Source organism: Azospirillum ramasamyi, from assembly GCF_003233655.1.
GTDB classification, from domain to species: Bacteria; Pseudomonadota; Alphaproteobacteria; order Azospirillales; family Azospirillaceae; genus Azospirillum; species Azospirillum ramasamyi.
Genome location: NZ_CP029830.1, coordinates 422501 through 480171, shown reverse-complemented (window position 1 = coordinate 480171; position 57671 = coordinate 422501). Strand labels below are relative to the sequence as shown.

The 57671-nt window shown below is 67.2% G+C and carries 46 protein-coding genes and 1 tRNA gene (2 of these 47 running past the window's edge); 22 read left to right on the top strand and 25 right to left on the bottom strand.

Going from position 1 to position 57671, the window contains the following annotated elements; translation table 11 throughout:
* Nucleotides 1–3361 carry the 5' portion of a DUF3320 domain-containing protein gene (locus tag DM194_RS14690; protein WP_111068318.1) on the bottom strand. The gene continues 1430 nt to the left of window position 1, outside the view, so only the first 3361 of its 4791 coding nucleotides appear in the window; the start codon lies at nucleotides 3359–3361; its stop codon lies beyond the left edge, outside the window.
* Between the two features lie 214 nt (nucleotides 3362–3575).
* Between DM194_RS14690 and recD2 the strand changes: the two genes are divergently transcribed.
* Both recD2 and DM194_RS14680 read left to right on the top strand, forming a co-directional pair.
* Nucleotides 3576–5759, top strand: a complete 2184-nt coding sequence (gene recD2, locus DM194_RS14685; protein ID WP_111068317.1) for an SF1B family DNA helicase RecD2 — start codon at nucleotides 3576–3578, stop codon at nucleotides 5757–5759.
* A 159-nt stretch (nucleotides 5760–5918) separates the two neighbouring features.
* On the top strand, nucleotides 5919–7622 hold the full coding sequence (locus DM194_RS14680; protein ID WP_111068316.1) for an ATP-binding protein: 1704 nt from the start codon (nucleotides 5919–5921) through the stop codon (nucleotides 7620–7622).
* A gap of 1066 nt (nucleotides 7623–8688) precedes the next feature.
* Here the strand turns inward: DM194_RS14680 and DM194_RS14670 are convergent.
* Nucleotides 8689–9446, bottom strand: a protein-coding gene (locus tag DM194_RS14670; protein ID WP_425457285.1) for an IS5 family transposase whose coding sequence is annotated in 2 segments (ribosomal slippage) — nucleotides 8689–9137 and nucleotides 9137–9446 — 759 coding nt in all. Because the reading frame shifts where the segments join, the coding sequence is not laid out codon by codon here.
* A gap of 138 nt (nucleotides 9447–9584) precedes the next feature.
* Here DM194_RS14670 and DM194_RS14665 point away from each other — a divergent pair.
* Nucleotides 9585–10430: an alpha/beta fold hydrolase gene (locus DM194_RS14665; protein WP_246024335.1), complete on the top strand. Its 846-nt coding sequence runs from the start codon at nucleotides 9585–9587 to the stop codon at nucleotides 10428–10430.
* A 39-nt stretch (nucleotides 10431–10469) separates the two neighbouring features.
* Here the strand turns inward: DM194_RS14665 and DM194_RS14660 are convergent, their stop codons facing one another.
* Both DM194_RS14660 and DM194_RS14655 read right to left on the bottom strand, forming a co-directional pair.
* Nucleotides 10470–10682, bottom strand: a complete 213-nt coding sequence (locus DM194_RS14660) for a hypothetical protein (RefSeq protein ID WP_162630049.1) — start codon at nucleotides 10680–10682, stop codon at nucleotides 10470–10472.
* Nucleotides 10683–10907: 225 nt separating this feature from the next.
* Nucleotides 10908–12194, bottom strand: a complete 1287-nt coding sequence (locus tag DM194_RS14655; protein ID WP_162630048.1) for an AAA family ATPase — start codon at nucleotides 12192–12194, stop codon at nucleotides 10908–10910.
* Between the two features lie 465 nt (nucleotides 12195–12659).
* Between DM194_RS14655 and DM194_RS14650 the strand changes: the two genes are divergently transcribed.
* From DM194_RS14650 to DM194_RS14640, 3 genes are all read left to right on the top strand, one after another.
* Nucleotides 12660–12932, top strand: a complete 273-nt coding sequence (locus tag DM194_RS14650) for a helix-turn-helix domain-containing protein (RefSeq protein ID WP_246024334.1) — start codon at nucleotides 12660–12662, stop codon at nucleotides 12930–12932.
* 74 nt (nucleotides 12933–13006) lie between these two features.
* Entirely contained in the window at nucleotides 13007–13915 is a 909-nt protein-coding gene (locus tag DM194_RS14645; protein ID WP_162630047.1) for a hypothetical protein, read from the top strand.
* A gap of 107 nt (nucleotides 13916–14022) precedes the next feature.
* Complete coding sequence (locus DM194_RS14640; RefSeq protein WP_111068309.1) at nucleotides 14023–15027, top strand: hypothetical protein; 1005 nt, start codon at nucleotides 14023–14025, stop codon at nucleotides 15025–15027.
* Between the two features lie 18 nt (nucleotides 15028–15045).
* Here DM194_RS14640 and DM194_RS14635 read toward each other — a convergent pair whose 3' ends face one another.
* The 3 genes from DM194_RS14635 to DM194_RS14625 all read right to left on the bottom strand — a co-directional run bounded on the left by DM194_RS14635 (nucleotide 15046) and on the right by DM194_RS14625 (nucleotide 16769).
* Nucleotides 15046–15459 carry a hypothetical protein gene (locus tag DM194_RS14635; protein ID WP_111068308.1) on the bottom strand — a complete coding sequence of 138 codons (414 nt, stop codon included), beginning with the start codon at nucleotides 15457–15459 and terminating at the stop codon, nucleotides 15046–15048.
* 137 nt (nucleotides 15460–15596) lie between these two features.
* Nucleotides 15597–16385 (bottom strand): hypothetical protein, encoded by a 789-nt coding sequence (locus DM194_RS14630; RefSeq protein WP_111068307.1) that lies wholly within the window; start codon nucleotides 16383–16385, stop codon nucleotides 15597–15599.
* Nucleotides 16386–16460: 75 nt separating this feature from the next.
* Complete coding sequence (locus DM194_RS14625; protein WP_111068306.1) at nucleotides 16461–16769, bottom strand: hypothetical protein; 309 nt, start codon at nucleotides 16767–16769, stop codon at nucleotides 16461–16463.
* 441 nt (nucleotides 16770–17210) lie between these two features.
* On the opposite strand from DM194_RS14625, the gene DM194_RS28445 reads away from it, so the two are divergent.
* Complete coding sequence (locus tag DM194_RS28445; protein WP_176581429.1) at nucleotides 17211–17954, top strand: metallophosphoesterase family protein; 744 nt, start codon at nucleotides 17211–17213, stop codon at nucleotides 17952–17954.
* Between the two features lie 69 nt (nucleotides 17955–18023).
* On the opposite strand, the gene DM194_RS14615 is transcribed toward DM194_RS28445, so the two are convergent.
* The 5 genes from DM194_RS14615 to DM194_RS14595 are packed head-to-tail and all read right to left on the bottom strand — an operon-like array spanning nucleotide 18024 to nucleotide 21044.
* On the bottom strand, nucleotides 18024–19742 hold the full coding sequence (locus DM194_RS14615) for a DEAD/DEAH box helicase (RefSeq protein ID WP_111068305.1): 1719 nt from the start codon (nucleotides 19740–19742) through the stop codon (nucleotides 18024–18026).
* Nucleotides 19739–20095, bottom strand: a complete 357-nt coding sequence (locus DM194_RS14610; protein WP_111068304.1) for a hypothetical protein — start codon at nucleotides 20093–20095, stop codon at nucleotides 19739–19741. The genes DM194_RS14615 and DM194_RS14610 overlap by 4 nt, the downstream gene beginning before the upstream one ends.
* A complete protein-coding gene (locus DM194_RS14605) occupies nucleotides 20092–20382 on the bottom strand; it encodes a hypothetical protein (RefSeq protein ID WP_111068303.1) in 291 nt (96 codons plus the stop codon). Before DM194_RS14605 ends, DM194_RS14610 begins: the two co-directional genes overlap by 4 nt.
* Nucleotides 20379–20759 (bottom strand): hypothetical protein, encoded by a 381-nt coding sequence (locus DM194_RS14600; protein ID WP_111068302.1) that lies wholly within the window; start codon nucleotides 20757–20759, stop codon nucleotides 20379–20381. Before DM194_RS14600 ends, DM194_RS14605 begins: the two co-directional genes overlap by 4 nt.
* Nucleotides 20760–20762: 3 nt before the next feature.
* Nucleotides 20763–21044: a helix-turn-helix transcriptional regulator gene (locus DM194_RS14595; protein WP_162630046.1), complete on the bottom strand. Its 282-nt coding sequence runs from the start codon at nucleotides 21042–21044 to the stop codon at nucleotides 20763–20765.
* 440 nt (nucleotides 21045–21484) lie between these two features.
* On the opposite strand from DM194_RS14595, the gene DM194_RS14590 reads away from it, so the two are divergent.
* Together DM194_RS14590 and DM194_RS14580 are read left to right on the top strand one after the other, a co-directional pair.
* On the top strand, nucleotides 21485–22381 hold the full coding sequence (locus DM194_RS14590; RefSeq protein WP_111068300.1) for a hypothetical protein: 897 nt from the start codon (nucleotides 21485–21487) through the stop codon (nucleotides 22379–22381).
* A 643-nt stretch (nucleotides 22382–23024) separates the two neighbouring features.
* A tRNA-Gln gene (locus DM194_RS14580) sits at nucleotides 23025–23098 on the top strand.
* A 159-nt stretch (nucleotides 23099–23257) separates the two neighbouring features.
* On the opposite strand, the gene DM194_RS14575 is transcribed toward DM194_RS14580, so the two are convergent.
* From DM194_RS14575 to DM194_RS14565, 3 genes are all read right to left on the bottom strand, one after another.
* A complete protein-coding gene (locus DM194_RS14575) occupies nucleotides 23258–23824 on the bottom strand; it encodes a hypothetical protein (protein WP_111068298.1) in 567 nt (188 codons plus the stop codon).
* A 72-nt stretch (nucleotides 23825–23896) separates the two neighbouring features.
* Nucleotides 23897–24415 (bottom strand): GNAT family N-acetyltransferase, encoded by a 519-nt coding sequence (locus tag DM194_RS14570; protein WP_425457292.1) that lies wholly within the window; start codon nucleotides 24413–24415, stop codon nucleotides 23897–23899.
* Nucleotides 24416–24420: 5 nt separating this feature from the next.
* The gene (locus DM194_RS14565; protein ID WP_111068686.1) at nucleotides 24421–25662 is read right to left on the bottom strand and encodes an MFS transporter; all 1242 of its coding nucleotides are present in this window, start codon (nucleotides 25660–25662) and stop codon (nucleotides 24421–24423) included.
* 369 nt (nucleotides 25663–26031) lie between these two features.
* Here DM194_RS14565 and DM194_RS14560 point away from each other — a divergent pair, with 369 nt between their 5' ends.
* A complete protein-coding gene (locus DM194_RS14560) occupies nucleotides 26032–28539 on the top strand; it encodes a PAS domain-containing protein (RefSeq protein WP_246024408.1) in 2508 nt (835 codons plus the stop codon).
* A gap of 88 nt (nucleotides 28540–28627) precedes the next feature.
* Here the strand turns inward: DM194_RS14560 and DM194_RS14555 are convergent, their stop codons facing one another.
* Complete coding sequence (locus tag DM194_RS14555) at nucleotides 28628–29032, bottom strand: 6,7-dimethyl-8-ribityllumazine synthase (protein ID WP_111068295.1); 405 nt, start codon at nucleotides 29030–29032, stop codon at nucleotides 28628–28630.
* A gap of 397 nt (nucleotides 29033–29429) precedes the next feature.
* On the opposite strand from DM194_RS14555, the gene DM194_RS14550 reads away from it, so the two are divergent.
* Nucleotides 29430–30536, top strand: coding sequence for a hypothetical protein (locus tag DM194_RS14550; protein WP_111068294.1), 1107 nt, complete (start codon nucleotides 29430–29432; stop codon nucleotides 30534–30536).
* Nucleotides 30533–31987: a hypothetical protein gene (locus tag DM194_RS14545; RefSeq protein ID WP_111068293.1), complete on the top strand. Its 1455-nt coding sequence runs from the start codon at nucleotides 30533–30535 to the stop codon at nucleotides 31985–31987. Before DM194_RS14550 ends, DM194_RS14545 begins: the two co-directional genes overlap by 4 nt.
* Before the next feature lie 55 nt (nucleotides 31988–32042).
* Here the strand turns inward: DM194_RS14545 and DM194_RS14540 are convergent, their stop codons facing one another.
* Complete coding sequence (locus tag DM194_RS14540; protein WP_425457296.1) at nucleotides 32043–33035, bottom strand: bile acid:sodium symporter family protein; 993 nt, start codon at nucleotides 33033–33035, stop codon at nucleotides 32043–32045.
* 316 nt (nucleotides 33036–33351) lie between these two features.
* Between DM194_RS14540 and DM194_RS14535 the strand changes: the two genes are divergently transcribed.
* The 9 genes from DM194_RS14535 (at nucleotide 33352) to DM194_RS14495 (ending at nucleotide 44882) form a co-directional block, all read left to right on the top strand.
* Nucleotides 33352–34524, top strand: coding sequence for an isovaleryl-CoA dehydrogenase (locus tag DM194_RS14535; RefSeq protein WP_111068291.1), 1173 nt, complete (start codon nucleotides 33352–33354; stop codon nucleotides 34522–34524).
* A 43-nt stretch (nucleotides 34525–34567) separates the two neighbouring features.
* Nucleotides 34568–35749, top strand: coding sequence for an acetyl-CoA C-acyltransferase (locus tag DM194_RS14530; RefSeq protein ID WP_111068290.1), 1182 nt, complete (start codon nucleotides 34568–34570; stop codon nucleotides 35747–35749).
* A 66-nt stretch (nucleotides 35750–35815) separates the two neighbouring features.
* Nucleotides 35816–36949 carry an acyl-CoA dehydrogenase gene (locus DM194_RS14525; RefSeq protein ID WP_111068289.1) on the top strand — a complete coding sequence of 378 codons (1134 nt, stop codon included), beginning with the start codon at nucleotides 35816–35818 and terminating at the stop codon, nucleotides 36947–36949.
* 42 nt (nucleotides 36950–36991) lie between these two features.
* Complete coding sequence (locus tag DM194_RS14520) at nucleotides 36992–38599, top strand: carboxyl transferase domain-containing protein (protein WP_111068288.1); 1608 nt, start codon at nucleotides 36992–36994, stop codon at nucleotides 38597–38599.
* A 10-nt stretch (nucleotides 38600–38609) separates the two neighbouring features.
* Nucleotides 38610–39392, top strand: a complete 783-nt coding sequence (locus tag DM194_RS14515; protein ID WP_111068287.1) for an enoyl-CoA hydratase/isomerase family protein — start codon at nucleotides 38610–38612, stop codon at nucleotides 39390–39392.
* Between the two features lie 19 nt (nucleotides 39393–39411).
* The gene (locus DM194_RS14510; protein WP_111068685.1) at nucleotides 39412–41415 is read left to right on the top strand and encodes an acetyl/propionyl/methylcrotonyl-CoA carboxylase subunit alpha; all 2004 of its coding nucleotides are present in this window, start codon (nucleotides 39412–39414) and stop codon (nucleotides 41413–41415) included.
* Between the two features lie 2 nt (nucleotides 41416–41417).
* A complete protein-coding gene (locus tag DM194_RS14505; protein ID WP_111068286.1) occupies nucleotides 41418–42317 on the top strand; it encodes a hydroxymethylglutaryl-CoA lyase in 900 nt (299 codons plus the stop codon).
* Between the two features lie 136 nt (nucleotides 42318–42453).
* Nucleotides 42454–43848, top strand: a complete 1395-nt coding sequence (locus tag DM194_RS14500) for a YcjX family GTP-binding protein (protein ID WP_111068285.1) — start codon at nucleotides 42454–42456, stop codon at nucleotides 43846–43848.
* Complete coding sequence (locus DM194_RS14495) at nucleotides 43845–44882, top strand: TIGR01620 family protein (protein ID WP_111068284.1); 1038 nt, start codon at nucleotides 43845–43847, stop codon at nucleotides 44880–44882. Before DM194_RS14500 ends, DM194_RS14495 begins: the two co-directional genes overlap by 4 nt.
* 45 nt (nucleotides 44883–44927) lie before the next feature.
* On the opposite strand, the gene DM194_RS14490 is transcribed toward DM194_RS14495, so the two are convergent.
* From DM194_RS14490 to DM194_RS14455, 8 genes are all read right to left on the bottom strand, one after another.
* On the bottom strand, nucleotides 44928–45626 hold the full coding sequence (locus tag DM194_RS14490) for a pirin family protein (RefSeq protein ID WP_111068283.1): 699 nt from the start codon (nucleotides 45624–45626) through the stop codon (nucleotides 44928–44930).
* A gap of 93 nt (nucleotides 45627–45719) precedes the next feature.
* Nucleotides 45720–47195 carry an ATP-binding protein gene (locus DM194_RS14485; protein ID WP_111068282.1) on the bottom strand — a complete coding sequence of 492 codons (1476 nt, stop codon included), beginning with the start codon at nucleotides 47193–47195 and terminating at the stop codon, nucleotides 45720–45722.
* A 72-nt stretch (nucleotides 47196–47267) separates the two neighbouring features.
* Complete coding sequence (locus DM194_RS14480; protein WP_111068281.1) at nucleotides 47268–47948, bottom strand: RluA family pseudouridine synthase; 681 nt, start codon at nucleotides 47946–47948, stop codon at nucleotides 47268–47270.
* Between the two features lie 7 nt (nucleotides 47949–47955).
* Entirely contained in the window at nucleotides 47956–48273 is a 318-nt protein-coding gene (locus tag DM194_RS14475) for a CcdB family protein (RefSeq protein ID WP_111068280.1), read from the bottom strand.
* Nucleotides 48273–48512, bottom strand: coding sequence for a type II toxin-antitoxin system CcdA family antitoxin (locus DM194_RS14470; RefSeq protein WP_111068279.1), 240 nt, complete (start codon nucleotides 48510–48512; stop codon nucleotides 48273–48275). Before DM194_RS14470 ends, DM194_RS14475 begins: the two co-directional genes overlap by 1 nt.
* A gap of 147 nt (nucleotides 48513–48659) precedes the next feature.
* Entirely contained in the window at nucleotides 48660–50285 is a 1626-nt protein-coding gene (locus tag DM194_RS14465) for a fumarate hydratase (protein WP_111068278.1), read from the bottom strand.
* Between the two features lie 244 nt (nucleotides 50286–50529).
* Nucleotides 50530–54648 carry a Pls/PosA family non-ribosomal peptide synthetase gene (locus tag DM194_RS14460; protein ID WP_111068277.1) on the bottom strand — a complete coding sequence of 1373 codons (4119 nt, stop codon included), beginning with the start codon at nucleotides 54646–54648 and terminating at the stop codon, nucleotides 50530–50532.
* A 404-nt stretch (nucleotides 54649–55052) separates the two neighbouring features.
* Nucleotides 55053–55535 carry an Lrp/AsnC family transcriptional regulator gene (locus DM194_RS14455; RefSeq protein ID WP_111068276.1) on the bottom strand — a complete coding sequence of 161 codons (483 nt, stop codon included), beginning with the start codon at nucleotides 55533–55535 and terminating at the stop codon, nucleotides 55053–55055.
* Nucleotides 55536–55667: 132 nt separating this feature from the next.
* Between DM194_RS14455 and DM194_RS14450 the strand changes: the two genes are divergently transcribed.
* Nucleotides 55668–57671: the 5' portion of a transketolase gene (locus tag DM194_RS14450; RefSeq protein ID WP_111068275.1), read on the top strand. 408 nt of this gene lie beyond the right edge of the window; 2004 of the gene's 2412 nt are visible here — the first part of the coding sequence; the start codon lies at nucleotides 55668–55670; its stop codon lies off the right edge, out of view.

Sequence of the window (57671 nt, the reverse complement as noted above, 5' to 3'; positions counted from 1 at the left end):
CACGGGCGTGCCGGATGACCGCTTCGGCGACTGCCTTCGCCTCCTCGGCGTTGATGGCCGTGTTCCCGCTGTCGAACCTGCCATTCGGAAGGTAGTTGAACCGCAAACCCATCCCAGCTTGCGCTGTGTACGGACTCGGAACGATGAAGAGCCGGTTGTCGTAGAACTGGCTGTTCGAGACCGCGATGAGCGACTGGTGACGGCTGCGGTAGTGCCAGCGCAGCATGCGCTGAGGCAGACCCTTGGATACGCAGAGCCCGAGGACGCTCTCCACATCGGCGACACCGGCGGCGCCGTCCTCGTCCTCCTCGTCGTTTCCAGCAATGACCTTGTCGAAGAACCGCGTCGGGGGAAGCTGGCGATCGTCACCGACAATCACGGCTTGCTTGCAGCGCGCGATGGCCCCCAGGGCGTCGACCGGCTGAATCTGGCTGGCCTCGTCGATGACGAGCAGGTCGAACTCGACCGCGCCCGGCTCGAGGAACTGGGCCACGGAGAGCGGGCTCATCATGAAGACGGGCTTGATAGCCTGGATGGCCGCCCCGGCGCGCTTCATCAGCTGCCGGATCGGCATATGGTTCCGCTTCCGGGCCATCTCGCCCTTCAGCACCCCCAGCGGACCGGCGCCGCCATCCTGCCGCGGCATCCGGCCATGGTGGGCGGAGGCAACCTCCAGACGCGCTAGCTTCATGCGGTCCTGGTCGAGCCTGACGAACTCTTGCACCAGACGGTTATGCCCCTCGCCATCAAATCGGGCGATCTCGGGGTCGTCCTTGGCAATGGCCGAGAGGAGCGCATCGTAATAGGCCATCTCGAACTCAGGCACGACAGACTTCGAGTCGAGCTCTCCGTTCGCGAGCCGGTTCACGAAGGCGCCGAGGCCCAGGGAACTGGCTTGTTCTGCCTTGGCCGAGTAGGCAATCCACTTGGACAGATCCTCGGACCGCTCGATCCACAGGTCGAGCCGGGTCAACACGACCTCCAGGTTCAGGTCGGAGGTCGTGCCGGTGCCGAACGCGGCACGCAGGTCCAGCTTCAGATCAGCTATGAGGCGAACGAGGGCTTCCTCAAGACCGGGTCGAACGTCGTTTAGGCGCTGCGCGATCGTTCCGGCGCTCTCCCGGTCGCTGACAGTGGCGGCAAGACGGCGAATCTCAGCCGACATCCCGTCGTTACCGTTGCCACGAGCCCAGTCGATGACCCGCCGGAGCATCGACCAGTCGGATTTCTCCCGGCGCCAGCGAGAACCAAACGCCTCGCGTCCGAGCGCCTCATCCCTGGCAAGCTCCACCGCCGCCTTCTGAGCGGCAATGAGCTTGTCGAGCAGCTGGAGGCGCTCCTCGAGCGTCTTGGGTGGCTTGCCGGTGATGATGGAACGGAACAGGGCGTCCGCGCGCTTGTAGTCGCCCTTGAGCCACCGGAGCCAGCCCGCGCCGTAGGTGGCGATGTGTTGTCGGGCGAGCTTAACGTCTGTATCCCAGGCAGCCTCCGCCAGAACACCGGAGAGCTCCTGCCGGGTTTCGCCGTATACCTCACCGGCCTTGACGAGTTCGGCGACCTCGTCTGTCTGCGTTCCCCAGCATCTGGAAGACAGGGCCTCCGGCTCAAGGTCCGGGGCGGCGGCGACCCTGGAGCCCAGTCTTGCAAGGCGATCCGAACCGGCGAAAGACGGCTCGCCTCCGACACCTAACGTCTCCCTCAGGGCGCCATGGTCGTTCACAAAGCTGGCTAGCTGCCCGCGGAGCTCGGCGATGCGCGCCGCCAGTCGCTGGAGCTCGGTCGGCAAGATTGACGGCAACCCGACCCCACACCAGGGATGCGCCGACGGCGTTCCGATGTCGTCGATGCGTCCGGCGAGGTCTTTGAGCAGGAGTTCACGTTCGGCCTTGTCGTGTCGGGCCCAGAGTTCAGGCGCCTCAAGCGACGTCGCCGCAGGCTGCTGTCCCGCTTGCCGAAGCCGGACGAGATGCCCGATCATGTGGTAGGCGCTCAGGCCGGACGGGTCATGACGCTTGTGCAAGCGCGCGGCATGACCATTCAGGCCGTCCCGGTACTGGCCAAGCTGGCGGATTAGCGTGCTATCGGCCGCTCCGTTGGGCCTGCCAAGGTCCCAGGTGCGGCGAAGCTCCTCGAGGAACCCTCGTTTGTTCGCCTTGTTGCTGTGGAGCTCAAGGCAGATGTCCCCGACGCCACTCTGGTCGAGGCGGCGTTTCACCACCTCCAGAGCCGCCATCTTCTCGGCGACGAAGAGCACCCTCTTTCCGTCGACCACCGCCGACGCGATGATGTTTGCGATGGTCTGCGACTTGCCCGTTCCCGGAGGACCCTGGACAACCAGATGACCGCCTTGGCGGACCTCGTGGACGACGGCAGTCTGGGAACTGTCGGCATCGACGATGTGGACCAGCGCCTCCGGCTCGATGTGCGGGTCGACGGGGTCATCGTCACCGAAGAGCGCCTCACGTCCCGGGAACCCGTCGCCCAGCAACCCGGCGATCAGAGGATGCTTGTCCAGGGCGGCCCCCTGTGGCCAGTTGGCCGGGTCCAGGTCGCGGTACATCAGGAACTTGGCGAAAGAGAAGAAGCCAAGGACAATGTCGTTCCCGAGCACCTCCCACCGGGGCTGACCGGAAACCACTTTCTCGACGCGGGAGAAATACTCATCAGGATCGAAGGTGTCCTGATCACCTTCGAGGAACGTGGGCAATTCGAGACCGAACTTGCCTTTCAGCAGCGCGCCCAGGGACAGGTTCGGCGACGGATCCTCCTGTAGCCACCGGAGGCGGAACCGCTCAGCCGCCGTTCCGCGCTCAAGCGAAACCGGTACCAGGATGAGCGGGGCGAACCGCTCGGTGTCGGAGTTGGCGTCCTCGAACCATTTCAGCATGCCGATGGCAAGGAAGAGGATGTTGACGCCTTGCTCCTCCTGGAGGGTCTTGGCATCGAGTTGCAGGGTTAGAAGGCGTTTCTGAAGCCCCTCAGAGGTCAGTCGGGTCTGGAGCTTCGTGTCGCTATGGCGTTGGGCAACCCCTCGCTCATCGACGCCGTCGTCTTCGGGCTGGGCGAGTTCTGCGATTTCGTGCTCATCGGCGTCAGCCCCCTCAGGCGCCTGCCCAGCATCACTGGACGCCCTTCGCCCAGGAGCAAAGGTAAACGCTTTTCCTTCGGATACGAGAAGACGGTAGACCTCGGCGCTCAACTCGTCGATGACTTCCACCGTTCTGGTCGTCTTCGATCGACGGGGAACGTGGATCAACCGGTTGCGCGTTGACAGGTCAAGCAACGCGGTCCGGCCGCGATCCAACTTCTCTGTAAGCGAAGTTGGCGCCTCATGCGAAGGAAGTTCGATAGCCTCGGACATTGACTCGTCTTCTCGTAACTCTGAACGGTGCTTCCCGCACGTAGGTCGGAAAGACAGCGTGTTAGTTGCAACCTAAAGCCACTACAACAAACCCAATCGGGTTATGTCAATTAAAGGAAAATTGCGGTAGTCGACGCTGCCGCGATGCCTATGCACTCATCGGATGCATTGCCAAGTGCTGGCCTGCTGACGCCGGATCCAGCACAATCCCGGCATGAGCGGGCAAGCCATCGCGTCATCGACGGAGTCCCTGGCCGGGCTGGTGGAGCGCGTGACCTTCCACAGCGCCGAGACGGGCTTTTGCGTGCTCCGGGTGAAGGTCCGCGGACATCGGGACTTGGTTGTCGTCGTCGGCCATGCGGCGATGATCTCGGCCGGGGAATGGATCCAGGCGAGCGGCAGCTGGGTCAACGATCGGACCCACGGCCTCCAGTTCAAGGCCACCTTCCTGAAGGCGACGCAGCCGACGACGCTGGAGGGCATCGAGAAGTACCTGGGCTCCGGCATGATCAAAGGCATCGGCCCGGTCTACGCCAAGAAGCTGGTGAAGGCGTTCGGCGAGGCCGTGTTCGACGTCATCGAGGCCGAACCCGGTCGCCTGCGTGAGGTCACTGGCATCGGGCCCAGGCGGGCCGACCGCATCGTCAAGGGATGGGCCGACCAGCGGGCGATCAGGGAGATCATGCTGTTCCTGCACGCCAACGGCGTCGGGACATCCAGGGCCGTCCGCATCTACAAGACCTACGGGCAGGAGGCGATCCAACTCATCACCGAGAACCCATACCGGCTGGCCCGGGACATCCGCGGCATCGGCTTCAAGACGGCCGACCAGATCGCGGCCAAGCTGGGCATCGAGAAGACGGCCATGGTCCGCGTCCGGGCGGGCATCGGCTACGCGCTGGCCGAGGCGATGGACGAGGGGCATTGCGGCCTGCCTGTGGAGGACCTGGAGAAGCTGGCCAGCGAACTCCTGGAGGTCGGCACCGATCTGGTGGCCGAGGCGCTGGCGGACGAGCTTCGCGACGGTGCAGTCATAGCCGACCAGCTGGAGGGCAGAAACTGCGTCTTCCTGACCGGGTTGTACCGGGCCGAGCAGGCCATCGCCGCCCGGCTGCGCGGTCTTGCGGGCGGGACGCTGCCCTGGCCCGCCATCGACATGGAGAAGGCGCTGGAGTGGGTGGAAGGACGGACGGGGCTGACGCTGGCGCCGAGCCAGCGGGAGGCTGTCCGGCTTGCCCTGGCATCCAAGGTCATGGTCATCACCGGCGGACCCGGCGTCGGCAAGACGACCCTGGTCAACTCCATCCTGAAGATCTTGGCTGCCAAGCACATCCGCATCCTGCTGTGCGCCCCGACCGGCCGGGCGGCCAAGCGGCTCTCGGAGAGTACCGGGATGGAGGCCAGGACCATCCACCGGATGCTCGCCTTCGATCCGGCTGCCGGAGGATTCAAGCACGGCGAGGAGAACCGGCTGGAATGCGACCTGCTCGTCGTCGACGAGACGTCCATGGTGGACGTGCCATTGATGAATGCGCTGCTAAAGGCGATCCCCGACAGGTCGGCTCTGATCCTGGTCGGCGATGTCGACCAGTTGCCCTCTGTGGGGCCGGGGCAGGTGCTGGCCGACGTGATTGCATCCGGCGCCGTGCCCGTGGTGCGCCTGACCGAGGTCTTCCGACAGGCGGCGGCCAGCCGCATCATCGTCAACGCGCACCGTATCAACCAGGGGCAGATGCCAGACCTGACACCCATAGAAGGTTCGGACTTCTACTTCGTCGAGGCGGCGGAACCCGAGGACGGTGTTCGCAAGCTCATCGAGGTCGTCAGGAACAGGATCCCGAAGCGCTTCGGCCTAGACCCCGTGCGCGACGTCCAGGTGCTCTGTCCGATGAACCGCGGGGGCCTCGGCGCCCGGTCGCTGAACGTGGAACTCCAGGCGGTCCTGAACCCGCCGGGCGATGTCCGGGTCGAGCGCTTTGGCTGGACCTACTGCGTTGGCGACAAGGTCATGCAGACCGAGAATGACTACGAGAAGGAGGTCTACAACGGCGACCTGGGCGTCATCACCGCGATGGATCCGGAGAACAGCGAACTGCTGATCGACTTCGACGGCCGTGAGGTTGCTTACGACTTCGGCGAACTGGATAGGGTATCGCTGGCCTACGCGACGACGATTCACAAGAGCCAGGGCTCGGAATACCCGGCTGTCGTCATCCCGCTGGCGATGCAACATTGGACGATGCTCAGGCGCAATCTCGTTTACACCGGCGTCACCCGCGGGAAGAGGTTGGTCGTCGTCGTGGGCCAGCGGAAGGCGCTCGGGATGGCGGTGCGGGCACGGCAGGAGGGGCGCCGGTGGTCGAAGCTGAAGGAGTGGTTGGGAGCCTCACCAGACTGACGCAACCGCTGCCAAACCAAATCTTGTTAACGCTACGGGCTCGGCATGTTTTCCAGAAAGCATATACGCTCGCTTGCTATAAACAATTTTTAGGACAAACTGTGCAGAATCATGTATCTCCGATAGTAGGCTTATGAAAGAGTCTACAGGAGCGTGTTCATGAAGCTCAAGGCTGTCCTACTGGAGAACTTCCGGGGCTATCGACATCCCATTCGTATTCCAATCTCCAACCTGACGTCCCTGATCGGCAAGAACGACGCTGGAAAGTCGACGATCCTCGAAGGGCTCGACATCTTTTTCGATGGCACCACCAAGATCGAACCTGGTGATGCATCGGTAAATGGAAACGCCGCGGATGTCCGCATCGGGTGCGTCTTCACTGACCTTCCGACTACCATCGACTTAGACCGAGGCGCCCAGACCACATTGGCGGGTGAGTATCTTCTGAATTGCGATGGGGACCTTGAAATCCACAAGGTTTGGGACCTTTCGGGAGCGAAGGCTAAAGCGCCTGCGGTGTTCGCCCGAGCGAACCATCCGACTAAAGAAGCAGCGAGCGGTCTTCTCGGAAAGAAGCAAAAGGATCTTCAGAGGCTCATTAAAGAGCATGAGCTCGGGGAGCAGTGCGATCAGACATCAAATCCGTCTATGCGTGCAGCGATCTACTCAGCCATTGAGCAGCAGCAGGGGCTATCTCTCGCTGAGTATGATGTGCCACTATTGGGAGGAGACGAGACAAAGGCGGTCTGGGCGGCATTGGACCGCTACATGCCAATTTTCGCGCTGTTCAAGTCTGATCGCGAGAGCAGCGACCAGGATAAGGAAGTTCAGGATCCGATGGCACTTGCCGTCAAGCGGTCGCTTGCGGCCTTGGAGGCGGACCTCGCCGCGATAGCTGCGAAGGTCGAAGAGGAGGCGTGTGCTGTCGCCAACAAGACGTTGGAGCAACTTCGCGCTAGTTACCCTGATCTCGCTGCGACTCTTACGCCCAAGTTCCGTAAGCCAAATTGGAGCACGATTTTTAAGCTGGACCTAGCGTCCAATGACGACATTCCCCTAAATAAACGCGGTTCAGGTGTGCGGCGCCTTGTACTGTTGTCGTTCTTCCAGGCAGAGGCCGCGCGAAAGCGATTGGAGCGGGTCCAAACTGGGCAGTTTACTGCTCCAGTCATCTACGGTGTCGAGGAGCCCGAAACGTCTCAGCACCCGGAGAACCAAGTACGCATAATCGAAGCCCTTCAGGCCCTTTCCGATGCAGGGGAACAAGTTATTCTAACTACTCACGTACCTGGGCTTGCTGGACTGGTTCCGGTCGAATCACTGAGGTTTGTTGATAGGTGTCCCGCAATTGATGCGCCGAGGGTGCGTAATGGAACCGACGACATCTACGCAGAAATTGCCAGCGCGTTGGGCGTTTTCCCGACGGCAGTTGCCCAGGCAGCTAACGCGCCTGACTTCCCGCGCGTTGCCGTATGCGTTGAAGGCTACACGGACGAGACAGCACTCAGATCGCTGGGCAGGATTTTAGAGCAGGCAGGTGTTATCCACTTCTCCGTCGATACTAGAGCGATCTTCTGGGTTTCCGCGGGCGGGAGCAGTCTGCACGCCTGGGTGGAACGCCGCTATTTGGATAGCCTCGGCATCCCGCAGTTCTATCTGTGCGACTCCGACCGAACTACCCGTGGCGCTGACATGAAAGCTGACACCGCGCGATTGGTCGAGATGTTGACCGGCAGACCGAACTGCCAAGTTTGGGTTACACGCAAGCGCGAGATTGAGAACTATCTGCACCCTGCTGCGCTGCTGCGCTGCTGCGCGCCACCGGCGACGTGGTCGATTTGGCCTCTGGAACTCACGATTTAGATTACTGTGATATTCAAGAGGTGGTGGATGTCGAGGTTCTCCAGCGAGCGCGCGTGGGCGGATGTGCCTTCTACCCTGTTGACCACCGGGGAACACCGCTCCCTCTCCGACGGGCCAAGGCAAAGGAAATCGTCAATGCCTTCGTTATGCCGTTCATGACAAGTGCCGAAGTTCTCGAAAGATGTCGATATACCTGTGAGCTTGGATTTGAGCATTTTGAAGTTGTTGAATGGTTTGAGGCCATCGGTGCCCACCTTAGGCGGGATCAGGTAATAGACGAGAAGGAGCTCGTGACAGCGGGCGCCTGATCGCTTCGTCTGCTTCTGCTCGCGAAACGTCGATGAGCATCTGGTTCATGCGGCAGGGCGAAGCGAAGACCCTGGCTATCCTGGAGGTCCGGCAGCCGGTCGCGGACAAGGTTGCCGACCCAGGATAGCTTCCGGATCCTGTGAAGGTGCCGGGCATCTTCCAGGTGGTCGGCGTCACGTGGCAGGCGGCTGACCGAAGTCCAGCCTGTCGCGGCTCCTTGCACGACGATCGGTCGCTGCCATCGGGGCCGGGTGGGCGATCCGCTCCGCTATGGGCGGCAGCGACTTTTTGAGAGTCTGCGTTTTAACGTCGAGTCCGCAGGCGGGTGTTTCTCGCGGGCGGGCCAAAACTCGCTCGATCAGCGCACCCTCCCAGGGCGAGGAACAGGTTCGCTTGCGTGCTTACCCGCTCTAGGAACTCGTTGGGCGGCTGGAGGGCCACTTGAAGCAGGCGTGCCGGGACGCCACCGCGGAGGCCCGCACCGCCGAGATCGCCATCGAGCCTAAGATGGGTGCCGGGTTCGGCAATCTCAGCAATGCCGCGCTCGCATTTCAGGAGGAGAACCGAGGCATCAGAGAAGATGAGATCGCCGATGCCCAGGGTCGGGATGAAGGCGGTGGAAGTCCCAGCCCTCACCACCACCGCCTCTTGATCGGGGCTCCACCAGCCTCGAAGGCGAAATGTCCCCGTGAGCGGTTCTGGGTCGTGGCAGCGGTCGCGGTCCAGGACTGTTTAATGGGAACACTAGGGTCCGGACTCATAACCAGTATGCGACGGTTGCCACGATGTGGACGGCGGCCATGAAGTTGATGGCGGAGCGGTCGTAACGTGTGGCGATGCGCCGGAAATCCTTGAGGCGTCCGAACATGCGCTCGATGACGTTGCGGTTCCGGTAGAGGTAGGGAGAGAAGCAGTTTTTCCAGCGCTTGTTGGCGCGTGGCGGGATGTTGGGCGCGGCTCCGGCCGCCTCGATCTTCCGGCGGATGGCGGCGCTGTCGTAGCCCTTGTCGCCGTGCAGGAGATCGGTAGCGGGCATCCGGTCGAGCAGACGGTCGGCGGCGGTGCAGTCAGCAACCTGACCGCCGGTCAACAGGAAGGCGAGCGGCCGACCGCGTGGATCGCTCAGGGCGTGGATTTTGGTGGTTCGTCCGCCACGGGACCGTCCGATGGCCTGAGCGCGCTCCCCCCTTTCCCGCCGCTCGCCGAACGATGGGCGCGGACCGCCGTGGAGTCGATCATCACCTGGGCCGGTGGGCCACCTGCCGCCGCCAAGGCATGGAAGATGTCCTCCCACACGCCCTTGGCCGCCCAGCGGACGAAGCGGTTGTAGAGCGTCTTGCGCGGACCGTAGACCGGTGGAGCATCCGCCCAGCGCCCGCCCGACTTCAGCACATGGACGATCCCGCTGATCACACGGCGATCATCCACGCGCGGCTTGCCTCGGGTGTCCTGCGGAAGGTGCGGCGCAAGCCGTCCGAACTGCTCCACCGTCAACCAGAACTGACCGTCGTTCATCGCAATGCCCCTTTCAAGGGCGTTGAATCACAACGGTTCCCTTCAGGAAAGGTTCTTTATGGGTCCGGACCCTAGGCGCAACATCTCGGCCGTCGCTATCAAGGTACGCACATCCTCATGGCTCCGGTTCGGCTGCACATGATCGAGGCCGGTCCGCCCGATGGGCCACTGGTCATCCTGCTGCACGGGTTCCCGGAATTCAGCTACGGGTGGCGTCACCAGATCGGACCGCTGGCCGAGGCTGGGTTCCGCGTGTTGGCGCTGGACCAGCGTGGCTACGGCCTCAGCGACATGCCGCCCACGATTGAGGACTACCGCATCGACCGCCTCGTCGACGACGTGCTCCGGCTGGCAGAGGAGGCCGGGCATCGGCGGTTCTCGGTCGTTGGCCATGACTGGGGCGGGATAGTCGCATGGTGGTTGGCCTTGAGCCATCCGGATCGTGTCGAGCGGCTGGCCATCCTCAACGCCCCGCATCCGGCGACCCTCCGAGGGCACATGGCCGCACACCCTGGTCAGCTGCTGAAAAGTTGGTACGTCGGCTTTTTCCAGCTGCCCAGCCTGCCGGAGCGTCTGATGCGCGCTGGCGGGTTCCGCATCGCCGAGCGCGCGCTCACGAGCACCAGCCGCCCGGGAACCTTCGGGCCTGAGGATCTCGCCCGGTATCGCAAGGCATGGGCGCGGCCGGGCGCACTGACCGGTATGCTCAACTGGTACCGGGCGCTGCGCCGCAATCCCCGGCCGCCGACCAGCCGCGTCCACTCCCCGACCCTGATCGTCTGGGGAGACCGGGACGCCTTCCTCGACCGTGGTCTGGCGGATGAGGCGGCCGTGCTGTGCGACGATGTCCGGTTGGTTCATCTCGAGCAGGTCAGCCACTGGGTACAGCATGAGGAGGCCGAGACGGTGAACCGGCTGCTCGCTGATTTCCTTCAGGACGTGCTCGATGGCAAAGCGATCCACCGTAATGGAGTGAGGCCGTAGGCCGTTGGGAGGGTGTCGACCGGCTGGCGACCAGTTGCCTTACGCTTCAGGATCTTTCGACGACCGCAGTCCGTCTTGCCCCTGCCGTCGCAGGCGCCAAAGGCACCAACTGAGCCATGCAGATGCACCGACCCCGAATGCCAGCAGGCCAACGCTGGCCAGCGCCGCCACCACCATGATGGCGGCCGAGGGCAGGGATGGTCCGAAGGTAATCGTCACCATCGTCATGCCGGTGAAAGCGATGGGCATCATGTCCCTCACCGGCGGTGTTCCGGCCGTTCCGGCTCTGCCTGTGGCTCTTGGTTCACTTTGGCCAGGGAAGGCGGTCCGTCCGCATCAGGCGACCGCGGCATCCGATGGCTCGAACCGACCGGTATCTCTTTGCGGTGATCCTCCCGAGCCGCGGCGCGAGCGAGCGCGGTTACGAGGCCATCCAGGATCATTCCGACCGACTTCGCTTCCGCCATCTTGGCCTCCTCAATGTCTCAGCGCTGCCCGTTCCAGGTCCGCGGCGGCCGCGAGGGTCCGTCGAACGATCGTCCCCAACTGCCTGGCCTGAAGGCAGCCGTTGACGAATCCGTTCCGAAGGGCGTCGACGATTTCCGGTTCGAGGGTCGGCAGGTCTCGGACTTCACGGCCGTACTCCTCGGCGATATCAGCTAGCGCCCCGCTCAAGATGACCTCGAAGTCCTCTGGCCGCGGCCATGGCGCATGGAGTACCCGGCACCGGGAGCGGAGGTCGGCCGGAACGCGATCCACTCGCCGAGCTATCAGGATCCACGTCACCCACGACAGGTCAGCGGGCACGAGCAAGCATTCGTCGTGCCAAGCGCGTGCCGTCGCCGAATCAAGCATGCCAACCAAGGTCCGGTCGATTGCACCGTTACGTGCTGAGCCGCCCGCATCGTCGATCCCATCAACCACCATGATTGGGTTCGCTCGTCCATGCACCTGCATGGTCATCACCGGCAGGCAGGGCTGCGTCGACGACCACCCGCGGGCAGTGCCCGCCAGCGCCTTGTTGTCGGAAGCGCCCGAGGCCATCAACTGGCCTGCGGGAACCCCAGCCAGCGCCGCTAACCGCCGTGCGAACCGGCTCTTCCCGACCCCCGATGCGCCGGTCAGCAGGAGCGGCGGAAGCCGGAACGCATCGCAGCCGAGGCGCTGCGCAAGAACGAGGTCCGAGCGGATAGCATCCACGATCTCCGGCATCCACGGAAATTCGGCAAGCAGACTTTCCGCCAGCCCGTCCGGGTCCGGCATTGGCACCATCTCCACCGGCCGTGCGAGTTCCGCGTAGCGGTCGATAAGTGGCTTGTCCTCCCGGCTCGCCGACGGGGGCGGCACAGACGCCAGCACTCGGAGGGTAGGGCGGCGGTCCTCGGGAGAAGCGGTTTCGGCCTCGGCGACCGGTGTTGCAGGGGCTCTGGTTTCGGCCTTCGGCGGTGGTGATGTGATCTCGGCCAGGATCCCGAGATCGCTGGCGGCGTCGACAGGCATGGGGGATACAATGTCACCGACATGGGCACAACGAATTGCCAGGGCTTGGTACGCCAGCCCCAGTTTGCCGCCCTCTTGCTTTGCCAGCCGCAGCAGTCGGAACGTTATCAGCGTCCAGGCCCAAGGCAGTCTGTAGGATGCAGACACCCAAAGACAAGAGCCCTCGATGTCGATCGAGTCCATGTTTCTGGTGCCGACCGAACCCGGCCGATGAGCATATTCGAGTAGACGGGGCAGCCGGGCCGCGAGCATGATCCACGCCATTGGGTCACGGGCCTCGGCGCGTAAGACGACGGCGGCAGGCAGGGCCAAGCCCTCGGGCAGTGTCTGGGCTCGTGCAAGCAGGGCTGCCGAGAGCCGGTCCAGTGATTCGGCACCTTCGGCGGGTGACTTGGTCCTCCAGATTGAGAGCAGGTCACCGTCTTCTGTCGGAGGTTTGCGGCGCCTTGTCGTCACCATTCCTCACCTTGTCGGTCAGGACGAAGGCAGACGCAGGTTGGAGCCACAGCAAACCGTGGCGAATGATGCCCTGGCTGTCGCTGACTGAGGTCGCGATTTCCTGATCTCATGAGCCATCCCTTCAGAAACCCGTCACGTCCGATTCGGGCACGCGCTCTCGATTCATAAATCCCCTAAGCTGCCTCAACAAGGCATAAATGTCCTATGAAAGACATTTAAGTCTTACAAAGGAGTTTTGGCGACTCAGTCCTTGTCAACATTGCTTGGGCAATGCGAATCCTTGCGGCGATGATTCCGTCGCCAGCCCAAATACGCGCTGCCCGTTCGCTGCTGGGGCTTTCCCGTGCAGAGCTCGCCGACCGCGCCGCCATGAATGCGAAGACCCTACAGCGCCTGGAGGACGGCCAAGTCAGTCCGCGCGCCGCTACGCTGGAAGCCCTGGGCCGTGTGCTCGAGGCCGAGGGCGTCCTGTTCCTCGCGCCGGGAGCCGAAGGCGGGGAGGGCGTCCGGCGCGCGCCGTCGAGGTCGAAAGCGCCCGACTGACAAACGGACACTGGAGGCGTTCCAAGGCCCGGCTTGGCTTATGGCCCGCTTTCTTGCACGTCGCAGTCACCGGCATGACCCCGGTGACCGGGAAGGAAGGGAACATGACCCACCAAGGGGTATCAGGACCTCAGCAGGGGCGCGAAGTCACCGCCGGGACAGCGTTCTTCGGTCCCGGCGAGGTGATGCTTGGTGCCATCGCGATGCTCGATGTCGGCACCTCCTCACGGCTCGACCCCGATCTTCTGGTCCTCTCGACCCGCGCGCTCGGTGACCGTTTCGATGAGTGGGCCGGGACTGCTGCTGCGAGCGCTGAGGCGGGTGCTTCCAGAACCGCTGCCGGGCTACGGGAGCGCCTCGATGCGCTTCTCGGCGAGGCCGGGAGGGCGATCGCGGACCGCGCCAAGTCAGACTTGGAAAGCAATGCCTGGGGCAAGGCGCCGACCGCCTACTATGACCTGCGTGGCGTTGAACCTCGGCCTATTTCCGCTATACGGGCCGCGCAAATCCGCAGGAACAGCCGGATCACCACACAGATGGGCCTGCGCCCCGAGGGTGCGATCATCGAGCGCTATGTCGGTGGACGACGCATCGGCCGGTTTGGCGGAAAGGAAGCGTTCTGCGACGATCTGAACAGCTGGCTGGCCGGTGGCGCACTGCGGCCGGTTGTCACCGCAGCGGCTATCGCTGCATCCATCCAGGGTCTGCATCAGCCCGGACGGGTCCACTGCCGCGAGATCGAGGTGGCCGCGCTGGTCCAGGGCGCTCGGAGAATAGATGGGGCGCTTGGGAGCCTGAGCTTGCCGCGGGCCGACCGTGATCGCGCTTCCGCCGCTCTGCGGTCGGTTGAGGAAGACGGCATGGTGCTGGGCCGAGCAGGGATCGAAACCCTGACGGTTGACGTCGCCGATCCTGTCGACGTCATGATCCTGGCCGGTCGGCTGCCGCCACGTCTCCTGCGCCCCGGTCCGGCGGCGGATTAGGCAAGGGCAGCGGGTCGGACTTCCGGGCCGTAATAGGTTCCACCCCCTCTGGTGGCTTGCGGCGCTCTGCCCTCCTCTTGAGAGCGACAGCTTCCCAGGAGGAACCTATGCAGGACGCCGAACACGCCCACGCGGATGTGGAAAGTCAGATCGAGGTGTACCGGCGCCAGCGCGGCTGGAAGCCCGAACTCGGCCTGCTGGGGGGTACCGCGGCAGTCCTCGGCGGCGTCGCTCTCCTCGGTGGCCCGCTGGGACCCGTGGCGGCCGGGCTGCTGCTCTTTCCAACGCTGGCGATCGGCGATGAGGTCAAGGACGCGCTGGAGCAGCGCCGGAAGAATCGCATGAGGCGCGATCTCGAGGTCGCGGCCGGTCTTCGGCGCCCCATGCCCACCCTCCGCGAGCGTCTCAGCCGCCTGCTGGGCCGCGTCGGCGAAAGGATCGCTGATCGCGCGAGAGCCGATCTCGCCAGCGGAATTTGGGGCCGGGCTCCGGGGGCTACTGCCTACTACGAGTTTTCAGCCGCCGGGGCGCGACCGATTTCTCCGCAGCGGGCGCAGGAACTCCGTGCCACCAGCCCGGACCTGACGCAGGTCAGCCTTCGGCCCCAGGATGGGTTGGTGTCGCGCTACCTGGGCGGGCGCCTCGCTGGCCAGGACGGCGGCCCGGCCGCTATTCGGTTGGACACCGATGGCAAGGTGGTTGGGGCGGGGTGGGTCGATGCTCGTCGCACGGTTCGCCCCGGCCTGACCACGCCCGATATGCGGCAGTTCCGCCCCGACCAGGCGGCCGAGGCGATCCTGGCGTCCTACCGGCGGCCCAGCCAGACCCGCGAGGGCGACCGGCGTGAGGTCGCGGTCGACACGATGATCTGGGAATCCCGTCGCTTGGCCGAGGCCGTCATTGACCTGCGGCTGCCGCAGCGTGAAGAAGACGATCTCGTTCAGGCTCTGCGGAGCATCGAGACGAGCGCCATCGCGTTGCGACGCCTCGGCCGCGATCGCGTGGTCATCGACATCGGGAACCCGATCGATGCTTTCGACTTGGCCCGGAAGGTCGGCGAAACCCGCGAACGAAGCGTCGAGGCCCGGCGCCCGGTGCCGGGTGGCCGGTGAAGCTCCCGGCGACGAGCTTCAGGCGGCTTTCCGCCCGGCGTCCCAGCCGCAAATCTCGAGGCCCCAGATGACCTGCTTTAGATACCCTTCCGGCAGGCTGCCGGTGCCCTGCTTGCCCAGCGCGTAGACGCCATCGAAGGTGATCGCACGGCCGCGTTCCAGGTCCAGCAGGCTGACGGGCATGGTGACCTGCATCCTGCCCTGCTCCGACCTGCCGACAAGGACGATGTCGAAGGCATCGGAGCCGCCGAAAGCATAACGCTGGACGACTGGGTGCCAGTCGTCCAGTCCGACCACCGGCTTCCGATCAGCGTCCACCCTACCGGTCAGGGACGCGAGTTCGGCATCGGTCGGCCGGTCAAGCTGCACGCGAGGGAACGGCGACGTGGGGAGCGTCGCCGGTGTCTGGGTCGGATCGTCGTCATTGATCATAGTGGTCGTCCGCCTGCCGGTAGATGTGTCGGGTCAGGCGAAATCTTGTTCGCTGTTCGTTCGCGACGCAATAGAAAAATGGCTCTGGTGCACGTGACAATAGCTGAGGTTCGCAGCCGCCCAGTTGTTGCTGGCCGTCACCGCCCGGCCCGCCGCTGGAGGAACTCTTCCCATACCGGGTTCTCGTTCGCGGTCGGTGCGATGATACCTTCGGAGTCGATGTGGTTCGGGACGCAGGCATGGAGGACCGACAAACTCCAGGGATCATCCACGCGAGGCACCCACCGGGCCAGGACCTCGGAGAGTTCCGCCCGGCGGTCGGAGCGCGTCAGTTCGTCATAGACCGGCACCCGGGCGGCTTCTTTCATCACGGCGCCAAGGGGGCCGCACAGCTGCGGCCGAACTCCGGCCGAATGCAGCACCGGCTGGAGGGAATCGCTCCAGTCGTACCAAAGCGCCTGGCTGATCTGCTCATATGATGCACCGCCATCCGCCCTCAGCAGGTGAACGGCGAAATCAACCCGACTATCGAGCAGCGCGTTGACGAGCAGGTGCGGGTGGTCATCATCGTGCCAGCCCCGCTGCCGCACTCGGAGCGCCGCGCTGGCGACGGCCGAGTGGCCGGGGTCCGTCCCACGGAGCGATGCGATCATGGTCGAGGCTACGATCTGGTCGCGGATGGCGGCGGAGATGTCGACGAACCTCGGCGAGATCAGGTCCAGGGCATGACAGGCTACCGTCCGCGCTTTCTCGAGCCTGGAGAAGGGGCCTGCGTTGGCGGGGGCCGGGGACAGCTTCAGCAGTGCATGGCAAATCCGTTCGAGAGCCTCGCCGTGCACTTGGTGATCCGGAAAGGCATCTTCGAAGGCCAACCGGACCTCCATCGCCACCTGCCAGTGAAATTCGCTCTTCTGCTGTCCCATCATCGCGCTCCCCAGCAACCTCAATGGAAGTGTCGCCATGGAGCATGCAAGGGACTCATGCCGTCGGGGTGGACCCTGTCATCCGCGGCGGCGCAGGCCATCACGGGACGCCTTCCTACCTATGCGGCCGTTCAGGCCGGGCACACCCGCCAGCGACCTCCCGGTCAGCAGGAAGGCGACGACATGCTGGATTGGTGTCTCGGCGAGCGTGGCTGCCTGTCGCGTGTTCAGACACCTCAGGAAGACGGCCAGATCCTCGTCTCCGAGGCGCTCGAGCAGCGGCACCGGGATTGCCACTCCGATGGCGCGCCATCTCGCGATCTGGCGGAGCGCCTCGGCCTGACGGACGACATCGACCTGCCTTGCCATGCCGGTCGCCAAGTGCATCCTCCCCTTCGGCAAGCCATCCTCCCGGCATGCCCCGGGCGAGGGCATCGCACAAGCGCCGGTCGCTGTGGCGCCGCCGACGTTCGCCCTTCGACCGCGGGACGGCCGAGACATCGCCTGCTCAAAGGTCGCCGGTGCGCCGACACGCCGATGCGCCGGTACGACGACATGTTGAGGTCACCGGATCAACAAGCCGTCGTGCCACCAGACCGGCGCCTGCTGTGCTCCGCTCAGGTACCGAGGTGTGCCGATGAAAAATCCGCTGGGCTCCGACCGCCGGGCTTGGCAATATCCGCGGGCGCATACCGGCGAGCAGGCCGGGCAGGGGGGCGAGATGAACCGAATAGACGACATACGCGACGCGCTACACGCGCCCTGAGGTCGTCCGACCCGTACCGGGGCGGCGGCCTGAAGCCTTGCTCACCGACCCGGAATTCCAAGATGCCGCAGACCTATTTTACGGCCGATACTCATTTCGGCCACACGAACGTAATTCGCTTCTGCAACCGTCCGTTTGCTGATGCCGACGAGATGGACGAAGCCATGATCGCGAACTGGAACGCGGTCGTCGGCCCGAAGGACGACGTCTTCCACCTCGGCGACTTCGCGGTCCGGTGTGACCCGAGACGGATGGCCAGCATCTTCAGGCGCCTGAATGGCCACAAGCACCTGATCATCGGCAACCACGACAGCGGCGCCACCATCGCGCTCGCCTGGTCGTCGCAGGCGGCCCATTACCGCGAGATCTCCGTGGAGAAGCAACGGATCATCCTTTTTCATTACGGGATGCGCGTGTGGAATGCGATGAGGTACGGCGCGCTACATTTGTTCGGTCACTCGCACGGGCGCCTATCTGGATGCCGGGGATCCTTGGATGTCGGCGTCGACAGCTGGGGCTACACGCCGGTGACCCTGGCGGCAATCCGGGGGCGGCTCGCGCTGTTCGAACCGGCCAACCCCGAGGTCGATCCAACGGGGCCTGGCGGCGCCCTTGGCGTGCCGCTGCCCAGGCCACCGGTGGAACAGCCGAGCGAGGAATGGCTCCTCGAACTCCACGAGGCGTGGAACGGGCTGTGCTCCGGCCACCTCGGGATCGAGGAAGCCGTCCGTCAGGCCGGGCTCACCTCCGTCGAGGAACTTGCGGCCGCGGCCGAAAGGGCTGGGCTGCCGTCGCAGTCATCGTAGCGGTATGTCGTCATGATCTTTCTCCGTTGGTAGGCCGCCGTTCTGTTCGAACGGCGGCATTCGATCCGCTCAGACGGCGAGGGACATCTCAGGCGCATCGCCGGGTTCAGCTTCCACATCCAAGGCTTCCTCGATCACCCCGCCCTTAGCCGCGACGGTCTTGGCCATGGTGGCGTCGAAGCTCCCATCGAGCACGAGGTGCTGGACAAGGACGGCATTGCGCTGCCCGATCCGGTGCGCTCGGTCCTCGGCCTGCTGCATGATGCCCGGCGTCCAGTCCTGCTCCGCGAAGACGACGGTCGACGCCGCTGTCAGCGTAATGGCGACGCCGCAGGCTCGCATGCTGCCGACGAAGATGCGTTTGCGGCCCAGCTGGATGTCGTCCTGCGCGTCCTGCCGGTCCTTGTCCGAGGTGTCGCCGGTGATGACGGCGGCCTCGTGTCCAGCCTCATGGAGCCCGTCTACGATCCCCGCGATCACGTCTGAGTGGTGCGCGAACACGAGGACGGCGTCGGTCGCCGACCCGAGCACGCCGAGGAGGTGCTCGACGACCTGCGGGACCTTGGCCACGGCAGTCTGGTGGCGCAGGCGCGACATCTCCTGGAAGGCCGCGCTCCGCCCCGCGCGGAGGTTGGCAACTGCGGCACGGTATGCCGCGTCGTTGCCTCCTGCCTTCGCGGCCTCGACAGCCGCCTTCAGGCGCCCTGTCTCACGTTCAGCGGTGTCGAGGGCCCGCTTCTCCGCGGCGACAGCCCGGCTGAGACCGGGGTTGTCGCAGGGGATCTCAACGACCGAGATCCGCTTCTCCGGCAGTTCGGTCAGCACGTCCGCCTTCAGCCGACGCACCATCACCGACTTGCGCATGACGGACTGCAATTCGTCGAGGTTGCTGGCCCCGCTGGCGTCGAACCCGAACTTGGTGTTGCGCCCGTCGCAGTAGCGTGCCGCGAACTTGTAGAAGTTGCTGGCCTCGCGCACGCCCATCGCGTGCAGCATCGGGTAGAGTTCGATCGGGCGGTTCAGGATTGGGGTGCCGGTCAAGAACAGCCTCCGGCGCGCTGGGATTGGCGGTTGCCCTGTTGCGCCGAGCGCCGCCTTTGTTCGGGCCGCCTTGCCGTCCTTGAGCGCGTGTGCCTCGTCGAAGACGGCGATGTCCCATTGCACCACCCGGAGGCGATCGCCGAGCTTCGAGAGGATGTCGTAGTTGACTACGACGACGTCCGTCTCCGGCCATGCCTTTGTGGTCGCGATGCCGATGGTCAGCGGCCGCACCAGCCACTTCGCGAGTTCACGGCACCAGTTGGTCAGCGCGATCTTGGGCGCGACGATGAGCACACGGAGGCGGGGCTCGGCACCGAGTTCGGAGTTGATGACGCCGATCGCCTGGATCGTCTTGCCGAGTCCCATCTGGTCCGCGATCAGCACGTCCTTGCGCTGCATCGCGTAGGCTATCCCGGCTCGCTGGTAGGGCAGGTAGGCCAGACCCGGCGGCACGGGGATCTCGACATTGGCATCGACCGCCCTGGATGCGGCGATCGTCGCCGCAGCCGCCATCTCGGCCGCCCGGGCCGCCGCCTCCTGCGCCAGCGCGGTGCGCTCAATCTGCTCGAGCGTCGCCTCGTCGGCGTATTCCGCCAGCAGGCGGGCCTTGCTGGCCAGCCTCGTCGACCAGGTCCGGGAACTCGGGTTGTAATCGAACCCGGCCCCCTTCGGGATGTGCCGGGTATCGTACCCTCCGTGCCAGCGGAAGACGGGGACGCTGGGTATGGTGTCGTAGCGGAGCTTCATGCTGCACCTCCGCGGGGCAGGTTGATCATCAGGTTGCTGTGTTCGGCCTTGGCCCGCCAGGAGGGCGGGGCCAAAGCGATCGCCGCGCGGACCTCAGCTGCCTCGGCGCGCGTGAGGCCAGTCGGGAAGGTGCGCAGCAGGTCGCCGAACAGCGTGCTCGTTCTGAGGACGTCGTTCCCGTTCGGCTCATCCGACGACACCGGCGCGTTCAGGGCGCCGCGTGCCCACCCGCGCTCGGCGGCGAAGGTGAACGCCTTGGCCAGATCCACGGCGGTCAGGCCATTGAGGGGCAGATGGAGGCGCTTGAAGTCCAGCCAGATCTTCCAGGCGACCTGCGGCGAACGGGCGCTCATGCTGCACCTCGCCGGGTCTTTCGCATCTCCGCGACCGCGGTGGCTTCGGCCGCAGCGGCCGCCTCCGCCATCGTTGGAGCGGTGCCGCGAGCGATCGGGCCCAGGCCACCTTCGTCGCGCCAGCGCTGGACTTCCCAGAGCCAGTGCCCGGCGGGAACGATTCCCCACCAGCCGCCTGTACTGGCGCGCCGGAACAGGTAGCCCTGGATGACGTGGCCCTTTCCGAGCGGGTGGAAGAAGAGCTCGTCGGTGATGATGGTGAGGTTGTCGTTGCTGGTCTTCTTCATGGTGCGCTCCGGCGGCCGAGGCCCATTGCGTCGATGTCGTCGATGGTGAGTTCGTGGGAGCCAGCCGGGGCGCCCGCCAGCGGCAGTCGCGGGTTCTCCGTCATCTCCATCGCGAAGGTCTCGGCGGCCCTGGTGAACGTGACGATGGCGTGCTCGTAGAAGGCGTGGGCCGACTTCGAGCGGACATCGACGAAGGTCTCGCGCATGAGGCAGCGGATGACGCTCCGGCCGTTGATGCGCGTGTAGCGCCCGGCATTCGTGAGCACGATGTCCAGCCGCCGGGGCTCGTACCGGCGACAGATGGCTGGCGGCTTGGTCTCCACGACGAGGACCTTCTGGCTGCCGGGCATCGGGCGGGAGTGGAGGATGGTCGGCATCGGTCAGCCCTCCTGCTTGCCGAGGCTGATGCCGACACGGCGGGAGGTGAGGTACGCCCGGACGTCGTCGGCGAGGTAGATCGTGGTCGACCTCGAGAGCCGGATGTAGGGCGGCCCGTCGCCCTTGCGGCGTTTCTCGCGCAGCGTCTTTACGGTGAAGCCGAACAGCGCCGCCACGGCCTCCTCAGGAATGGCACCCGGGATCATCGGCCCGCCGGTATGCGCGGCCGGTCGCTGGACTCCAGCTTGGCAGGCGGGCAGGGGGACTTCTGCATCTGATTTCATCTGGTGGGCTCCTTGGGTAGCTGGGGACGGTCTACTGGCGTGAAGCCAGGACCCCTGCCACCGGAGCCTCGCGTACTGAGTACCGTGCGTTGGCCGCGACGGACCCGCGTCCGTCCTACCCTGCTCAACGACGGGCCAGGCATGGCGGCCTGGCCGACTTCCGTCCCTGTTGGGACGCCCGCTAGCACGTGAATCTGGTGCCACCGCGGGGTTTCCGCGGGCGGGGAGCGCACGAACCGTCTCGGCGCTACCCGAAACGGTGACAGTCACGAAGATACACGCGCAGGGGCGCATATGCAAGCATATAAAAGCGCGCCTTCACAAAATCTCATGGAGTTTGCGCAGAGTCCGATAGTAAATGTCCCGGTTTGTCCCGTAAATTACTTAGTAAGTTTTGTCAGAAAGGATCGAAATAGGAAACTAACAGCGGGTAATTCAAGATGGAAGCGATCGGTCAACTGGCAGAGCCGAGTAAAATTGATGCGATTGTGGCTGCCCTGGCGGCCCACGACATCAAGGCGGTCGCGGTGGATGCGCCCTACAATCTCGTATGGGTGAGGGCCAACGGCGTCGTGGCGGGAATCATCACCGGGTACGAAGGGTGCGGGGTGGATACGTTCGCCATCATCGACCGGTTCGGCTACTGCTACGGATATGACGACTACGGATATTCAATCGACGGGGCCGTAGCAGCCGTTGCCTCCTACATCCGGGACGGCCGGACCCGCAAGACCCGGAAATCGGCCAATGTCCTGGTTGCCGATGGCCAAGCCGAGGAGTTGGACTGGGATACCCTCGACCTGAGCGGTGGCATCGACGACCTGTTGGAGGGGGCGGCTGAGGGTTTGCGTGACGATGCCTTCCGTGGCGACTTCGACCATATGGAATGGCAGGACGCGGAGGTCTACGTCCTCATCTGTCCGGAAATCCACGACCTGGAGCTCGCCCGCGTCCCGGTCTTCGAAGATGTCGAGGGCTCTGAGTCATTCGAGGCGAAGCGGATGGACGCGCTCGAAGCCGACCTGAAGGCCAAAGTCGTCCTGTCTGCCAGATCCCTCCGGAGCGAAGCTGGCCTTGATGACGATGAGGGCATCGAAGGCATCGTAGATGCCGTCGAGAGGGCTGTCGGTACCTGGGCGAACGGCGAGAACAGCCTCGGGGTGGACATCTTCAACTACAACGTGGGCATCGCCGACGAGGGCAGTGGCAGCGGCGAACACCTCATCGAGGTGTCTTGCCGCCGCGATATCTTCCGCGACGACGTAATCGAGCTCCAGGACGAACTCGATGAAGTCGTAGCCCAAGCCATCGAGGGGTTTGTTCCCACCCGGGGCTAGGAGAAAGCCACCTGCCCAGCCACTCTCACGCGGCAATGGCACCGGGGGGCCAAGTCGACGGACTGGCCTCCCGAGGAGAGCCCTTGAGGACAGCCACGATAGCATCGTCCTCCTCACCGCAGAGGAGCGGTCGCGCGGCCGGGTGCCGGATCTCGACGTCATTGACGATGTCCTCCGGCTCAAGGCCGATAGGGAGCGCGCGATCGAGATAGCGCTCGATGGCGGCGAATTTTCCCTTCGACAACCCTACGCGCAAAGGACGGGAACAGCTTGAGGCATCCCCATTGATCGGGGTGGCGAAGGGTGGCCTGCCAGTTCCAAGAGGGGCGTCGGTGGCGCCAGACTGGGAAGGGCAGTCTCGATAGAGGCGGCCCCGACAGCGGATGCCTTTCTGAGCGGTCCGTTACTTCTTGGCGGCTGGGACTGCCTCCGGCGCCAGTCCCGCTTCCTTGGCGGCATAGCCAGCGCAAGCCCGCCGCAGACGCCTTCGGTCCCGAACAGCGGCACATCGAAATCCGAGGCTTGACGCCGCTGCCCGAACGCTGCAAAACCCTGCCCCACATCAGCAATGATGCGGTTATCTGGAAAGTGCACGAAGCCGGGCCAGGTCGGTTCAAGCCGCCTGATTTTCCCGGTGACGGTCTGGGGGATCGTCTAGCGGTAGGACAGCGGACTCTGACTCCGCCAGCCTAGGTTCGAATCCTAGTCCCCCAACCAACCTCTCCTAGAAATCCTTGCACGTCAGGCACTTAGGGCGAGGCCAGCAGGCTTGTCCCCCAACTGTGCCATCAGCCTCTGCCAACGGCGGTTCGGCGCCCTTTACGGGGGAGTGCCGGGGATGTCGCTTGGGGGCCATCTCTACCGCCGCGGATCCGTCTACTGGTGGCGCCGGATCCTGCCGGCCTGTGGGGCTGCGGTCGGGGATGTCGGCGCCCCGGAAAATTCTTCAAAAAATTCGTCGGTCGGGAGATACGCCTCTCCCTGCGGACCAATATGCCCGGCCTCGCACGGCAGCGAGGGCGGCGTCTCAGCGTCGTCGTTGATGCCGTGCTCAGGCTCCTGGGCGAGGTCATGCAGGCCGGCACCATCGACACCAGCGCGCTCTGCGCCCTCCTCCAACCGATCCTGCTCGGCGGGCTGGAACGGGCGGAGGTGGCGCGTGCCCTGGGCGGAGAGCGGGGGCCGGAGGAGATCGCCCGACGGGTCCAGGCCGAACTCGACGCCGTCGCCATCATAGAGGACGCTGTCCGGCACAACCGTCTCGACGCCGCCCGCGCGGTGCTCGAGCGCGCCGTCACCGTCGGCCTGCCGGTGCCGGCGGCTGAGACGGCCGAGCACAGCTACCTCGCGCGGCTGGTGCTGCGCGGAAGTGACGGAAGCGGAAGCACGCTCCCAGCCGCAGAAGGCCAGCCCGGCAAAGAACTGGACGATCCAGCAGGCCATGGGCGAATGGGTCCGCCGCCGTCAGCGCGATACAAACACCTTCAAGACAGCGTCTCTGTGCAAGGAGGAGGCTCAGCCGTTGCTCCCCTCGCCCAGCGGGCGTTCCATCAGGACGCTGTCCAGCCAGCGGCCGAACTTGAAGCCGACCGCTGGCAGCACCCCGACCGGACGGAAGCCGCAGGCGGCATGCAGGCCGATGGAGCCGTGGTTGGCGCTGTCGCCGATCACCGCGATCATCCGGCGGTACCCGGCCGCCTCGCAGAGCCCGATCAACGGCTCCAGCAGCGCCCGGCCGATGCCGCGCCGGCCCATGCCGTCGGCGACGTAGACGGAATTCTCCAGCGTGAAGCGGTAGGCGCTGCGCGTGCGGTAGAGACCGGCATAGGCGTAGCCGGCGAGCCGCCCCTCGCATTCCGCCACCAGATAGGGCAGGCCGCGGGCCAGGATGTCGGCGCGGCGGCGCGCCATCTCCGCCTCGTCCGGCGGAACCTCCTCGAACGACGCGGTGCCGTGCAGGACATGGCGGGCATAGATCGCGGCGATGGCGGGGATGTCGGCGTCGGTGGACGCCCGCACGGTGATGGCAGGCATGGAAATCAACTCCGTTGAGGACGGTCGGCGGGAAGAAGAAGGGCGCAGATGGTCGCCAAGGCGCCGCCGACGCCGAGAAGCGCGAAACCCCAGCCCCAGGGCGAGCCGTCCATCTGGGCGCCCATGCCGCCGGCCTGGTCCAGCACCAGCCCGACCGCCAACGGCGCCGCGCCGCCGGCGCCGAAGCCCAGGATGGAGCGCACGGCCAGCGCCGCCCCCAGGCTGCCGGGCTCGACCGATTCCGTCATCGCCGTGGACAGCACGGGGGAGTCGCCCAGCGCCGAGAAGCCATAGAGGGCGGCCACCGCCAGCACCAGGATCAGCGGCAACCCGTCCATCCAGCCGATGGAGAAGGAACAGGCCGCACCCAGCAGCGCCATCGCCACCAGAACGGTCCGCCGGCCCAGCCGGTCCGAAGCCCGCCCCATCAACAGCGACGACAGGAAGCCCGAGAGATGGATGGCCGCGGCGATCCACAGCCCGCGCATGCCGGCTCCGCCGGACTCGGCGAGGCTGGCCGTCAGGAAGGCTGGAAGCCAGGCCCACATGCCCAGCAGTTCCCAGCAATGGGCGGTGTAGCCGGCGGTCAGCAGGAACGACCGGCGGTCGGCCAGGAAGCGGAAGGCGCCGCGCAGCCGTCGCGCGCTGCCGCCGGCGACCAGATTGGCCCGTCCGCGCAGGCCCGGCGTGGCGAGCAGCGCCGCCAGCAGCGGCCCCAGCCCGCAGGCGATGAAGGCGGCCTCGTAGCCGAACCGCTCCGCCAGCCCGGCGGCGAGAGCGATGGAGGCGAAATAGCCGAGCGACCCGGCCCCCAGCAGCCAGCCGACCGCCGCCCCGCGCCGCTCCGTCGGCACGCCCTGCGCCACCAGCATGATGGAGGGGGCATAGGTTCCGCCCTGCGTCAGGCCCAACAGGGCGAACAGCAGCAGGCCGCTTTCCGCCGAGCGGGCGAAGACCGCGAAGGCGAGGCCGGTCAGTGCCGTCGCCCAGCTCGCCCACAGGAAGACCCGCTTGGCGCCCAGGCTGTCGGCGAACCAGGAGGATCCCACCAGCGACAGGGCATAGCCGATGTTGAAGGCGGTCTGGATCGACCCGGCCTCTCCCGCCGACATGCTCCAGGCCTGCATCGCCGGCACGAGCGCGCCGGCATAGACCATGAAGGACAGCGACGTGGCGAAGCGGCTGGCGCACAGCAGCACGAGCCATGTGGAGGAAGGGGCCGGCGAAGAGAGGGCGGTGGTCGTCATGGCCACACCGTCGCGGACCGCCATGAAAAAGGCAAATTTATTGATTTGATCGGCACTATAAGCATGGCGGCAGCTATGCGCGGCCTGCATCTCGACCAGTTCATCGCCTTCGGCGCCGCCCGACCCGCCTTCGCGGTCCAACCTCTGTCTTCGCCGCTGGGTCGCACGCTAAGGTTGGTTTTGCGATGCAATAAAGCGCCTGATCCCGGCGCTCGGGCAATGGTTCGGCGATTGTAGATATGCGGTATTGACAAAGATAAAATTGATCGATTTTGAAATCTTCAGGCCTATTTCTTTTGGAGGGTTTACAGAGGCTTTCGGTCTTGCGCACTCTCGTCCACCGAGACTTTCGTTTTTTCTTGAGCACCTATGACCAAGCCTCAGCTTGTCCCGGATGAGCCTGCGACCAGCCGGATGGAGGGCGGAGCGGGCGCGGATGCCCAACCGAACGCTTCCCCGAACCCTCAGCCGACCGCTCAACCGGGTACCGCCCCCGATGAGCGGCTGGTGGCGCGGGTGGAGGAGTTGGAGCGGGAGAATGCCCAACTGCGCGCGGCTCTCGCCAATGCCGGCAGCGGCCGCGACGACCTGTTGACGGTCACCGCGCTGAACGAGGATCTCCGGAACGCCTTCGGCGCCCTGGAAAACAGCTGCGCCGCCCATGCCGACAGCGAAAAGCGGTTGCGCGCCATCCTGGACAGCGCCGTCGGCCATGCCATCCTGACCCTGTCGCCCGACGGCAACGTCACCAGCTGGAATCCCGGATCCTTCCGCATCCTGGGCTGGACCGAGGAGGAGGCGAAAGGCCAGCCGGTCGCCTTCCTCTTTCCTCCGGAGGACGTCCTGGCCGGCGTGCCCGACGAATTGGGACGGCAGGCGCTGGCCGAGGGCCGCATCCAGGAGGAGCGCGCCTTCCGCCGCAGCGACGGTTCCATGGTCTGGGGGGCGCTGACCATTCTGCCGCTGCAGGGCGACGAAGGGGGCTTCCTGTGGATCCTGTACGACCGCTCCGACGAGCGGCGGGTGGAGGACGCCATCGCCGAGGCGCGCAAGCGGGCCACCGACATCCTGGACAGCATCGACGAGGCGCTGGTGGCGCTAGACCGGGATTACCGGGTGATCTACCAGAACCGGCGGGCCGAGCAGCTCGACCGCAAGCCCCTGTCGGCGATGCGCGGCCGCCGACTGTGGGAGATCTGGCCCCATCTCGCCGGCTCCGACATCGAGGAGATGTGCCGCAAGACGATGACGGAGCGGGTGCCGACCAGCATCGAAAGGCGCCTGGACGGTGAGGACACCACGCGGTGGCTGGAGATTCGCATCCTGCCGACGGCGGAGGGGGTGGGCTGCTTCACCCGCGACATCACCACGCGCAAGCGCGCGGAGGACGAGGCGCGCGCCTCGCACGAGCGGACGGTCATGATCCTGGAAAGCATAAGCGACGCTTTCTATGCCGTCGATCACGACTGGCGCTTCACCTACATCAACCGCAAGGCGGAAAAGCTGTGGGGCGTGTCGCGGGACACCCTGCTGGGGCGTTGCATCTGGGAGGTCTTTCCCCAGGTGCTGGGCAGCGAGGTGTTCGAGACGCAGAAGCAGGTGCTGCGCGAAGGGCGCGAACGGACCATCGAGGCGAAGTCGCCCATCCTCGGCGACTGGGCCGAGATCAGCATGTATCCCAGCGCGGACGGGCTGTCGGTCTATTACCGCGACATCAGTGCCCGCCTGCAGGCGCGGCAGGCGTTGATGGAGGCGAAGGAGACGGCCGAGGCGGCCGACCAGGCCAAGGGCAAGTTCCTGGCCGCCGCCAGCCACGACCTGCGCCAGCCGCTGCAGGCGCTGCTGCTGTTCGTCGACGTGCTGAAGCCCCATGTGCAGGGCAGCCAGGGCGCCAACGCGCTGATGCATCTCGGCCGCGGGCTGGACGCGCTGAAGGAGTTGCTCGACAGCCTGCTGGACATGTCGCGGCTCGATGCCGGCGTGGTTCAGCCGAACATCGAGAATGTGCCCCTGGTCCCGCTGTTCGAGCACATCGCCGCCTCCTACCGGCCGGTCGCCGCGGCCAAGGGGCTGGAGCTTCACGTCCGGTCCTGCAACGCCTCCGCCCGCACCGACCGCACGCTGCTGACCCGCATGGTGCGCAATCTGGTGGAGAACGCGGTGCGCTACACCGAGGAGGGCCGGATCGACATCGAATGCCGGGAAGCCGGCGGGAAGCTGCTGATCGAGGTGCGCGACACCGGCATCGGCATCCCGCCCGACCATCTGGAACGCATCTGGGAGGAATTCCATCAGGTCGGCAACCCGGAACGCGACCGCAACCGCGGCCTCGGCCTCGGCCTCGCCATCGTCCGTCGTCTGTCGGAACTGCTGAACCATCCCGTGGACGTGCAGTCGAAGCCGGGGAAGGGGACAAGCTTCACCATCGTCCTGCCGCCCGGCCGCAACGTCGAGCGTCCGCTCACCCCGGCGGAGGCGGCGACCACCGGCCATGGCCGCTTCGCCGTGGTGGTGGATGATGACGCCATCGTGCTGCTGGGGCTGGAAACGATCTTCCGCGAATGGAACTATGATGTGCTGGTCGCCGGTTCCGCCGAAAAGGCGGTGGAGGCGCTGCGCCGCCGCCGCCGCCGCCCCGATCTGGTGGTGGCCGACTACCGCCTGCGCGAGGGCCGCTTCGGGACGGATGCCGTCGCCGGAATCCGCGCGCTGTTCGACGAGGCGGGGAGCCCGGCGATCCCCGGACTGATCCTGACCGGCGAGACCGGCCCCGAATGCGAACGCGACGCCGCCGCCCATGGGCTGGGCATCATCCACAAGCCGGTTACCCCGCGCCAGCTCAGCCATGCGCTCGGCGAGCTTCTGGGGGTGCAGTGACCGGGCCTGCGCCCTTCCCGCAGTCCGGCGGGGCGGCGCACCTGCGGCACCAGCGGCACCGGTGGAGCCCCGCCGGACCGCGAGGACGTCAGCCCTGCTCGATCAGGTCGGCGCAGGCGTTCACCGCGGCGGCGGCGTAGGGCCGGATGCGCGGCGGGATCTGCGACGGGTTGATGCCCGGACCGAGGATGCCGACGCCGACCGGCTTCATGAACTGAAGCTGCAGGTCGATCAGGCTGCGGATCACCGCATGGCCCATGACGTTGCCGTGCTCGGTCTCGCCCCGCTCGATGATGCCCAGCGCCACCGCGCCGGCGATGTCGTCGCGCATCAGCAGGCGCTTGATCGCCAGCGGCTTTTCCATCGAGCCGGGAACCCAAACCTCCGCGACGATGCCGAGACCCCGGCGGGCGGCGACCGCGCGCGCCTCGTCCAGCATCTCTTCCCCCTCCTTGCGGTGGAACCGTCCGAGCACGATGCCGATGTTGCTCACCCTCTGCTCTCCCCTGGATTGCGGCCTGAAATCCGGCGCTCTGAACCTGGGCCCAAACTGTCGCGTCGCCGCGCAAAGCGCAAGGGGCGTCGGCCGTCCGGGAATTTCCGCCGGCCCTTGGAGGCTTCCGCGCTCCATCTCGCTGGGCGGCCGGTTTCCCGCCACACTGCGTCAGGGCTTCGGCAAAGGATAACCGTCCGCGGTCAAGGTTCGGCTTCGCAGACGCTTCGCTCCCAACTGCGGCAGGCCGTCGCAGCGTGCTACAAATCGGTACAAATTGCTCGCCGCCGCTTCTGTTGCGACCATGTAATGATGACAGCGTGAGGTTTGCGGCGGTCCTGGCCTGAAGGGCGGCGCGGCCGAAACAGATCGGTCAGGCGAATCCGGAACGGCAATCATGTTGAAGGGTGCGATCGAATACGCGCCGTCGACCTTCGAGGAACGGGGGGCCGCGGTGGCCTTCACCACGCCGCTTCTGTCCCAGACCCGCGTGCGCCGCGGCGAACGGTCCAAGCTGGAGGTGCTGATTCCCAGCCTGTCGCAGGGCATGGGCATCTATGTGGTCGCCTGGAAATCGGTGCCCGACATGGTGTCGATGACCATGCACGACCGCTATCTCCATGACCTGATCGTGAAGGAGGACGCCTGTTCCCCTCATGAGATCCGCCGGGCGACGCTGAAGGCGGCGCGGCGCGGGTTGGCCGGGCCGAAGGCGGCGCAGGCCGCCCGCCTCGCGCTGGAGGAGGATGAGGAGCAGAGCACCCTCACCCATTACCTGCTGATCCTGGCGATCCTGAAGGCGGTCGGGCTGGAATCGCCGGAGATGCTGAGGGCCGGCATCGACACCGACGAAGGCCAGCGGCTGACCCGTCAACTGATGACCCGCGCGGCGGAAAGCCTGCGGATGGACGCGACGCTGCTCTATTCCCGGCTGGCCGACGTCGCCGCGGTCGCCGCCCCGGTCGGGCTGGCGCGCTCGCCCAAGCCCGGCCGGCTGACGCGCGGGCTGATGGATTTGAAGAGCTTCCGCGACAGCCTGACCGACTGGGCGCGCGAGGTGCCGAGCGAGGCCGCCCCGGTCGCCGCCTTCTGTGCGGAGGTGGCGCAGCACACCATCGCCATCGGCGACAAGGTTCTGGGCGACTTCCACCGCCGCCTCGAGGCGATCGGACCGCTGATGCGCGACTGGGACAGCGAGATCGTCCGCGTGCGCGCCCAGGCGGTGCGGATGGCGTGGCTGCTCGACGGCTGGAGCCACATCACCGCGGCCTGGGAGGTGGCGCAGACCGAGGACCACCACCAGCAGGCGGCGACCGTCAACGACCTGTTCCGCATCCTGCCCCTGCTGCCGAAGAAGGAGTCCAGCCGCGACTTCGTGGAGGATTCCAAGCAGGTGAGGCAGGCCCAGCGCCGCTCCGTCCGCATGCTGGAGGACTGGCGCACGGGCCGGATGGACATCGAGGCCATCCGCCGGATCGAGGCGGTGAAAGCGCGCTCGCCATGACGGAGAAGTCCGACGGATCCGGGCAGGGCAAGGCCGACCGCCTGCCGGGGCTGGAAAGCCGGCTGTTCGACATCCCCGAGACCAAGTTCATCGAGGTCGTCCGCCTGCTGGAGCGGGTGCGCGACCATCCCGACGTGCGCCAGACCTTCGCCGCCATCCGCCCGCGGCTGGTCCAGGTGCGGCCCGACCGCCGCCCGACGATGAAGCGCGTCCTGTGCATGCCGTTCGAGGATGTGCTGGAGAGCTTCAGCGGGGTCGACGTGCCGCTGGGCCGCATCGAACGGCGGGTGATCGAGCCGGTCTGGCGGCTGGTGACGGAATGCGGCGACACCGCCCTGATCGACCAGCTCGACCGTCAGGTGCAGGAAACCGCGCCCGGCAACCTCAATGCGCTGCGCAACATCGGCCGCCGGCTGTGGCCGATGGCCGCCGAGGCCATTCGCGGGGCGGTGGAGCAGGACGGATCGCGCCCAGTGGTCCGGCTGCTGCTGCACGGCGACGAGGAACTGCGGCGGCAGGTTCTGGACGTCGCCGCCTTCCTCGACATCGGCCTGACGGTGGAGACGCTGAAGGACGCGCTGGCGCCCAAGCCGCTGCCGGCGCTGAACGACCGCCATGTCGGGGCCATCGAGCAGGCGGCCCAGGCGGCGGCGCGCCAATCGCCGACGCTGGTCTATTATCTGCTGCTGGCCGCCGCCTCCCGCATGGCGAACCCGGCCGACCTGCTGGCCGTGCTGAACGACATCGACCTCGGCAAGGCGCGGCGCGAGCAGCCGGTGATCTTCGCCCAGCTGAGCGGGCTGGTCGTCACCAACCTGGAGGAGCGGACCGCCCGGCTGGACGGCAAAGGCACCGGCAAGGGCAAGAGCGATGGCGCCGGGCCGGGCGGGGCCGCCGCCATCGCCGCCCTCGCCCCGGAGGAGGCCATCGCCATCGCCGAACGGCTGGTTGCCGGCGTCCACACCACCTCCGCCGTCATGGATTTCCTGGCCGAGCCGGTCTATCGCGAGCGGCTGGACGCGGTGAAGGTGGCGGTGCGGACCATGGTGACCGGCAGCGTTCTCGACACGGCGCCCCAGGGCATCCTGACCGCCGTGCCGGCCCCCGCCGCCAATGGCCGGCCGGTTGCCGTGGACGACGACGCGCAGACCGCGGCGGAGGACCACGCCCGCGCCTTGCGCCGGTGCGAAGGGCTGGCCGACGCGCTCGGCCTGCACCAGCCGCTGAAGGACGCCGTGGCGTCGATGGAAAAGGGGCTGCTGGAACGGGCTCAGGCCTTGCTGGCGCAGTATCCCAAGACCGCCGGCGATCCGGACGGCGCGGAAACGGCGGAGATCACCCTGTTCTACGCCCTGCGCCTGCTGGAAATGGTCGCCGGCCCCGCCAAGGCCGACCGGCTCCGCGCCGCCATCATGGCGGCGACGGGCGAGTTCGCGGGGGATGGAGAGTAGGGGGCTTGCTCCCCCCTCATCCTGCGCGGGAGAGGGGATTCCAAGGGGGGCTTTCTCAGGACGCCGCCGGAAGGGCGTCGCGGGCCTCTTCTTCGTCGGCGTAGCGGCGGGCCAGGACGGCGCCGACCATCAGCTGGATCTGGTGGAACACCATCACCGGCAGCAGGACCAGGCCGGCGGTCGCCGGGGCGAACAGCACGCCGGCCATCGGCACGCCGCTGACCAGCGACTTCTTCGAGCCGCAGAAGACGATCACCGCCTCGTCCGCGCGGGAGAAGCCCAGGCGGCGGCTGAGCAGAGTCGTGCCGACCAGGAAAAGCGCCAGGATCGCGCAGTCGATCAGCACCACCATGCCCAGCGCCGCCGGCGGCACCTGAGTCCACAGGCCGTTCACCACCGCTTCGCTGAAGGCGATGTAGACCACCAGCAGGATCGATCCGCGGTCGGTGAATTTCAGCATCGCCTTGTGCCGCGCCGCCCAGGCGCCGACCCAGCGCCGCAGCAGCTGTCCGGCGACGAAGGGCAGCAGAAGCTGCGCCGCGATGGTCTGCAGCGTGTCCAGCGACAGCGCGCCTCCCTGCACGTTCAGGAACAGCGCCACCAGCAGCGGCGTCATCAGGATGCCCGAGATGTTGGACAGGGTGGAACTGCACACCGCCGCCGCGACGTTGCCCCGCGCCATCGAGGTGAAGGCGATGGAGGACTGGACGGTGGACGGCAGCAGGCAGAGGAACTGCACCCCGACCGCCAGGGCCGGCGGCAGCAGGCTGTGCGGCAGCGTCGCCGTCACGGCCCAGCCGATCAGCGGGAAGGCGGCGAAGGTCAGGCCGAAGATCAGCAGGTGCAGCCGCCAATGCGCCATGCCCGCCACCACCTCTTCCCGCGGCAGCCGGGCGCCGTGCAGGAAGAACAGCAACGCGATGGCCGCCTCCGCCAGCCAATGCACCCCCTGGGCGAACTGGCCCTGCACCGGCAGCACTGTCGCCAGCCCGACGGTCGCCACCAGGGCGATGGTGAAGCCGTCCATGTTCGGGCGCGGTACGCGGATCATCGTCACAAGGCTCCTTCGCGAAGTCCTCAGGTATACAGTATCCAGAAACTAGCCCTGCACTGCAGCAATATGAAAGCGCGACCATGCCGCACCCAGCTGGACGGCGCGCATGGCAGCGTTGAAATTCCTGCCTTTTTCAGAACGCTTCCACGATGCGGAACCGTATACGCAAGGGCGGAGCCGATGGCGGAACGACCTTAATCCCTTGATGACGTAAGGGTTTTCCCGGCGTCAGCTTGCCCCTTGCCTGACGCTTTGCCATACGGTAACGTATGGTCAAAGAACGGATGATTTCCCAGGGGAGCGATACGCCATGCTGTCCAACCAGTATCCCAGCCTGAACTTCGACCTCGGCGAGTCGGCCGACATGCTGCGCGATTCGGTGCGCAGCTTCGCCGCAAACGAGATCGCCCCCCGCGCCGCCGAGATCGACCGGACCAACGAGTTCCCGAACGAGTTGTGGCGCAAGATGGGCGACCTCGGCATCCTCGGCGTGACGGTGGAAGAGGAATACGGCGGCGCCGGCATGGGCTATCTGGAGCATGTGGTGGCGATGGAGGAGGTGTCCCGCGCCTCGGCCTCGGTGGGCCTCAGCTACGGCGCGCATTCCAACCTCTGCGTCAACCAGATCCGCAAGAACGGCACCGAGGAGCAGAAGCGCCGCTACCTGCCCAAGCTGATCTCCGGCGAGCATATCGGCGCGCTGGCGATGTCGGAGCCGAATGCCGGGTCCGACGTGGTGTCGATGAAGCTGCGGGCGGAGAAGAAGGGCGACCGCTACGTCCTGAACGGCACCAAGATGTGGATCACCAACGGCCCCGACGCCGACACGCTGGTGATCTACGCCAAGACCGACCTCAACGCCGGCCCGCGCGGCATCACCGCCTTCCTGGTGGAGAAGGGCTTCAAGGGCTTCTCGGTGGCGCAGAAGCTGGACAAGCTGGGCATGCGCGGCTCCAACACCGGCGAGCTGGTGTTCGAGGATTGCGAGGTGCCGGAGGAGAACATCCTGGGCGGCGTCGGGCGCGGCGTGAACGTGCTGATGTCCGGCCTGGATTACGAGCGCGCGGTGCTGTCCGGCGGGCCGCTCGGCATCATGCAGGCCTGCATGGACGTGGTGATCCCCTATGTCCACGACCGCAAGCAGTTCGGCCAGCCCATCGGCGAGTTCCAGCTGATGCAGGGCAAGATCGCCGACATGTACACCATCATGAACGCCGCCAAGGCCTATGTGTACGCCGTCGCCAAGGCCTGCGACCGCGGCGAGACCACCCGCAAGGACGCCGCCGCCGCCATCCTGTTCTCCGCCGAAAAGGCGACCTGGATGGCGCTGGAGGCCATTCAAACCCTGGGTGGCAACGGCTACATCAACGAATACCCGACCGGCCGCCTGCTGCGCGACGCCAAGCTCTACGAGATCGGCGCCGGCACCAGCGAGATCCGCCGTATGCTGATCGGGCGCGAACTGTTCAAGGAAACCGCGTAAAGCGGATCGGCAACAAGGCACAGAGGGAAAGGGACCGACCACCATGACCGACAGCATCGTCATCGCCGCCGCCGTCCGCACGCCGATGGGCGGCTTCCAGGGCGACCTCATGGGCCTGAGCGGCCCGCAGCTGGGCGCCGTCGCCATCCAGGCGGCGCTGGAGCGCTCCGGCCTGCCCGCCGACGCGGTGGACGAGGTGTTCATGGGCAACGTGCTGTCGGCCGGTCTGGGCCAGGCCCCGGCGCGCCAGGCGGCGTTGGGCGCCGGGCTGCCGAAGGGGGTGGGGTGCACCACCATCTCCAAGGTCTGCGGATCGGGCATGCGGGCGGTGATGTTCGCCCATGACGTCATCAAGGCCGGCTCGGCCAGGGTGGTGGTGGCCGGCGGCATGGAAAGCATGTCGAACGCCCCCTACCTGCTGGACCGCGCCCGCGCCGGATACCGCATGGGCCACGGCAAGGTGCTGGACCACATGTTCTTCGACGGGCTGGAGGACGCCTACGAGAAGGGCCGCCTGATGGGCACCTTCGCCGAGGAATGCGCCGGCAGCTACGGCTTCACCCGCGAGGCGCAGGACAACTACGCCATCGAGAGCCTGAACCGCGCCCGCAAGGCGGTGGAGGACGGCTCCTTCAAGGCGGAGATCGCGCCGGTGCTGGTCAAGGGCCGCAAGGGCGACACGCTGGTGGAGAACGACGAGCAGCCGGGCAAGGGCGATCCGAAGAAGATCCCGACGCTGAAGCCGGCCTTCGCCAAGGACGGCACGGTGACGGCGGCGAACGCCTCGTCGATCTCCGACGGCGGCGCGGCGCTGATCGTCACCACCCGCAGCGAGGCCGACAAGCGCGGCCTGCGCGTGATCGCCGAAATCAAGGGGCATTCCAACCACGCCCAGCAGCCGGCGCTGTTCACCACCGCGCCGGTGGGCGCGATGCAGAAGCTGTTCGAGAAGGTGGGCTGGTCGGCCCGCGACGTCGATCTGTTCGAGATCAACGAGGCCTTCGCCGTCGTCACCATGGCGGCGATGCGCGATCTGGATCTGCCGCACGACAAGGTGAACGTGCATGGCGGCGCCTGCGCGCTCGGCCATCCGATCGGGGCGTCGGGCGCGCGCATCATCGTGACGCTGCTGGCGGCGCTGGAGAAGTACGACCTCAAGCGCGGCGTGGCCAGCCTGTGCATCGGTGGCGGCGAGGCGACGGCGATCGCGGTGGAGCGGGTGTAAGGCAGTCCCGCCCGCATTCCCCCTCTCCCCGCGGGGAGAGGGCAATAACGACCAGGGAGGACCAGCATGCACCTGACCGAAGAACAGACCATGGTCCGCGACATGGCCCGCGCCTTCGCGCAGGACCGGCTCGCCCCGACTGCCGCCGAGCGCGACCGCAGCGGCGCCTTCCCCAAGGCCGAACTGGCCGAGATGGGCGAACTCGGCCTGATGGGCATGCTGGTGCCGGAGGAGTATGGCGGCGCCGCCACCGACCATGTCGCCTATGCGCTCGCCATCGAGGAGATCGCCGCCGGCGACGGTGCGGTTTCCACCATCATGAGCGTCCACAACTCGGTCGGCTGCATGCCGATCCTGAAATTCGGCAATGAGGCCCAGAAGGACCGCTTCCTGAAGCCGATGGCGCGCGGCGCGATGCTCGGCGCCTTCTGCCTGACCGAACCGCAGGCCGGGTCCGACGCCTCGGCGATCAAGACCCGCGCCCGGCGCGACGGCGACCATTGGGTGCTGAACGGCACCAAGCAGTTCATCACCTCCGGCTCGCAGGCCGATGTCGCCATCGTTTTCGCCGTGACCGATCCGGCCGCCGGCAAGAAGGGGCTCAGCGCCTTCATCGTGCCGACGGATACCCCCGGCTATCAGGTGGCGCGGACCGAGGAGAAGCTGGGCCAGCACTGCTCCGACACCTGCCAGATCGTCTTCGAGGAATGCCGGGTTCCGGCCGAACTGATGCTGGGCGATGAGGGCGCCGGCTACCGGGTGGCGCTGGCCAACCTGGAGGGCGGGCGTATCGGCATCGCCTCGCAGTCGGTCGGCATGGCGCGCTCGGCACTGGACCACGCCATCCGCTATGCCCAGGAACGCCAGAGCATGGGCGTGCCGATCATCCAGCATCAGGCCATCGCCTTCCGCCTCGCCGACATGGCGACGCGCGTAGAGGCGGCGCGCCAGATGGTGCTGCATGCGGCGAGCCTCCGCGACGCCGGGGCGCCCTGCATGAAGGAGGCGGCGATGGCCAAGCTGTTCGCTTCGGAAATCGCGGAGAAGGTCTGCTCCGACGCAATCCAGATCCATGGCGGCTACGGCTATCTCGCCGATTTCCCGGTCGAGCGCATCTATCGCGACGTCCGGGTCTGCCAGATCTACGAGGGCACCAGCGACATCCAGCGTCTGGTCATCAGCCGCGCCCTCGTTCAGTAACCGATTCAGCAATCAAGACCGCCAAACCGGGAGGAAGACGGCATGACCGTCCTGAAGAGCGCCCTCAACGCGCGCTCCGCCGAGTTCCAGGCCAACGCCGACGCCATGCAGGCGCTGGTCGACGATTTGCGCCGGAAGGTCGCCGCCATCCAGCAGGGCGGCGGGGCGAAGGCGCGCGAAAAGCACCTCGCCCGCGGCAAGCTGCTGCCGCGCGAGCGCATCCGCCAGCTGCTCGACGTCGGTTCGCCGTTCCTTGAGCTGTCGCAGCTGGCCGCCGACGGCGTCTATGCCGAGGACATTCCGTCCGCCGGCATCATCGCCGGCATCGGCAGCGTCGCCGGGCAGGAGTGCATGATCGTCGCCAACGACGCGACGGTGAAGGGCGGCACCTATTACCCGCTGACGGTCAAGAAGCACCTGCGCGCGCAGGAGATCGCCCAGCAGAACAACCTGCCCTGCATCTATCTGGTCGACAGCGGCGGCGCCAACCTGCCGAACCAGGACGAGGTCTTCCCCGACCGCGACCATTTCGGCCGCATCTTCTACAACCAGGCCAACATGTCGGCCGAGGGCATCCCGCAGATCGCCGTGGTGATGGGAAGCTGCACCGCCGGCGGCGCCTATGTCCCGGCGATGTCGGACGAGGCGATCATCGTCCGCAACCAGGGCACCATCTTCCTGGGCGGCCCGCCTCTGGTGAAGGCGGCGACCGGCGAGGTGGTGTCGGCCGAGGATCTGGGCGGCGCCGACGTGCATTCCCGCACCTCGGGCGTCACCGACCATTACGCGATGAACGACGCCCACGCCCTGGCGATGGCGCGCCGGGTGGTGTCGAACCTGAACCGCGCCAAGCACATCGACCTCGACCTGCGCGAGCCGGAGGAACCCGCCTTCGATCCGCGTGAACTCTACGGCGTCATCCCCAGCGACGCCCGCAAGCCCTTCGACGTGCGCGAGGTGATCGCGCGGGTGGTCGACGGCTCGCGCTTCGACGAGTTCAAGCCGCTCTACGGCACGACGCTGGTGACGGGCTTCGCCCACATCTTCGGCTATCCCGTCGGCATCATCGCCAACAACGGCATCCTGTTCAGCGAATCCGCCCTGAAGGGCGCCCATTTCGTCGAACTGTGCTGCCAGCGCCGCATCCCGCTGGTGTTCCTGCAGAACATCACCGGCTTCATGGTCGGGCGGAAATACGAGGCCGGCGGCATCGCCAAGGACGGCGCCAAGCTGGTCACCGCGGTCGCCTGCGCCAAGGTGCCGAAATTCACCGTCATCATCGGCGGCAGCTATGGCGCCGGCAATTACGGCATGTGCGGCCGTGCCTACAGCCCGCGCTTCCTCTGGATGTGGCCGAACGCCCGCATCTCGGTCATGGGCGGCGAGCAAGCGGCGGGCGTGCTGGCCCAGGTCAAGCGCGACGCCATGGAAGCCCAGGGCAAGCCGTGGTCGGCCGAGGACGACGAGGCGTTGAAGGCGCCGATCCGCGCCCAGTTCGAGCGCGAGAGCCACGCCTATTACGCCAGCGCCCGGCTGTGGGACGACGGCATCATCGACCCGGCCGACACCCGCATGGTGCTGGGGCTGGGCCTGTCGGCGTCGCTGAACGCCCCGGTGCCGAAGACGCCCTTCGGCGTCTTCCGGATGTGAGGGGGCGACCATGAGCGACATTCTGATCGACATCGCCGATACCGGCGTCGCCACCGTCACCATGAACCGCGGCGACGTCCACAACGCCTTCAACGAGCAGGTCATCGCCGACCTCACCGCCGCCTTCCGCCGGGTGGGCGAGGATCCGGCGGTGCGCGTCGTCCTGCTGCGCGGGGTGGGCAGGAGCTTCTCGGCCGGGGCGGACCTGTCCTGGATGAAGAAGATGGCCGGCTACTCCCACGAGGAGAATCTGGCCGACGCCATGGGCCTCGCCACCATGCTGCGCACGCTGGACGAATGCCCGAAGCCGACGGTCGCCGTGGTGCAGGGACCGGCCTTCGGCGGCGGCGTCGGGCTGGTTTCGGCCTGCGACATCGCCATCGGCGTCGAGACGGCGACCTTCGCTTTGTCGGAGGTGCGGCTGGGCATCATCCCCGCCGCCATCAGCCCCTATGTCATCGCCGCCATCGGCGAGCGCGCCTGCCGCCGCTACTTCCTGACCGGCGAGCGCTTCAGCGCGGCGGAGGCCCACCGCATCGGCCTGCTGCACGAGCTGACCGGCGCCGACGGGCTGGAGGAGGCGGTGGCGAAGACGGTGAGGAACCTGATGGACAGCGCCCCCACGGCGGTCACCGCCGCCAAGGAGCTGATCCGCTCCGTCGCCCGCCGGCCGCTGACGGAGGACGTCATGCGCGACACGGCGGAGCGCATCGCCCGCCAGCGCGCCAGCGCCGAAGGCAAGGAGGGCGTCGGCGCCTTCCTCGAAAAACGCACCCCGTCCTGGCGGAGCTGAACCAATGTCCCAAATGGCCATGTTCGATAAGATCCTGATCGCCAATCGCGGCGAAATCGCCTGCCGGGTCATCCGCACCGCCCGCCGCATGGGCATCAAGACCGTCGCCGTCCATTCCGAGGCCGACGCGCACGCCATGCATGTCCAGATGGCCGACGAGGCCGTCTGCATCGGCCCGGCTCCGGTCGGCGAAAGCTATCTGCGCGGCGACGTCATCCTCGACGTTGCCAGGCGCACGGGCGCCCAGGCCGTCCATCCCGGCTACGGCTTCCTGTCGGAGAATGCCGGCTTCGCCGCCGCCTGCGCCGAAGCGGGCGTCGTCTTCATCGGCCCGCCGATCGAGGCGATCCGCGTCATGGGTTCCAAGGCGGAATCCAAGCGGCTGATGGCGAATGCCGACGTGCCGCTGGTGCCGGGCTATCACGGCACCGACCAGGACTTCGCCACCCTGTCGGCGGAGGCCGAGCGCATCGGCTATCCGGTGCTGGTCAAGGCGTCGGCCGGCGGCGGCGGCAAGGGCATGCGGGTGGTGCGCTCGGCGTCCGAGCTGGCCGACGCGGTGGCCGGCGCCCAGCGCGAGGCCAAGGCGGCCTTCGGCGACGACAGCCTGCTGCTGGAGAAGTATCTCGGCCGACCGCGCCATGTCGAAATCCAGGTCTTCTGCGACACCCACGGCAACGGCGTCTATCTGTTCGAGCGCGACTGCTCGATCCAGCGCCGCCACCAGAAGGTGATCGAGGAGGCGCCGGCCCCCAACCTGCCCGACGACATCCGCCGCCGCATGGGCGAGGCCGCGGTCGCCGCCGCCAAGGCGGTCAACTATGTCGGCGCCGGCACCGTCGAGTTCCTCTATGAGGATGGCGGCTTCTACTTCATCGAGATGAACACCCGCCTGCAGGTCGAGCATCCGGTGACCGAGAAGATCACCGGCCTCGATCTGGTCGAATGGCAGCTGCGGGTGGCCGCGGGGGCGGAGCTGCCGCTGCGCCAGGACCAGCTGACCCGCAAGGGCCACGCCTTCGAGGCGCGGCTCTATGCCGAGGATCCGCAGCGCGACTTCCTGCCCGCCATCGGCAAGCTGGTGCGGCTGCGTCCGCCGGCCGAGAACGACCATGTCCGCGTCGATACCGGTGTGCGCGAAGGCGATTCGGTGACGATGTATTACGACCCGATGATCGCCAAGCTGATCGTCTGGGACGAGGACCGCGACAGCGCGCTGCGCCGCCTGCGCGTGGCGCTGGCCGAATACGAGGTGGTCGGCGTCACCACCAATGTCGGCTTCCTCGGCGCCATCGCCGGCCATCCGGCCTTCAGGGCGGTGGAGATCGACACCGGCTTCATCGAGCGCCACCGCGCCGACCTGCTGCCGCCGCCGGCCCCGGTGTCGGACAAGGCGCTGGCCGCCGCCTCCCTGTCGGTGCTGCTGAAGCGCCGGGAGGAGGCCCAGGCCGCGCTGCGCGCCCGGTCGGACCGCTACTCGCCCTGGCTGCTCGCCAATGGCTGGCGGCTGAACGAGGAGAACCATTACGACCTGCGCCTGATGGATGGCGACACGGTGCGTGAGGTGACGCTGCATTTCCGCGGCGACGGTTATGAAGTCGCGGTGGATGGCGGCAAGCCGATGCCGGTCACGGGCGTCAGCCTCGCCGACGGCCTGCTGACCGCGACGCTGGACGGCATGCGCACCCGCGCCACCGTGGTTCAGCAGGGGCTGGACATCACCGTCCTGATCGACGGCGCGGTGTCGCGCCTGACGCTGGACGACCCCAGCGCCCGCGCGGCGGAGCAGGAGGGCGGGTCCGGCCGCCTGAGCGCGCCGATGCCGGGCACCGTGGTCCGCGTTCTGGTCGAAGCCGGCCAGAGCGTGGAGGCCGGCGCGCCGCTGATGCTGCTGGAGGCCATGAAGATGGAGCACACCATCAAGGCCCCGGCGGCCGGCACGGTCAGCGCGGTGAATTTCGCGGCGGGCGATCAGGTGTCCGAAGGTGTTGACCTTCTGGTTCTCGACATCGCGGAGGGTTGACGATGCTGCTGCCGAAATTCGTTCGCATGGTGGAGGTCGGCCCGCGCGACGGCCTCCAGAACGAAAAGTCCATGGTGCCGACCGCGGTGAAGGTGGAACTGGTCGACCGCCTGTCCGACGCCGGCCTCACCGTGGTGGAGGCGGCAAGCTTCGTCTCGCCCAAATGGGTGCCGCAGATGGGCGACAGCGCCGAGGTGCTGGCCGGCATCGCCCGCAAGCCCGGCGTGCGCTATGCCGCCCTCACCCCCAACCTGAAGGGGCTGGAGGGCGCGCTGGCGGCCAAGGCCGACGAGGTGGCGGTGTTCGGCGCCGCCTCGGAAAGCTTCAGCCGGAAGAACATCAACTGCTCGATCGCCGAAAGCCTGGACCGCTTCGCCCCCGTGGTGGAGCAGGCCAAGGCGGCGGGCGTACCGGTGCGGGGATATGTCTCCTGCGTGCTCGGCTGCCCTTATGAGGGGGAGATCGCGCCGCAGGCCGTGGCGGACGTGGCGGAACGGCTGTTCGCCATGGGCTGCTACGAGATCTCGCTGGGCGACACCATCGGCACCGGCACGCCCTCCAAGGCGCAGCTGATGATCGCCGCGGTGGCGGAGCGGGTGCCGGTCGACAGGATCGCCGTCCATTTCCACGACACCTACGGGCAGGCTCTCGCCAACATCCTGGCGGCCCTGCAGATGGGGGTGGCGGTGGTCGACAGTTCGGTCGCCGGGCTCGGCGGCTGCCCCTATGCCAAGGGGGCCAGCGGCAACGTGGCGAGCGAGGATGTGCTGTACATGCTGAACGGTCTCGGCATCGAGACCGGGGTCGATCTGGACAGGCTGATCGCGGCGGGGGCGTTCATCAGCGACGCCATCGGCCGTCCCACCGCATCGAAGGTGGCCCGCGCTCGTGGTTGTGCGTGAGGGACACTTCGGCAACGAAGGGCCGCGCTTCCGGCAGGGGGTGCGGCCCTTTCGTATCCGGGGCGATGGCCCCTTCGCTTCCCGGCCGGGCCACCCCATATAGGGCCGGTCATCGGCCAGACGTGAACGACCGCCCGTGCGAATTCCCGACCTGAACAGCCTGTACGATGCCGGCAGCCGGCTTCTCCTGGAATCGACGGTGCGCGTCGGCGTCACCGGGTTGCGGCGGGCGGGCAAGACCGTCTTCGTCACCGCGCTGGTTGACAACCTGCTGAAGGCCGGTCGGCTTCCCTTCCTCGACGTCATGTCGTCGGGCCGCTTCCAGGCGGCGCGGCTGCGGCCCCAGCCCGATCCCGACGTGCCGCGCTTCGATTTCGAAGGCCATCTGGCCGCGCTGACCGGCCCCGATCCCCATTGGCCGGAGCCGACGCGCGGCATCGGCCAGATGCGCGTCGCCCTGCGCTACCGCCCGGAATCGGCGCTGAAGCGGGCGGTGCAGCCGGTGGCGACGCTCAACCTCGACCTCGTCGATTACCCCGGCGAATGGCTGCTCGACCTGCCGCTGCTGCGCCAGAGCTTCGCGGAGTGGAGCACGCTCACCCTGGAACTCGCCGCCCGGCCGCCGCGCGACGAGTTGTCGGCCTCCTGGCGCGGCTGGCTCGCCACCATCGATCCGATGGCATCGGCGGAGGAGGAGACGGCGCGGCGCGGCGCGGCGCTCTACACCGACTATCTCCACGCCTGCCGGCGGGCGGACACGCTGCTCAGCCTGATCCAGCCCGGCCGCTTCGTCGAGCCGGGCGACATGAAGGACGCCCCGCTGCTGACCTTCTGCCCGCTGCCGGCGCCCCAGCCCGGCGGGTCGCGGAGCCGCGGCAGCCTGTGGGCACTGATGGAGGAGCGCTACGAGGCCTACAAGACCAACGTCGTCCGCCGTTTCTTCTCCGAGCATTTCGCCCGGCTGGACCGCCAGATCGTGCTGATCGACGTGCTGGGCGCGCTGAATGCCGGCCCCGCCGGGATGGCCGACATGAAGCGGGCGCTGGAGCTGAGCCTGGAGCCCTTCCGCCACGGTTCCTCCGGCTGGCTCGACTGGCTGCTGGGCACCAAGATCGACCGCGTGCTGTTCGCCGCGACCAAGGCCGACCACATCGCCGCCCACCAGCATGCCCAGCTGCGCGCGCTGCTCGACCAGCTGGTCGGCGACGCCCGCAACGCCATCCGCTTCGAGGGCGCCCAGGTCGAGACGATGGCCATCGCCGCGCTGAAATGCACCGACAGCGTGGTGACCGAGCATGAGGGCCGGCAGCTGCGTTGCGTGCGCGGCGTGCCGGTTGGGCGCGACCGCCCGACCGTGCTGTTTCCCGGCGAGATCCCGGAGGATGCGGATGCCTTTCCGCCGGGCCGCGACCGCCCCTACAATTTCCTGGCCTTCCGTCCGCCCGACGATCTCGGGCGCGACCCGCGCGGGCTGCCGCATATCCGCGTAGATCAGGCCCTGCAATTCCTGCTGGGGGATTACCTGCTGTGACGGAGCGCGACACCGACACCGGCAAGGCCCGGAAGGGCTGGGTTCCACCGATGGAGCTGGAGATCGACCGCGCCGCTCCGGTCCCGGAGGCGGAGGAGACGGCTCTGCTGACCGGATCGGGCGACCCGGCGGAGCTGCTGCCTGCCCCGGCGGCCCCGGTGCGGACGACGCGCCGGCTCGGGCGCTGGCTGATCGGGGCGCTGGCGGCGCTGGTGGTGGTGGCGCTGGGGTTCGACACCGCCGACCTGCTGAACCGCGCCTTCGCCACCAGCCTGGTGCTGGGTTTGCTGGTGGCGCTGCTGGCCGCGACGGCGGGCATCGCCGCCGTGGCGATGCTGGTGAACGAACTGCTGTCCCTGCGCCGCCTGCGCCGGATCGAGGAGCTGCGGGCCGAAGCCGCCCATCTCGAAGTGGGCCGGCTGGAGGTGGAGGCGCCTGGCGGGCGGGCCGACCGCTTCGCCGGGTCGCTGGTGGCGCTCTATGCCGACCGGCGGGAACTGGCTCCGGCGCTGGCCCGCGTGCGCGACCATGTCACCGACGCCCATGACGAGCATGAGGTGGTGCGGCTGCTGGACCGCGAGGTTCTGGCCCCGCTCGACCGCGCCGCCTATCAGCGGGTGCTGCTCGCCTCGCGCGACACCGCCGTCGCCACCGCGCTGAGCCCGGCGGCGCTGCTGGATTTCGCGGTGGTGCTGTGGCGGAACCTGAAGCTGGTGCGGGAGATCGCATCGCTCTACGGCGCCCGGCCCGGCTATGTCGGCTCGCTGCGGCTGCTGCGCCGGATGCTCGCCAACATCGCCGTCGCCGGGGTGACCGAAAGCGCCCATCACGTGGCGGTGGAGGCGCTGGGCGGTTCGCTCGCCGCCGCGATCTCCACCCGGATGGGGCAGGGGGTGATCAACGGCCTGCTGACCGCGCGGGTCGGGCTGACCGCCATGCATCTGTGCCGCCCCATCGCCTTCGGCACCGACAACCGCCCCAGCCTGAACCGCATCAGGAAGGAACTGCTGTCGGTGCCCAAGCAGGTGCTGTGATACAGCCGAGCGTAAGTTCTGACTTACGCTCGGCTGTATGACTCGTTACGCGAGGTCGAAGACGAGCACCTCGGCATCGTCTGCACGGTCGAGCGTCACCGCCTCCTCGTCCGTCAGCGCGGCGCCGTCGCCGGCCTTCAGCAGGGTGCCGTTCAAATGGACCCGGCCGCGGGCGACCTGGACCCAGGCATGGCGGCCGGGGCGCAGGGGCAGGGTGGCGCTTTCCTCCCCGTCCAGCAGCGCGGCGTACAGGTCCACATCCTGGTGGATGGTGACGCTGCCGTCACGCCCGTCACGCGACCCGACCAGCTTCAGCCTGCCCTGCTTCTGCCCGGCCGGGAAATCCGCCTGCTGGTAGCCGGGGGTCAGGTTGTTGGCCTCCGGCAGGATCCAGATCTGGAGGAAATGCACCGGCTCGCTGTCGGAGGCGTTGTACTCGCTGTGGCGGATGCCGCGGCCGGCGCTCATCACCTGGACCTCGCCCGGACGGATCACCGATCCGGTGCCGATGGAGTCCTTGTGCTCCAGCGCGCCGCTCAGCACGTAGGAGACGATCTCCATATTGGCGTGCCCATGGGTGGGGAAGCCGGCGCCGGGGATCACGCGGTCCTCGTTGATGACCCGCAGGGCGCGGAAGCCCATATGGCCGGGATCGAAGTAATGGCCGAACGAGAAGCTGTGGTTGCTGTTCAGCCAACCCATGTTGGCGGCCCCGCGCTCGTCGCGATGGCGAATGGTGATCATGGTGGAACCCTCCCTTGCCGTTGGGTGTGTGTGCCGTTGTCTGGAGGGGAATTTGGCACCGGACGGCTTGGGGAACAATCCGACGAAATGACATTAGATCGTTGCTGGAGCGGCTACAATCTCCCGAACCAACGGCACCCCGACCGTGAACACCGTGCCGCGTCCCTCCACCGAGCGCACCGTCAGCGGATGCTCCAGCAGACGCGCCAGCCGGTCGACGATGGCGAGCCCGAGGCCGATGCCCTCGCTGCGGTCGCGGTCGGCGCGGTCGAGTTGGACGAACTCCTGGAAGATGCGCTTGCGGTCGGGTTCGGCGATGCCGCGTCCGGTGTCGTAGACCTCGATCCACAGCCGGTCGCCGCGGGTGCGGCAGCCGACCAGCACGCCGCCGGTCTCGGTGTAGCGGATGGCGTTGGCGATCAGGTTGCGGAGGATGCGCTCCAGCAGGGCCGGGTCACTGCGCACCACCGCGTCGGTCGGGACGGCACGCAGACGCAGGCCCTTGGCCTCCGCCAGCCCGGCGAACTCCGCCTCAAGCTGGTCGAGCAGCGGGGAGAGCGGCAGGTCCGCCGGCTTCGGCGTCACCGCCCCGGATTCCAGCTTGGAGATGTCGAGGATCGCGTTCAGCAGGTCGCGCATCGAGCGCTGCGCCGCCTTCAGGTCGGTCAGCAGGACCGCCGCCTTGGCGCTCTGCGGCTGGCGTTCCAGCAGGCCGGTGAACATGCCGATGGCCTGGAGCGGCTGCTGCAGGTCGTGGCTGGCATGGGCGAGGAAGCGGGACTTGGCGAGGTGCGCCTGCTCCGCCGCGGATTTGGCGGCGTGCAGTTCGGCCGTGCGCTCGCGCACCTGCTGTTCCAGCGTGGCGTTGGCCCGTTCGATCGTCTCGGCCATGCGCAGGATCTCGGTGAGCTGGCGGCGCACCTGCCGGGTCATCGGCCGGAAGATCGCCAGCGCCTCCACCACCAGGAGCAGCAGGGTGATCAGCAGGGCGGCCAGCCCCAGCCGGTGCAGGGTATGGAATCCGGCCTCGCCCTCCTCCTGGTAGAGGGCGACCATCTCCTCCAGCCGCTCCAGCAGCGGGCCGAGGGCCTGGGAGGTGATGCGCTCCGCTTCGGCCGGGTCGGGGGGCTGCCCGGCGGCCGCGGCGGCGATCACCCGGCGCAGGGCGGCGATGTGCGCGGTCACCACCCGGTCCAGCGGGTCGGACCCGCCATGGAACAGGCCGTCGGCGGGCGGCCCCGGCGGCCGGCCCTCCTCCGGCCCGGCCCGGCCGCTCAGCCGGCGGTGGGCCGCCTCGAACATGTCGGTGGTCTGGGCCAGCTGGCGGGCGAGGTCGCTGCGCACCGCCGGATCGTTGGCGGTCTTCAGCCGCTCGACCAGAAGGGCGGTCCGCTGCGACAGCATGCGCTGGCGGCCGGAGACGTTGACGACCTCCAGCATCCGTTCATGCTGGCCGATCACCCCTTCGGTCATGACGAAGCCGGCCACCGTGCCGAGCGCGATCAGCGTCAGCGCCAGGGCATAGCGCACGGTCATCCAGCGGGCCGTGTTGGTGCCGGTCGATATCATGCCTGTGCCTCGCCCCTGCCTCGCCCCTGCCTCGCCAATGTGTCGCCTCGGCGGCGATGCCCGACGGTGACGCTATGAAGCCTCGGTGAAGCCGCAAGCCTCCAGCGCCGCCCGCATATGCCGAGGAACCGGCGCCACGGCGCCGACCGGATCGCGCTTCGGGTAGAGCGGCAGCGAGATGGCGCGGGAATGCAGGTGCAGCGGCTTGCCCTCCGGCCCGCCGTATTGCGGGTCGCCGACCAGCGGGCAGCCGATGGAGGCGCAATGGACGCGGATCTGGTGGGTGCGGCCGGTGTGCGGCGTCAGCTCCAGCCAGGCCAGCCCGTCCGCCTGCCCGCGCACCACATAGTCGGTCACCGCGGTCTGGCCATCGGGCGAGCCGACGATGCGCCAGCCGCCGGTCTTGTTGGAGACCTTGGCGAGCGGCAGCTCGATCCGCCCGGACTCCTGCGGCGGCGTCCCGGCGACCACCGCCCAATAGGTTTTGTCGACCTTGCCGTTCTGGAACAGGATGCCGATCTTGCGCAGCGCCTTGGCATGGCGGCCGAGGATCAGGCAGCCGGACGTGTCGCGGTCCAGCCGGTGGGCGAGGGCGGGCGGTTTGGGAAAGCCGAAGCGCAGCGCATCGAAATGCCGCTCCAGGTTCGGCCCGCCGGCGGGACCGGCATGGACCGGCAGCCCGGCGGGCTTGTCGAGGATCAGCATCAGCCCGTCGCGGTACAGGATGCGGTCTTGGATTTGGGCAGGTGTCACGGGTTACTCATCCCCAGGCGCGGGAAATCAGGAGGTCGATGGCGGCGATGATGCGGTCGCTGTCGTCGGCGAGGGAACAGACTTTCTCGCCGAGCTGTTCGGCGCGGACCGAGGCGAGCTGAAGAGGATTCAAAATCACATCATGGCCTTCAATCACGAAAAGCGGCGTCAAGAATGGTTCCGTGCTCTGAACTTTGTCGGCCAACAACAGAGGTACGATGACCCTGCGGGCGGATGAGTCGAAACGCTGTGACTGCACGATCACAAGATATGGGATGCCCGAGCGCGCTGCGGTTGGGTTCCTATGCACATCGAATTGAGCCATCACAGGTGATCGAGATGCTCGTCGGCGAATGAGCCGTTCTTCGCGTCGAAGTCGTTCAGCGCCTTGATCGTCGCATCCAGGCGGCGTTCACGGTCGGCCTTCGCCACCTCGTCGGCCAGCAGCATTTCGACCCGCTCGGACAGGTCGCCGGGAAGGGACTGCGCGCGCTGGAGGATGTCCTCGTCCAGCGATAGGGTGACGTTCCGCTTCGGTGCGCGCCGGTCATAGACACCGTCCATTGGAAAGCCCCCTCCGATCCCGATGCGTTGAAGATAGGCGCCCCCGGTGCCGTCCGGCAAGGCGGCAGCGGAAACGGGCAGGCAGGAAAAAGGGCGCGGGGCCTTTCGCAAGGCGCCGCGCCCCTGTTCACACCGGTCAGGCCCGGATCAGGCGAGCTTCAACTCCTTGAAGAAGTCGTTGCCCTTGTCGTCGACGATGATGAAGGCCGGGAAATCCTCGACCTCGATGCGCCAGATGGCTTCCATGCCGAGTTCGGGATACTCGACGCATTCCACCTTCTTGATGCAGTCCTGGGCCAGACGGGCGGCGGCGCCGCCGATCGAGCCGAGATAGAAGCCGCCATGCTGCTTGCAGGCCGCCGTCACCTCCGGGCTGCGGTTGCCCTTGGCCAGCATGACCATGGAGCCGCCGGCCGCCTGGAACTGGTCGACGAAGCTGTCCATGCGGCCCGCCGTCGTCGGCCCGAAGGAGCCCGAGGCGTAGCCTTCCGGCGTCTTGGCCGGGCCGGCGTAGTAGATCGGGTGGTTCTTGAAATAGTCCGGCAGCGGCTCGCCGGCGTCCAGGCGGGCGCGCAGCTTGGCGTGGGCCAGGTCGCGGGCAACGATCAGCGGGCCGGTCAGCGACAGGCGGGTGCGGATCGGGTACTGCGACAGCGTGGCGCGGATCTGCTCCATCGGCTGGTTCAGGTCGATCTTCACGACCTCGTCCGACAGATGTTCCCCGCCGATCTCCGGCAGATACTGGGCCGGATCGGTTTCCAGCTGCTCCAGGAAGATGCCGTCCCTGGTGATCTTGCCCACCGCCTGACGGTCGGCCGAGCAGGACACGCCGATGCCGATCGGCATCGAGGCGCCGTGGCGCGGCAGGCGGATGACGCGGACGTCGTGGCAGAAATACTTGCCGCCGAACTGGGCGCCGATGCCCATGTTCTGGGTCAGCTTGTGGACTTCGGCCTCCATCGCCAGATCGCGGAAGGCGTGCGCGTCCTCGCCGCCCTCGGTCGGCAGGTTGTCGAGGTAGCGGGCCGAGGCCAGCTTCACCGTCTTCAGGTTCTGTTCCGCCGACAGGCCGCCGATGACGATGGCGAGGTGGTAGGGCGGGCAGGCCGAGGTGCCGAGATAGCGGATCTTGTCTTCCAGGAACTTCAGCAGCCGGTCGGGCGCCAGCACCGACGGCGTGGCCTGGTGCAGGAAGGTCTTGTTGGCCGACCCGCCGCCCTTGGCCATGAACAGGAACTTGTAATAGTCCTCGCCCTCGGAATAGATGTCGATCTGCGCCGGCAGGTTGTTGCGGGTGTTCTTCTCCTCATACATGGAGATCGGCGCCAGCTGGCTGTAGCGCAGGTTGCGCTTCAGGTAGGCGTCGCGGGCGCCTTCGGACAGCGCGGTCTCGTCGCCGCCCCTGGTCCAGACGCGGCGGCCCTTCTTGCCCATGATGATGGCGGTGCCGGTGTCCTGGCACATCGGCAGGGTGCCGGCGGCGGCGATGTTGGCGTTCTTCAGCAGGTCGAGCGCCACGAAGCGGTCGTTGGCCGACGCCTCGGGATCGTCGAGGATCTTGGCGAGCTGGGCCAGATGGCCCGGACGCAGCAGATGGTTGATGTCGGAGAAGGCAGCCTCGGCCAGCAGGCGCAGACCCTCCGGCTCGACCTTCAGGATCTGCTCGCCGTCGAACTCGACGACCGAGACGTAGTCCGAGGTCAGCTTGCGGTAGGTCGTGTCGTCCTTGGCGAGCGGAAACAGGCCGCGTGCTGAGGCGATGTCGTCGGGCATTGGGGCGTTCCTTCGTGACGATCCAACGGCCGCCATTCGCCTCCGCGTTACGCGCCCGGCCGGGCGCGCGAAGGGGGCAGGCCGCGCTCGGCCCCCCTTATACACCGCTTCCGCGCAGAGACAACCATCGGCGGGAGTAACTGTGCGCGGCGCATTGTCGTCGGCGGAAAGAGAACCGAAAGAAAAGGCCGGTACACTTCAATGGTAATACCAGCTTTTTCTTCCTGCTGCCGACTGCGGCTGTTTACGCCGCCGCCTTCACATGACCTTCCAGCGCCCCATGGGCATGGACGGCCGGTTCGGCCGGGGCGCCGGCCCATTCGCCGTGGGCGGGGATTTCCTCGCCCTTCATCACCAGGGTCAGCGGACCCAGCCGGGCGAAGTCGCCGACATGGGTGTCGTACAGCACGGTGGCGCCCGCCCCGATGGTGACGCCGTTGCCGACCGTCACCCGGCCGACCTTCATCACGCGGTCCTCGTACAGGTGGGTCTGCAGGGCCGACAGGGCGTTGATGGCGCAATGGTCGCCGACCGACACGCAGTCGAACTCGGTGATGTCGGTGGTGTCCATGTAGACGCCCTTGCCGAACTTCGTGCCGAAGATGCGCAGCACCCAGGGCAGCATCGGCGTGCCGCGCAGATGGTCGAGCAGCACCTTGCCGGCCAGGCCCCAGTACAGCACGGCCACCGCCTCCGTCCGCATCGCCCACCAGGACCACATCGGCTTCATGGTGGGAGCGTAGCGGCCCATCAGCAGCCATTTCACCAGCGCCACCACCAGCACCATGGCCGACGGAATGGCGACGCTGACCGCCAGGAACTGCCAGGCGAAGGCGCCCCAGCGCCCGTCCAGGATGGCGGGGGCGAAGAACTCCACCGCGAAGGTGCCGAAGGTGATGAACAGCATCGTCGGCATCGACAGGCTGAAGGCCTCGAACACGGCGCGGCCGAGACGGCGGGCGCGCGACGGTTCGAAGGTCCAGTTCGCCGAGACGTTGTCGAACTTCTGGCGCACCGGCAGACTGATCGGCGGGCTGCCGAACCAGGTGTCTCCGGCCTGCATATCGGCATTGGCCGGCGGCTTGGACTTGATGCCGATCAGCGTGCCGGTGGGGATGGAGGCGCCCGGCGGAACCACGGCGTCGTTGCCGACGAACACGCGGGCCCCGGTTCTCACCGGCTGCAGATGCATCCAGCCGCGGCGGATGTCCTCGTCGCCCAGCACCACCTCGTCGGCGATGAAGCATTTCTCGCCGATCTCCACCAGATCGTAGCGTCCGGCGAGGTTGGTCGAGATCTCGGCGTCGCGGCCGATCTTCGCTCCCATCAGGCGGTACCAGGCCCGCATGTAGACGGTGGCGTAGAGCGAGCTGAGGGTATCCAGCATCACCTCGGTCGCCAGCGCCACGATCCATTTGCGGACGTAGAACCAGCTGTGGACCGAATAGGAACCCGCCGCCACCTTCGGCAGCACGACCCAGCGCGCGGCGGCGATCAGCAGGACGGTGACCGCCACCAGGAACATGGCGGTCGGCCAGGCGATGGCGGGGACGTAGAACAGGTAGTTGACCTTGAACAGCCCGCCCATCCAGGCGTCGAGCTTGTCGAACAGGTAGAAGGCCGGGAAGATCGGGATCAGCGCCACCGGCGGCAGGCCGACCAGCGCCACCAGATAGACCAGCCCCTGGATGGCCCGCTTGACGGCGCCGGCGCGCGGCGCCTGGGGCAGGGCGGCGCGGTCGACCACGCCGACCTTGCGGGCGGGCGAGCCGTCCCAGGATTCGTAAGGGCCGGTGCGGGTGCCGGCGGGCAGCGCGGTCAGGTCGGCCAGCTCGGTGCCGGGGGCGACGACGGCGTCATGCCCGATCACGCAGGAGGTGCCGATATAGGCGTCGTCGCCGATCTCGATGGTGCCGATCACCAGCTCGTTGCCGATCACCTCGGCGTTGGCCAGCTTGACCTTGCCGCCGGTGCAGGCGCCGCGGCCGATGCTGACCAGATCGATGGCGCCGGATTCGAACTCGCCGATCATTGCGTCGGCACCGATCCGGGCGCCGAGCGCGCGCAGGAGCAGCCGCATCACCGGCGATCCCTGGAACCACTTCAGATGGACCAGCGCGATGAAGCGCTGGGCCAGCCACCACCGGTAATAATAGACGCCCCACAGCGGGTAGCGGCCCGGCTTGGTCCGGCCGATGATCAGCCATTTCGCCGCGATGGCGATGGCGACGGTCGCGATGTTGATGACGACATAGACGCCGAACAGCGTCGTGATCTCGCCCAGCAGCCCGGCATCCTCGCCCGACAGCAGCATGTAGCTGACGAACACGCCCAGCCACTGCACCGTCATCAGCGCCAGGATGACCGGCAGCGCCGCGGCCTGGGCCAGACCGCACAGCAGGCGGCGGCGCAGCGGCGGCGGTTCGAAGGACAGGTCGGCGGGTTCGCTCCCGCCTCCGGCCGGCGCCTTGGCGTCCAGCCGTTCGGCCATCGCCCGCAGGGTGCGGGCGCCATAGACGTCCTGCAGGGTCAGGCTGGCCAGCCCGGCGGTTTCGCGCACCGCCGACACGAAGCGCGCCGCCAACAGCGAATGGCCGCCGAGGTCGAGGAAGAAATCGGCCTCCAGCGGGATCGACTGGCCGGGGAAGACGCGGCGGGCGGCCTCCAGCAGCGCGGCCTCCGTTGGGCTGCGCGGCTCCTCCTGCTCGCCCGCGCCGGCATCCCCGGTCAGGGCCATCGCCTGCAGGGTCTTGCGGTCGGCCTTGCCGGAGGTCAGGCGCGGCAGCTCCGCCACCTGTTCGTAATGGGCGGGCACCATGTAGGCGGGCAGCCGGGCGCGCAGCGCATCGCGCAAGGCGGTCCTGTCGAGGGAGGCGCCGGGCTGCGCCACCAGGAAGGCGACCAGACGGTCCAGGCCATTGTCGGTGCGCAGCACCACCGTGGCCTGGGCGACGCCCGGCAGGTCGGTCAGAGCCGCCTCGATCTCGCCCAGTTCCAGCCGGAAGCCGCGGATCTTCACCTGATCGTCGATGCGGCCATGGAAGCGCAGGTTGCCGTCGGCATCCAGGCTGACCGCGTCGCCGGAGCGGTAGAGCAGCGGGTCGTGAAATGCATCTGGTCCGCCGGAGCGGTACGGGTTGGCGATGAACTTCTCCGCCGTCAGCTCCGGCCGGCCGAGATAGCCCTGCGCCACGCCGGGGCCGCCGATCAGCAGCTCGCCCTGGGTGCCGGGGGCGACCAACTGTAGCGCCTCGTCCACCACATAGCAGGTGTAGTTGGGGATCGGGCGGCCGATGGTGACGGGGGTGTCGGGCAGCACCTCGGCCACCGTGGCGACGACGGTCGCCTCGGTCGGGCCGTAGCTGTTGAACAGGCGCCGGCCGGGACGGCACCAGCGCGACGCCACCGCCGGCGGGCAGGCCTCGCCGCCCAGGATGACGATGCGCAGCGACGGCACGTCCTTCGGCAGCATCGCCAGCAGGGTGGGGACGGTATCCAGAACGGTGACGCCGGCGTCGTTCAGCACGTCCGCCAGCCGATCCACCTCGTCCAGCACCTGCCGGCTGGCGACCCACAGGGCGGCGCCGGCCAGATAGGGGACGAAGGTCTCCTCCAGCGACAGGTCGAAGGCGACCGAGGCGCCCTGGAAGGCGACGTCGGCGGCGGTGATGCCGTAGATGCTGTTGGCGGCGCGCAGGTAATGGCAGATGTTGCGGTGGCTGATGACGATGCCCTTGGGCTTGCCGGTCGAGCCCGAGGTGTAGATGGCGTAGGCCGGGCTGTCGGGCGTCACCCCGTCGGCGCGCAGGTCGAGCGGACGGTCGTCGTCGCCCAGCACGTCGCCGATGCGCAGAACCTGGACGCCGGCTCCGGTATCGGCCAGCGTCGCCGCCTTGGTCCCGGTCACCAGATCGATCAGGATCGCCGGGGCGGCGCAATCGGTCAGGCTGACGGCGACGCGCTCGGCCGGGGCGTCGGCGTCGAAGGGCAGATAGGCGGCACCCGCCTTCAGGATGCCCAGCAGCGCCACATGCAGATCCAGCGACCGCGCCATCCACAGCCCGACGAAACAGCCGGAACCGATCCCGCGCGCCCGCAGGCCGCGGGCGACCCGGTTGGCGCGCGCCTCCAACTCGGCATAGCTGACGCGCCGGCCTTCATAAATGATGGCGGTGCGGTCCGGATAAGCCGCGGCGGTCCCCTGCGGAATGTCGGACAGCAGCTCCTCCCGCAACAGGGACGGGTCGATCGGGCCGCTCAACGTCGGCGCGGTTCGAATGATGGACCGGGAAGTGGACGTCGTTGATTGACCGGCCGGGGCAACGTCGGTCGGGCCGTTGGCCCGCGCAGTCAGCAGAGTCACGCTGTGTCAGCCTTCCAAAAGGAATCAGCGCGGCGGCGCCGGAGAGACCCGTTCATCGGCTGGGCCCGGCGGTCGGCTGAACGCGGCGATGGGCCGCTCGCATGTTGTGGTGATGGGCGGTTAATGAATGCTTGCCGTCCGGCATGGCGAAACCCGTACCGATGGGGTATGGCAGGTCTTGGGCCTTCGAAGCGCTGCGCAAGCAACATTCGCACCAGCCGAAAGAAAGGATAAGACCTGCCGCCATCGGATACATGCGTATACATGGACGAGCGGACCGCGCCTTGATGATCCGTTACGGCACGGCGGTCAAGAGTGTCCTTTTGTATGCCTGCCGAGGCGCCAAGGCATGTGTCGGCACCATCACAGGCCCGCCGACCGACATCGACGGCGGCGTTGCCGCCCTATCCCCCCAGATGCTCCAGCGGCAGGGCGGTGCGGTAGCGCACCTGTTTCAAGGCGAAGCTGGAGCGGATGCTGGCGACGCCGGGGATGCGGGTCAGGTGCTCCTTCAGGAAGCGCTCGTAGCTGGCGAGATCCGGCACCACCACCCGCAGCAGGTAATCGGCGTCGCCGGTCATCAGGTAGCACTCCAGCACCTCCGGCCGGGCCATCACCGCCGCCTCGAAGCCGTCGAGCCGGGCCTCCACCTGCCGTTCCAGGCTGACGCTGACGAAGATGTTGACCGGCAGTTCGACGGAGGCCGGGTCGACCAGCGCCACATAGCGGGCGATCACCCCGGCCTCCTCCAGCGCCTTGACGCGGCGCAGGCAGGGGGAGGGCGACAGGCCGACCCGTTCCGCCAGCTCGTTGTTGGGCAGGCGGCCATCCTCCTGAAGGGCGGCCAGGATCTTCCGGTCGATGCGGTCGAGAGGATGCTTTGGCATCAGCTGCCGTTCCCTGTTCTGAATTGGCATCCGATGCTAAAGCCGAACCGCGGGAGACGCCACTTTGCAAGCATCTGCCCGATCACAAATGATAGGCTGGGCCAACCATAATCTCCATCCGGGAGCAGACCCATGACCGCGATCCAGCCGTCCTCCGCCGATCTCGCCTGCCTGGCCGAGCTGGAGCGCAAGGTTCTCTGGCTCGCCTCCTGGACCATCCACAACGCCAACCATGTCCGCCCCAACCTGGACGGGCTGAAGATCGGCGGCCATCAGGCCTCCAGCGCCTCGCTGTCCACCATCATGACGGCGCTCTATTTCTCGGCCCTGCGGCCGGAGGACCGGGTGGCGGTCAAGCCCCATGCCAGCCCGATTTTCCACGCCATCCAGTATCTGCTGGGCAACCAGACGCGGGAGAAGCTTGAGAATTTCCGCGGCTACAAGGGCGCCCAGTCCTACCCCTCCCGCACCAAGGACGTGGACGACGTCGATTTCTCCACCGGCTCGGTCGGGCTGGGCGTGGCGCAGACCCTCTTCGCCTCGCTGGTGCAGGATTACCTGAAGGCCAAGGGCTGGGCCGCCGGGCTGCCGGAGGGCCGCATGGTCTCGCTGGTCGGCGATGCCGAGATGGACGAGGGCAACATCTTCGAAGCCCTGCAGGAGGGGTGGAAGCACGGCCTGCGCAACACCTGGTGGATCGTCGACTACAACCGCCAGAGCCTGGACGCGGTGATCCGCGAAGGGCTGTGGGAGCGGCTGGAGAACATCTTCCGCGCCTTCGGCTGGGACGTGGTGATCCTGAAATACGGCACCCTGATGCAGGAGGCGTTCAAGGAGCCGGGCGGCGAGCGCCTGCGCCGGTGGATCGACAGCTGCCCGAACCAGCTCTATTCGGCCCTGACCTACCAGGGCGGCGCGGCGTGGCGCCGCCGCCTGATGGATGATCTGGGCGACCAGGGCGACGTCTCCCGCCTGATCGAACGCCGCAGCGACGAGGAACTGGCCCGCCTGATGGGCAATCTCGGCGGCCATGACCTGCCGTCGCTGCTGGACGCCTTCGTCCGGGCGCGCAGCCATGACCGGCCGGTCTGCTTCATCGCCTATACGGTGAAGGGCTTCGGCCTGCCGCTGGCCGGCCACAAGGACAATCATTCCGGCCTGCTGACGCGCGAGCAGATGGACGGATTCCGTGCCGCCAACAAGGTCCGCCCCGGTCACGAATGGGACCGCTTCGAGGGGCTCTCCCTGCCGGAAGCGGCGCTGGAGGAGTTCCTGCGCCGCGTTCCCTTCGCGCAGAAGGGACGCCGCCGCTACGAGGCGCCGGCCGTCGCCGTGCCCGCCGCTTTGCAGGCGCCGACGCAGAAGAGCCTGTCGACCCAGGCGGCCTTCGGCCTGATCCTGAACGAGATCGGGCGCGAACGCTCGGCGCTGGCCGAACGCATCGTCACCACCGCGCCGGACGTCACGGTGTCCACCAACCTCGGCGCCTGGGTGAACCGGCGCGGCCTGTTCGCCAAGAGCGAGATGGCCGACCTGTTCAAGAAGGAACGCATCCCCTCCACCTACAGCTGGGATTTCTCGCCGAAGGGCCAGCATCTGGAACTGGGTATCGCCGAGTCCAACCTGTTCATCCTGCTGTCGGCTCTCGGTCTGTCGCACAGCCTGTTCGGGGAGCGGCTGCTGCCGATCGGCACCGTCTACGACCCCTTCATCATGCGCGGCGCCGATCAGCTGAACTACGCCTGCTACCAGGATGCCCGCTTCATGCTGGTGGCGACCCCGTCCGGCGTCACGCTGGCGCCGGAGGGCGGGGCGCACCAATCCATCGCCACCCCGCTGGTCGGCATGGCGCAGGATGGCTTGGCCTATTTCGAACCCGCCTTCGCCGACGAGCTCGCGGTGGTGATGCGCTGGGCCTTCGACTACATGCAGCGGGATGGGGAGGGGACGCCCGGCGAGCGCAACTGGCTGCGCGACGAGACCGGCGGCTCGGTCTATCTGCGCCTGTCCTCCCGCGCGCTGGAACAGCCGACCCGGACGATGGACGAGGATTTGGCCCGCGACATCGTCGATGGCGCCTATTGGCTGCGCAAGCCGGGCCCGAACGCCCAGGTGGTGATCGCCTACACCGGCGCC

Bases quoted from the DNA above. Each gene is read 5' to 3' on its own strand.
- DM194_RS14560 (WP_246024408.1), top strand. From the start codon at position 26,032: ATGACCAAGCCTCAGCTTGTCCCGGATGAGCCTGCGACCAGCCGGATG.
- DM194_RS14505 (WP_111068286.1), top strand. From the start codon at position 41,418: ATGCTGCTGCCGAAATTCGTTCGCATGGTGGAGGTCGGCCCGCGCGAC.
- DM194_RS14590 (WP_111068300.1), top strand. From the start codon at position 21,485: ATGGAAGCGATCGGTCAACTGGCAGAGCCGAGTAAAATTGATGCGATT.
- DM194_RS14485 (WP_111068282.1), bottom strand. From the start codon at position 47,195: ATGATATCGACCGGCACCAACACGGCCCGCTGGATGACCGTGCGCTAT.
- DM194_RS14610 (WP_111068304.1), bottom strand. From the start codon at position 20,095: ATGAGCGCCCGTTCGCCGCAGGTCGCCTGGAAGATCTGGCTGGACTTC.
- DM194_RS14605 (WP_111068303.1), bottom strand. From the start codon at position 20,382: ATGAAGAAGACCAGCAACGACAACCTCACCATCATCACCGACGAGCTC.
- DM194_RS14520 (WP_111068288.1), top strand. From the start codon at position 36,992: ATGACCGTCCTGAAGAGCGCCCTCAACGCGCGCTCCGCCGAGTTCCAG.
- DM194_RS14680 (WP_111068316.1), top strand. From the start codon at position 5,919: ATGAAGCTCAAGGCTGTCCTACTGGAGAACTTCCGGGGCTATCGACAT.
- DM194_RS14595 (WP_162630046.1), bottom strand. From the start codon at position 21,044: ATGAAATCAGATGCAGAAGTCCCCCTGCCCGCCTGCCAAGCTGGAGTC.
- DM194_RS14475 (WP_111068280.1), bottom strand. From the start codon at position 48,273: ATGGCTCAATTCGATGTGCATAGGAACCCAACCGCAGCGCGCTCGGGC.
- DM194_RS14490 (WP_111068283.1), bottom strand. From the start codon at position 45,626: ATGATCACCATTCGCCATCGCGACGAGCGCGGGGCCGCCAACATGGGT.
- DM194_RS14470 (WP_111068279.1), bottom strand. From the start codon at position 48,512: ATGGACGGTGTCTATGACCGGCGCGCACCGAAGCGGAACGTCACCCTA.
- DM194_RS14550 (WP_111068294.1), top strand. From the start codon at position 29,430: ATGTTGAAGGGTGCGATCGAATACGCGCCGTCGACCTTCGAGGAACGG.
- recD2 (WP_111068317.1), top strand. From the start codon at position 3,576: ATGAGCGGGCAAGCCATCGCGTCATCGACGGAGTCCCTGGCCGGGCTG.
- DM194_RS14455 (WP_111068276.1), bottom strand. From the start codon at position 55,535: ATGCCAAAGCATCCTCTCGACCGCATCGACCGGAAGATCCTGGCCGCC.
- DM194_RS14630 (WP_111068307.1), bottom strand. From the start codon at position 16,385: ATGATGGGACAGCAGAAGAGCGAATTTCACTGGCAGGTGGCGATGGAG.
- DM194_RS14665 (WP_246024335.1), top strand. From the start codon at position 9,585: ATGATCGAGGCCGGTCCGCCCGATGGGCCACTGGTCATCCTGCTGCAC.
- DM194_RS14660 (WP_162630049.1), bottom strand. From the start codon at position 10,682: ATGATGCCCATCGCTTTCACCGGCATGACGATGGTGACGATTACCTTC.
- DM194_RS14515 (WP_111068287.1), top strand. From the start codon at position 38,610: ATGAGCGACATTCTGATCGACATCGCCGATACCGGCGTCGCCACCGTC.
- DM194_RS14640 (WP_111068309.1), top strand. From the start codon at position 14,023: ATGCAGGACGCCGAACACGCCCACGCGGATGTGGAAAGTCAGATCGAG.
- DM194_RS14570 (WP_425457292.1), bottom strand. From the start codon at position 24,415: ATGCCTGCCATCACCGTGCGGGCGTCCACCGACGCCGACATCCCCGCC.
- DM194_RS14510 (WP_111068685.1), top strand. From the start codon at position 39,412: ATGTTCGATAAGATCCTGATCGCCAATCGCGGCGAAATCGCCTGCCGG.
- DM194_RS14650 (WP_246024334.1), top strand. From the start codon at position 12,660: ATGCGAATCCTTGCGGCGATGATTCCGTCGCCAGCCCAAATACGCGCT.
- DM194_RS14530 (WP_111068290.1), top strand. From the start codon at position 34,568: ATGACCGACAGCATCGTCATCGCCGCCGCCGTCCGCACGCCGATGGGC.
- DM194_RS14465 (WP_111068278.1), bottom strand. From the start codon at position 50,285: ATGCCCGACGACATCGCCTCAGCACGCGGCCTGTTTCCGCTCGCCAAG.
- DM194_RS28445 (WP_176581429.1), top strand. From the start codon at position 17,211: ATGCCGCAGACCTATTTTACGGCCGATACTCATTTCGGCCACACGAAC.
- DM194_RS14565 (WP_111068686.1), bottom strand. From the start codon at position 25,662: ATGACGACCACCGCCCTCTCTTCGCCGGCCCCTTCCTCCACATGGCTC.
- DM194_RS14525 (WP_111068289.1), top strand. From the start codon at position 35,816: ATGCACCTGACCGAAGAACAGACCATGGTCCGCGACATGGCCCGCGCC.
- DM194_RS14545 (WP_111068293.1), top strand. From the start codon at position 30,533: ATGACGGAGAAGTCCGACGGATCCGGGCAGGGCAAGGCCGACCGCCTG.
- DM194_RS14625 (WP_111068306.1), bottom strand. From the start codon at position 16,769: ATGCACTTGGCGACCGGCATGGCAAGGCAGGTCGATGTCGTCCGTCAG.
- DM194_RS14635 (WP_111068308.1), bottom strand. From the start codon at position 15,459: ATGATCAATGACGACGATCCGACCCAGACACCGGCGACGCTCCCCACG.
- DM194_RS14645 (WP_162630047.1), top strand. From the start codon at position 13,007: ATGACCCCGGTGACCGGGAAGGAAGGGAACATGACCCACCAAGGGGTA.
- DM194_RS14535 (WP_111068291.1), top strand. From the start codon at position 33,352: ATGCTGTCCAACCAGTATCCCAGCCTGAACTTCGACCTCGGCGAGTCG.
- DM194_RS14575 (WP_111068298.1), bottom strand. From the start codon at position 23,824: ATGGCCTGCTGGATCGTCCAGTTCTTTGCCGGGCTGGCCTTCTGCGGC.
- DM194_RS14655 (WP_162630048.1), bottom strand. From the start codon at position 12,194: ATGGCGTGGATCATGCTCGCGGCCCGGCTGCCCCGTCTACTCGAATAT.
- DM194_RS14600 (WP_111068302.1), bottom strand. From the start codon at position 20,759: ATGCCGACCATCCTCCACTCCCGCCCGATGCCCGGCAGCCAGAAGGTC.
- DM194_RS14615 (WP_111068305.1), bottom strand. From the start codon at position 19,742: ATGAAGCTCCGCTACGACACCATACCCAGCGTCCCCGTCTTCCGCTGG.